This is a genomic window from Shinella sp. HY16 (assembly GCF_028534175.1).
Taxonomy (GTDB): domain Bacteria; phylum Pseudomonadota; class Alphaproteobacteria; order Rhizobiales; family Rhizobiaceae; genus Shinella.
This window is the reverse complement of sequence record NZ_JAHYXL010000006.1, coordinates 56,004-113,362: the sequence shown is the minus strand read 5'-3', so window position 1 is coordinate 113,362 and position 57,359 is coordinate 56,004. Positions and strand designations below refer to the sequence as shown.

Here is a 57,359-nt window from a genome sequence, read left to right as displayed (position 1 = left end):
TCCTTGCCGTTGCCCGGGCGGGCGTCGTCGAACTGGCCGTGATAGGCCAGCCTGCGCTCGCGGTCGTAGAGGAAGAAGTCCGGCGTGCAGGCTGCGCCATAGGCTTTGGCGACGCCTTGCGTTTCATCCTTCAGGTAGGGGAAATCATAGCCATAGGTCTTCGCCTCGATGCCGAGCCGTTCGAGCGCTTCCTCCGGATGCGCCTCCGCGTCGTTGCTGTTGATCGCGACGATGGCAAGCCCCTGCCCGGCATGATCGCGGGCGAACTGCGCCAGCGCCTCGCGGATCAGCACCACGAAGGGGCAGCGGTTCGAGATGAAAGCGACCAGCAGTGCCGGGCTATCCGCGAAATCCTTGAGGCTGAACGCGGCGCCATCGGCATCGAACAGAACAAAGTCCGGAGCGCGGGTCCCCAGCGTGATGGGATTGGATTCGGTCTTGGGCATGATATCCTCCTGGCAAGCCAACGAGACTATTAGAATATATAATCCATAGATTTTATAGGCAATGAATCGCTGCGATTGCCAGTCACCGGAGATATTCTTCGCGCACCGTCGCGGCATCGTGAAATTTTTCACCTCACCGGAGGTCCGGCGATCCATCTGCCCGGAGTTCCAGTGGGCCGAAGGTTACGCCACTGGCTTCAAGAACGAGCAATGCCTTAAAGCCCGCCTCGTTCCGCCCATTTTTTGTGCAACACGCCCCTTCTTTCAGCGAAAGTATCGCCGTGTTTGCGGACAGACCCCCGCAGGACGATGAATTTTCCGCAGATATCCGCACTCGCTTCGATCTGGCACGTTTGATGCATTTCATCTGCTATCCGGCTGTCGAGCGCCCCAGGCGTCCGGCAGCCTCGTAAAACCAGCGTCACGTGAGAGAACGAAATGACAAAGTACAAGCTCGAATACATCTGGCTCGACGGTTACAAGCCCAGCCCGAACCTGCGCGGCAAGACCCTCATCAAGGAATTCGACGCTTTCCCGACGCTGGAACAGCTTCCGCTCTGGGGTTTTGACGGTTCTTCCACGATGCAGGCCGAAGGCTCGAGCTCGGACTGCGTGCTGAAGCCGGTCGCCGTCTATCCTGATCCCGAGCGCAAGAACGGCGTTCTCGCCCTCTGCGAAGTCATGATGCCTGACGCCAAGACGCCGCATCCGTCGAACACGCGCGCCTCCATCCTCGATGACGACGGCGCCTGGTTCGGCTTCGAACAGGAATACTTCTTCTACCAGAACGGCCGGCCGCTCGGCTTCCCGGATGCCGGCTTCCCGGCACCGCAGGGCCCGTACTATTGCGGCGTCGGCTACAGCAATGTCGGCGCCACCGCCCGCAAGATCGTCGAAGAGCATCTCGACATCTGCCTTGCCGCCGGCATCAACCATGAAGGCATCAACGCGGAAGTCGCCAAGGGCCAGTGGGAATTCCAGGTCTTCGGCAAGGGCTCGCGCAAGGCTGCCGACGAGATCTGGCTTGCCCGCTACCTGCTGCAGCGCCTGACCGAAAAGTACGGCATCGACGTCGAATATCACTGCAAGCCGCTCGGCGACACCGACTGGAACGGCTCGGGCATGCACGCCAACTTCTCGACCGCCTACATGCGCGAAGTCGGCGGCAGGGACTATTTCGAAGCCCTCATGGGCGCTTTCGCAGAAGCCCGTGCCGACCACATCGCCGTCTACGGACCGGACAACCACATGCGCCTGACCGGCAAGCATGAAACGGCCTCGATCCACCAGTTCAGCCATGGCGTGGCAGACCGCGGCGCATCGATCCGCGTGCCGCACTCCTTCGTCAACAACGGCTACCGCGGCTATCTGGAAGACCGCCGCCCGAACTCCCAGGGCGACCCCTACCAGATCGCTTCGCAGATCCTGAAGACGATCTCCACCGTCCCGACCGACGTCGAGAACCGCGAAGCAGCCTGACCGGCGTTTCGAAACGAAAGATACAACGCCCCGTTTTACGGGGCGTTTTTTTGTCCGGCGCATGCCGATAAGCGGCGCTCATGTCTCCATCATACCTACTTATTTGCGCCGCAGCATGGCGCAACATAGGCTTTCCTCACAGCCCGCAATCAAGACGGGCGGCGCGACGGGCATTTGAATCTGTCTCCAGAGAGGAATTTCCATGTTCAGAAAACCCATGTTTCTGGCAGCGACGGCGCTTGCCTCCTGTTTGTTTCTCGGCGCGGCGAGCGCCGCTGAACCGCTTTCCGTCATGAGCTTCGGCGGCGCCTACCAGGACGCCCAGCGCAAGGCCGTCTTCAGCGCCTATGCCGAAGAAACCGGCCGGGCCGTCTCCGAGCAGGAATACGGCGGCGAGATCGCCAAGATCAAGGCGATGATCGACAGCGGCAACACGACGATCGACGTGGTCGACGTCGATGCGCCGACGCTGCTGCAGGGCTGCGACGAAGGCATTTTCGAAACGATCGATTGGGAGAAGATCGGACCGAAATCGGAATGGCTGGCCGGCACGACATCGGACTGCGGCGTCGGCACGATCGTCTATGCGACGGTGCTCTCCTACGACGAGACGAAGCTCGAAAAGGCGCCGACGAAACTTGCCGACCTCTTCGACCTTGCCGCCTTCCCCGGCAAACGGGGCCTGTGGAAAAACCCCGCGACCAATCTCGAATTCGCATTGCTTGCCGATGGCGTGCCGCCGCAGGAGGTCTATACGGTGCTCGCGACGCCGGAGGGCCTCGACCGCGCCTTCGCCAAGCTCGACACGATCAAGGAGCAGATCGTCTGGTGGGAGGCCGGCGCACAGGCCCCGCAACTGCTCGCCTCGGGCGAGGTGACCATGACGACGGCCTGGAACGGCCGCATCTTCAACGCCAACAAGGAAGGCCGCGCCTTCGGCATCGTCTGGGACAACCAGATCCTCGATTCCAACTACTGGGTCATTCCCAAGGGCGCGAAGGACATCGAAGGTTCGCTTGCCTTCATCCGCTTCGCCGTCGAGCCGAAGGTGCTGGCCGGCATCGCCAAATACATCCCCTACGGCCCCGTTCGCTCGACGGCGGCTGCCGAAGTGGCCGCAGAAGACGCAAAAAACCTGCCGACGAGCCCGGCCAACCTGACGACCTCGCTCACGCTCGACAACGCCTTCTGGGCCGACCATGGCGACGAGATCCGCAAGCGCTTCACCACCTGGCTTTCCAACTGAAGGACGGGCGGATGAACACGATGACGCTGGAAAGGAGGCGGCTCGGCGACGAGCCGTCGCCATCCCCTGCCGCCAATCCGATGGTCGCCTTCGAGAGGGTGCAGAAGACCTATGACGGGCGCACGCTGGTGGTGGAGGACCTGAACCTTGCCGTGCGGCGTGGCGAGTTCCTCACCATGCTCGGCCCGTCCGGCTCGGGCAAGACGACGACACTGATGATGCTCGGCGGCTTCGAGCAACCGACGAACGGGCGCATCCTGCTGGAGGGGCAGGCGGTGGAACGCCTGCCGCCCGAGCGGCGCGACATCGGCTTCGTCTTCCAGAACTATGCGCTCTTCCCGCATATGACGGTGGCCGACAATGTCGGTTTTCCGCTGCGTTACCGCGGGATCCGCGGGGCGGATGCGGCACGGCGGGTTGCGGAGGCGCTTGCCATGGTCAAGCTCGACGGGCTTGGCGAACGCCGCCCGGCGCAGCTTTCCGGCGGCCAGCAGCAGCGCGTGGCGCTCGCCCGCGCCATGGTGTTCAAGCCCAAGCTCATCCTGATGGACGAACCGCTCGGCGCACTCGACAAGCAGTTGCGCGAGCACATGCAGATCGAGATCCGCCGGATCCAGCAGCAGCTCGGCATCACCATGGTCTATGTGACGCACGACCAGTCGGAGGCGCTGACCATGTCCGACCGGATCGCCGTTTTCAACGACGGCCGCATCCAGCAGCTTTCCGATCCGGTGACGCTCTACGACCGGCCAGAGAACCGCTTCGTCGCCGGCTTCATCGGCGACAACAACACGCTCTCCTGCGAATTCCTCGGCAGCGAGAACGGTCTCGCCTTCGTGCGGATGAAGGACGGAACGCGCCTTGCAGCGAGCGGGCCGGCGCATCCCGCGCAAAACGACCTCACCGTCTCGCTGCGCCCCGAACGACTTGCTCTCGACGGCGCGGGAAGCGCAAACGCGGAAAACCGCATCAAGGCCCGGGTGCTCGACAAGACCTTCCTCGGTGACCGGGTGCGGCTCACCCTCGAAGCTTTCGGCACCGAACGCCTCGTCGCCAGCCTGCCGGCGGCCGAAGGCGCGGCGGCGCTACCCGGAAGCGATGTCGGCATGGCCTGTTCCGCCGCCGATTGCAGATTGCTGGCGAGGTGAGCATGACACAGACCCTTTCCCTCCCCTCCCCAGCCGCCGCCCCGAACCTGCGCGCCGCACTCCGGCGAGCCGAACGGCCGGGCCGGCTCGGCGCGCTCGCACTGGCATTGCCGGCGCTGCTCTTCCTCGTCGTCACCTTCGCCGCGCCGATCGGGCTCTTCCTCACGACGGCCGTGCGGAACCCGGAGGTGCGCGATACCCTGCCGCAAACCGCCGCAATCCTTGCCGACTGGGATGGGCTGGCGACGCCCGGAGAGGCAGCTTATGCCGCGCTTCTCGGCGATCTGACCCGCGCCAAGGAGGAAAACACCGCCGCCGCGCTCGGAAAGCGGCTGAACTACGAAAGCGCCGGCATGCGCAGCCGCATCATGTCCGTCGTGCGCCATCTCGGTGGTTTTCAGGACGGTGCCCTCGCCCCGCAATTTGCCGCGCTCGATCCCGTCTGGGCAAGCCCGGACCTCTGGGCGATCATCAAGCGCAATGCCGCGCCCGTGACGCCCTACTACCTGCTGACGGCAATTGATCTCCAGCAGGATGCATCCGGCTCGGTCACGCGCGTCAAGGACGACCAGGCCGTCTTTCTCGGCATCCTCGGGCGCACCCTCTGGATCGCCGGCCTCGTGACGGCGGCGACACTTCTTCTCGGTTTCCCGACGGCCTATGTCATCTCGCTGGCGCCCGCGCGCATGGCCGGCTTCATGCTGCTGATGGTGCTGCTGCCGCTCTGGACCTCGCTTCTGGTGCGCACCACCGCCTGGGTCGTGCTTTTGCAGACGGACGGCGTCATCAACCAGGCGCTCCTGGCGCTCGGCCTCACCACCGAGAAGCTGCAACTGATGCTGACGCGCTTCGGCACGGTGACGGCGATGACCCACATCCAGCTTCCCTTCACCATCCTGCCGATCCTCAGCGTCATGAAATCCATTCCCGCCGGGCAGATGCGGGCGGCGCGTTCGCTCGGCGCCCCGCCGTTCTTCGCCTTCTGGCGGGTCTATGCGCCGCAGACGCTTCCGGGCGTCGCCGCCGGCTGCCCGATGACCTTCATCCTGTCGCTCGGCTACTACATCACGCCCGCGCTGGTCGGCGGCCCGCGCGACCAGATGCTCTCGAACTTCATCGCCACCTATATCAACCGCGACCTGAACTGGGGCATGGCGGCGGCGCTGGCCGGCCTGCTTCTCGTCATGACGATCTCCATCTACCTCCTGTTCCTGCGCCTCGTCGGCGCGGAGCGCATCAAGCTTGGATAGAACCATGTGGCTTCCCGCTTACGCGACCCGCAGCGAACGGCTCTGCCGCCTCGCCGTCGTCCTCTTCGCCTTCGCCGTGCTCGCCTTCCTGATCGGGCCGCTCTTCGTCGTCTTCCCGCTCTCGGTCTCGAAGGATCCGTTCTTCACCTTCCCGATTCGGGAATATTCGTGGCGCTGGTATGCGGATTTCTTCCAGAACGCGCGCTGGATGCACAGCCTCGCCAACAGCCTCGCCGCCGCCGCCCTCAGCACGCTGATCGCGACCGTCCTCGGCACGCTCGCCGCCCTCGGCATCAGCCGCCCCGGCTTCCCCGCGCGCAAGGCCGTGATGGCGCTGATGATCTCGCCGATGATCATGCCGGTCGTCATCGTCGCCGTCGGGGCCTACATGTTTTTCGGCTCACTGGGGCTGACCAACACGCGCACCGGCCTCGTGCTGGCCCATGCGGCGCTCGCTATCCCCTTCGTGGTCGTCACCGTGCTCTCGGCGCTGTCGACCTACGACACCAATCTCAGCCGGGCAGGCGCAAGCCTCGGGGCCGGGCCGGTCAGCGTGTTCTTCGCCGTGACGTTGCCGCTCATCCTGCCCGGCATCGTCTCGGGCGCGCTGCTCGCCTTCGCGGTGTCCTTCGACGAGGTGATCGTCGCCCTGTTTCTCACCGGGGCCGACCAGCGCACCCTGCCGGTGCAGATGTTCTCCGGCATTCGCGACCAGATCAACCCGACGATCATGGCGGCGGCCAGCCTGCTCACCACCGTCTCCATCGCGCTCTTCATGGTGCTGAGCCTGATCGGTCGGGCACGCCGCGCCTGATCAGCCGTCCCGGTTGCTGGCGAGGAATGCATCGGCGAAATGCGCCGCAAAACTTTCGGCGACCGGCGAGCGCTTTCGATCCGAACTCAGATAGATGCCGACGACGACGTCGGCGAGGCGCGGCAGACCGAGCGCCTCGTCGAGCGTCCTCAGCTTGCTCGGCACGATGCGGCGGGCGAGCACCGTGTTGCCGAAGCCGGAGCCGACGGCAGCCTCCAGCCCGGCAAGGCTGGGGCTGGTATAGACGAGATCGTAGCCGCGCCCGTCGCGCTGCAGCGCCGTCAGCATGGCGCGGCGATAGAGGCAGCCTTCCGGATAGCAGACGATGCGCAGGTTCGCGCTTCCATCCGTCACGACGGAGGTCGGCGTATCGCCGACCCAGGCGAGCGGTTCCTTCCAGGTCATGAACGCGCCTTCCGCCGGCCCGTCCGGCGTCATCGCCACGACGAGATCGTAGAGGCCGTTGCGCAGCCCCTGCAGCAGGACATGCGAGAGATCGCAGACCACCTCAAAGCGGAAATCGTGGCCGCTGCGGGCAAGACGCGGCATTAGCTTCGGCAGGAAATGGTCCGCATAGTCGTTGGGAATGCCGAGGCGGATCTTGCCGTGCTGGTCCCGCCTGGAGAGCCGCAGCACCATCTCGTCGTTGAGCGTCAGCATCTGCCGGGCATAACTCGCCACGAGCTCGCCCGCCTCGGTCGGCTGGGCGCTGGCATCCTTGGCGAAGAGGGAAACGTCGAGAAGCTCCTGGAGCTTCTTCATCTGCAGGCTGATGGCCGGCTGGGTGCGGCCGAGTTGCTCGGCGGCGCGCGTATGGCTGCGCAGGTCGATGACCGCGAGGAAGGTGCGAAGAAGATCGGTCGGAATGTTTCTCACGGGATCGGCACCGCTCCAAAAGGAAACGGGCCGATCGGGCGGCCCGTTCCAAGTTGCCCGCGGACGGGTCAGGCGGGGAGGATATTATGCTCCGGACCGAAGGGAAAGCCCGTGATGTTCTCGCTGCCGGTCTCGGTCATCACGAGGATATCGTGCTCGCGGTAGCCGCCGGCGCCCGGCATGCCCTCCGGAATGGTCAGCATCGGCTCCATGGAGACGACCATACCCGGCTGCAGCACCGTGTTGATGTCCTCGCGCAGTTCCACGCCCGCCTCGCGGCCGTAATAGTGCGAGAGCACGCCGAAGGAATGACCGTAGCCGAACGAGCGGTAGCCGAGCAGGCCGTGCTCTCGGTAGATCTCGTTGAGTTCCGTCGCGACGTCGCCGCAGCGCGCGCCGGGCTTGAGGAGTTCGAGGCCACGGCGATGGACGGCGCAGTTGATCTCCCAGATGCGCAGGTGCTCGTCGCTGGCATGGTCGAGGAACAGCGTGCGCTCCAGCGCGGTATAGTAGCCCGCGATCATCGGGAAGCAGTTGAGCGAAAGGATGTCACCCTTCTCCACCTGGCGCGCGGTCACCGGATTGTGCGCGCCGTCCGTGTTGATGCCCGACTGGAACCAGACCCAGGTGTCCATCAGCTCGGCATGGGGAAAACGGTTCGCGATATGGCGGACCATGGCCTGCGTTCCCGCCAGCGCCACCTCGTATTCCGGCACGCCTGCGCGAACGGCGTTTGCCACCGCCGCCCCGCCGATATCGGCCGTCGCGGCACCCTCCTTGATGAGCACGATCTCCTCGGCCGACTTGATCGTCCGCAGCCACATGGTCGGCGCGCCGATATCGACGAATTCGACATGCGGAAACGCCTCCTCCAGCAGCCGGCGCAGGTCGAGATTGACCTGGTCGAACTCGATGCCGATGCGCGAGACCTTCGGCAGCAGCGTCTGCAGGGCATGGAAGAAATTGTCGCGCTGCCAGTCGGTATAGGTGACGTTGTCGCCGAAGGTGCGCCGCCAGGGCTGGCCCGCATCGATGCCCGCGGAAACCGACGTCGCCTTTTCCGGCGTGATGACGAAAGCATAACGACGGCCGAAGGAGCAGTAGAGGAAATCGGAGAAATAGCAGATGTTGTGGTAGGAGGTGAGGATCGCCGCATCGAGCTTCAGCTCCTCCAGGATGCGCCGCATGGCATTCTGCCGCCGCTCCATCTCGCCCGCCGAAAATGTCGGCCGCACCTTCTCGCCATTGTGCATCTCCTGCAGCCGCAGCAGCTGGTTCGGCATCCCTCGCGCAAACATGTTCATTCGAAAAACTCCCTTGACCGCGGCCAATCGCGCCGGTTGACGGGATTCAAGGTAGAAATCTTCGCTGTCGCTGGAAAATTAGAAGTTCCAATGGAGCCATAAGGGGCAACGCAGCGATCTAAAAAGAAAGGGCGACACCAATGGTACCGCCCCTTTTCTTCCTTAAAGGATACCGCTCAGGCCGCCCTTGCAGCCGTCACAAAGGCCTTGATCTTGTCGAGGTCCTTGCGGAAGCCACCTTCGGGCAGCGGCTTGTTGGTGTGGGTCAGCGAATCCACGGCCCAGGGTTTGACGGCGGCGATGGCGGCCGCGACATTGTCCGGTCCGAGCCCCCCGGCAAGAATGACCGGCAGCTTGCTGCGCTCGACGATCGCGCGGCTCAGCGACCAGTCATGGGTGACGCCCGCCGCACCGATGCCGCCGATATGGGCGGCGACGGAATCCAGGATGAAGCTGTCGCAATAGGGCTCGAAGGCAGCAGCATGATCGAGCGCTTCCGGCCCGGTCATCGGGATGGCCTGCAGGATGCCGAGGTCCGGATAGAGCGGCAGCAGGGTTTCGCGGAGCTGGCGCACATGATCCGGCGTCACAAGCGTGATGTCGCCGCACAGATGCAGCACGTCCGGCCGGACGGCGGCGACCATGTCGGCGATGGCGCCAAGATCGCTCTCCACCGACAGCGCGACGCGCGACGCCCGGCCCTTCAGCGCATCGGCGATCTCGCGCGCCGCCGCGAAGCTGATTTCGCCCGGCAGGCCGCGATTGGAGGGGGTCAGGCCGAGATAGTCGACGCCCGCCTCTGCCGCGGCGATCGCCTCGGAAACGGTCTGCATGGTGTAGATCTGAATTTTCACGGCATTCCCTGTCTTGGAACTAGATGGACTTGGGAAGGATGGCGTTGACCATCCGCTCCTCGGTGAGCTGGGCCCGCTCGGCATTGCGCGCGACGAGGGCGGAATAGAGCGCGTCGATCAGCGCCATCTGGGCGATCTGTGCGGCCATCGGCTCGCTGCCCTGCTCGTGCGAGACGCTGACGAGGACGACATCGGCAAGCCGCGCCAGCGGCGAGGCGCTGTTGCCGGTGATGCAGAGCGTCTTTGCCCCGCGCGACTTCGCTTCCTGAAGCACGAGCACCGGATCGCTGGTGATGCCGGAGTAGGAGATGACGACGACGAGGTCTTCCGGCCCGGTCAGCGCCGAATGCATGATCTGCAACTGGGAATCGACGGGTGCATCGCACCGGAGACCGAGCCGGATGCAGCGCTGATAGAGAGCCTGCGCGACGATGCCCGATCCGCCGACGCCGCCGACAAGGATATGGCGCGCGCCGGCGATGAGATCGAGCGCGCCGGCAAAGGTCGCCTCGGAAAGCACGCCCTGCGTATCGTTGATCGCCTGCGCCACGGCGCGGAACAAGCGGCTGGCAGCCTGAAGGTCGCTCGCATGGGGTTCGCTGGCGTTCGTGTCCTGGCTCTGGCGCGGCTCCTGGGCCAAGGCCAGCTTGAGATCGGTGAAGCCCTCGAAGCCGGCGGTGCGACACATGCGCAGCACGGTCGTATCGCTGACGTCCACCGCCTGGGCGATGGCCGACATGGAATTGCGGATGGTCGCCTCGACATTGTCGAGCACCCAGAGCGCAACGCGACGCTCGGAGTCCGACAGTTTCGGCAGCACGCTGCGCAGCCGGCTGCTCGCGGGATTGGACAGACCACGCAGGTCAACGGTCATGGCGGCTCTTTCGCGGTCTGACACGGTCGATAGCGGTGACGCTAGCATGGGCATGTTGTGGTGTCACTATGGACAGCTAGTTTTTGTTGTGGCATCACTTCATATGGCGGCGGAGAGCGCTGCCCCATCGTTTCGGGAGGATATCGTGAAGCTGAAACGTCTTCTCATTGCCGGCGCCGCGCTTGCGCTCACCGCACTTCCGGCCGCGGCCGGCGAGCTTTCCTTCTGGCATGCCTATGCCGGGCAGCAGGACAAGATCGATTTCATCACCTTCGCGCTCGACGAATTCGCCAAGAAACATCCCGACATCACGCTGGATGTCGTCGCGGCCGAGCAATCGGCCTACAAGACGAAGCTCAACACCGCCATGGCGTCCGGCAACCCGCCGGACGTCTTCTACACCCTGCCCGGCGGCTTCCTGAATGCCTTCGTCAAGGGCGGCCAGATGTATGCGCTCGATGCCGATCTTGCCAAGGACGGCTGGCGCGACAGCTTCCTGGAAAGCGCCATCGCCCAGACCAGCAAGGACGGCAAGACCTATGCGGTGCCCGTCGACGTCGATTCCGTCGTCTTCTGGTACGACAAGGCGCTGTTCGCCGAAAAGGGCTGGACCGTTCCGAAGACCTATGACGAGCTGCTGGCGCTCGCCGAGAAGGTCAAGGGAGAGGGCCTCGTGCCGTTCTCGCTCGGCAACAAGGATTCCTGGCCGGCCACCTTCTGGTTCCAGTACATGGAAATGCGCCTGAAGGGCTCCGGTGTCGTCGCGTCCTTCGTCAATGGCGACGCCGCTGCGACGCTCGGCGGAGAGGGCGAGAAGGCCTTCCAGACGGTCGCCGAGATCGCCAAGAAGGAGTATTTCCCGATCGGCTTCAACGGCATGAGCGACCAGGAAGCAAACATACTCTTCCTCAACGGCCAGGCCGCCATGCTGCTCAACGGTACCTGGCAGATCGGCGCATCGGCCGATGCGCCCGAGGGTTTCGAGCTTGGCTACTTCGCCTTCCCGAGCGTTTCCGGCGGCGCGGGAGACCAGACGGACGTGCTGGCTGGCGTTGCCGCCTCCTTCGGCATTTCGGAGAAGACGGACAACAAGGCCGACGCGGTCACGCTGTTGAAGTTCCTCTCCTCGCCCGAGGTGATGACCAAGTATGTCGAGCTGCGCAAGACAATGGTGACCGTCAAGGGCGCCACCACCGAGGCCGCTGCCGGTCCCGTGCTCTACGGCATCAGCAACGACCTGATGAACGCCGCCGGCCATCTCGATTCCTTCTACGATACGGCCATGCCGCCGGCTGCGACGAACATCTACTACACGACGCTGCAGGGCGTGCTCGACGGTTCCGTTGCGCCCGCCGACGGTACCAAGCGCCTCGAAGACGCGCTGAAGGCGAACAAGTAGGAAAACAGCCCGCCGGCGCTTCAACGTCGGCGGGCCGATACCTCCAGGAAACCGGCGGGATGATGCGCGCTGACATCGGCTTTGCGAAGAGACACAATCGGGCGGCGCTGGTCTTCCTGGCGCCGGCTCTCGTCTTCGTCTTCGCCTTCGTCGCCTATCCCGTCGTCTATGCCGGCTGGTTGTCGATGTTCCAGTGGGACGGTGCCTCCCCGCCGCTCTTCGTCGGCGCCGGCAATGTCCTCAGACTTGCCGCCGACCCGATCTTCTGGGCTTCACTCGGCCGCAACCTGCTCGTCGCGCTCTCGGCCATCGTCTTCCAAGTCTTTCTGGCGCTGGTCATCGCCTATTGCCTGGTGCGCATCGTGCCGGCCTTCAGCCGCATCTTCCTGTTCTTCTATCTCGTGCCCGTCATGGTCAGCGAGATCTGCATCGGCCTGCTCTGGCGCTTCATGTACAATCCCTATTTCGGGCTGGTGAACGCGGCGTTGAAAGTGGTGGGCCTCGATAGCCTGAAGCGCGGCTGGCTCGGCGAATCCGACACCGCCTTCCTCGCCGTCGTCGTGGTCATGAGCTTCACCTATCTCGGGCTCTATGTGCTGCTCTTCACCGCGGCCGTGCGTTCCGTACCGGAAAGCGTCTACGAGGCGGCGGAAATCGACGGCGCGGGCCATCGGCGCAAGTTCGTCTCGATCACCATCCCGATGGTCTGGGATGCCGTGCGCGCCAACTCGCTGCTCGCCATCATCGGCTCGCTCAAAACCTTCTCTCTCGTCTTCGTGCTCACCAATGGCGGGCCGAGCCACGCCAGCGAGGTCGTTTCCACCTACCTCTACAAGATGGGCTTCGGCAGCTTCGAGATGGGCTATGCCGCAACCATCGGCTTCGCCCAGATGGTGCTGACGGCCCTCGCCGCCTGGATCATCTTCCGCTACATGAAGCGCAAGGGGGACGCATGACGACGGTCGTCCACCGCTGGAACCGCACGAACAGCGTCGTGCTCGCGCTCCTCACCCTGCATGTGCTGATGGTGATCTTCCCCTTCATCTGGATGATCTACAGCACCTTCAAGACGAACAAGGAATTCATGCGCTCCGTCTGGTCCTTCCCGACCAGCCTCAATTTCGACGCCTATATCGGGGCGTGGAGCGGCGGGGCGCTCGGCGGCTACGCCGTCAATTCGCTGATCGTCATGGCCGGCGCGACACTGATCACCGTCCTCGTCTCAACGCTCGCGGGCTACGCGCTCGCCATCTACCGGCCCCGCTGGATGCCGGCGGTGGAACTGTCCCTCACCGCTGCCATGGCGATCCCTGCCTATGTGGCGCTGGTGCCGCTCGTCGTGATGCTGCGCGGAGCCGGCCTGCTGGACACCCATCTCGGCGTCATCCTGCCGACAGCGGCCTTCAACGTGCCCGTATCGATCTTCATCATGCAGGCCTTCTTCAACACGCTGCCGCGCGAACTCTTCGACGCCGGCCGCGTCGACGGCGCTTCCGAATGGCAGATCTTTCGCAAGGTCGCCCTGCCCATCGCAAGGCCGGCCATGTTCACCGTCGCCATCGTCAACATGATCTGGGTGTGGAACGACTTCCTCTTCCCCGTCGTCTTCATCAACAATCCGGCGCGCAAGACCCTGCCCGTCGGCCTTACCGATTTCGTCGGCGAGCACATCACCAACTATCCGGTGATGCTGGCGGCAATCCTGATCGCGGCCATCGCCCCGCTCATCCTCTTTGTCTATTTCGAACGCCAGATCACGGCCGCCCTCATCGGCGGCGCCGTGAAGGAGTAACACAATGTCTGCCAAGGATTACCAGTTCGCCAGCCGCGCCGTCTTCTACGAGCCGGAGAAACACTCCCAGTCGATCAGCTACCCGATCTACATGTCGGCAAACTTCCAGTATGCCGGCGACATCTACGACCAGATCGTGGCCGGCGCGCGCAAGGAAGTGAACATCTATTCGCGCTGCGGCAACCCGACAGAGTACAAGTTCGAAGAGCATATCGCGCAGCTCACAGGCGGCACCGGCTGCCTTGCCACGGCATCCGGCATGGCAGCGATCTCGCATGCGCTCTTCGGCATCCTGAAGGCCGGCGATCATATCGTCGCCGACCTCACCACCTATTCCTCGACCCATGAATTCTTTGACCACCGCGCCCAGGATTTCGGCCTGAAGGTCAGCCTCGTCGATTGCACGGATGTGCGTGCCGTCGAGAACGCCTTCACCGCCGAAACCAAGGTCCTCTATGTCGAGGCCATCGCCAACCCGACGATGAAGGTGCCGCCGCTCAGAAAGCTGGTCGAGATCGCCCATGCCCGCGGCATCGTCGTCATCTGCGACAACACCTTCGCCTCCCCCGCCGTCTGCCGCCCGCATGAATTCGGCGTCGACGTCGTCGTCGAAAGCGCCACCAAGTTCATCGGCGGCCACAACGATGCCGTCGGCGGCGTCATCACGCTGAAATCGGACATCCTGCCCGCCGACTGGCTGGAGGATGTGCGCTGGAACACGCTGAACAAGCTCGGCGCGCCGCTCTCTCCCTTCAACGCCTGGCTGCTTCTGCGCGGCGCCCAGACCCTGTCGCTGCGCCTCGAAAAGCAATGCGCCAACGCGCTGGCGCTGGCAAAGCACCTGGAGGCTCATCCGCGCGTCAAGCGTGTCTTCTATCCCGGCCTGCCCTCGCATCCGAACTACGCTGCAGCCAGTGAGCAGTTGCAGGGCGGCGGTGCGATGCTCTCCTTCCAGGTGGCCGACGAAGCCTCCGGCGCACGCCTCCTCAAGCGGCTGAAACTGTGCTCCTTCGCAGCCAGCCTCGGCGGCCTTCGCACCACCACGCAGGTTCCCGCCACCATGGCCTTCCTCGACATTCCAAGCCAGGAACGCGAGGCGATGGGCGTGGTCGACGGCCTGGTGCGCTTCTCGGTCGGCATCGAACATATCGACGACATCATCGCCGATGTGGATCAGGCGATCGCATTGATGCACGTCGATCTCTGAGGCCGCCCGATGGCCGCGGTCGTCCTGCTCGGCGATATCAATATCGACCTCGTGCTCGATATTCCCTTCTACCCGCCCGAGGGCGGGGAAGGCATCGCCACGCACCAGACCGTGGCACTCGGCGGTTCGGCCACCAACACGGCGATTGCCCTTGCCCGCTCCGGCCACGAGGCCCGCCTGATCGGGCGTATCGGTGCGGATGCCTGGGGCCGGCAGGCGCTTTCGGATCTTGTCGGAGCCGGCGTTGCGACCCGCTGGATCGGCGAGGATCCCGCCGAGCCGACGCAGATCAACGTGGTGACGGTGGGTGCGAGCGGCGAACGCACCATGTTCGCCTATCGTGGCGCCAATGCCCATCTCGCGCCGGACGACATTGCCGAAAGCGCCTTCGAGGGCGCCGCGCTGTTCCATCTCTCCGGCTATGCGCTGCTTCAAGCCCCGCAATCGCAGGCCGCCTGCCGCGCCATCGATATTGCAGCAGCGCGGAGCATCCCCGTCAGCCTCGACGTGCCCGGCGGCGTCGCCTCGACAATCGCCGGCAAGGTGCTGAGCCTTCTGCCGAAGCTGGACATGATCCTGCTCGACGGCGCCGACCTTCCCCGCCTCCTGCATCGGCCGCAGGGGAGCGACCTTGAGCCGATGCTCGCCGCGCTGCTGGCGGGTGGCGTGCGACGCATCGCGCTCAAGGGGGATGGAGCCGCATCACGCCTCTGCCGACGCGAGGGCACCGACAGTGCCCCGTGGTTTTCCACCGCGGCAGTGGACACGACCGGCGCCGGCGATGCCTTCGCCGCCGGCCATATCCACGGCAGCCTCACCGGCCTCAGCGGCCCCGACTGCTGCCGCCTCGCCAACGCCTTCGGCGCCGTCGCCGTGACGCGCAAGGGCGCAGGCATCGCCATGCCGGGCCTTCAGGACGCCTTGCAGCTGATGGCGCGCTGATCCAGGTCTTGCGACAGACGTGACCTTTTCCAAGAAAATGCCGCAGGCGGGTACGACCTGCCAAGGATGCTCGCGCGCGGCGGTGCCGGTCCGTCCCGATAGAGGATGGCTCGCGACCAAAGACGGGCGTCTGAAACGGGGCGAAGACATCGGGCATCCTTGACTGAGCAATATACTGCTCATAATATCCTGTGCAATCATCCCTGTCCTGAAGACAGCAAACCGCACGCTCTCCATCGCCTGCTGCCGATGTCCGAGACACCAAAGGAGTTGCCCCATGAAGATTCGTGATTTCGGCGTTGAAATCTGGATGAACCGCTATGAAAACAATTGCGAACTGAACATCGCCGAGACCTGTGTCGAATCTCTGACCGTCGCCGAGCTCCTGGAGATGGCGGGCAAGACCGACACGATCCTCTCCGAGCTTCTGCCGATGAAGCTGACCTACGGGGCAATCGAGGGCAGCGAGCGCCTGCGCAAGCTGGTCGCCGCCCTCTACGAGAAGCAGGCGCTGGAAAACGTCGTCATAACGCATGGTGCGATCGGCGCGAACGCGTTGGTGCACGGCACGCTCGTCGAGCGCGGCGACCGCGTCATCTCCGTGCTGCCGACCTACCAGCAGCACTATTCCATCCCGGAGAGCATCGGCGCCGACGTGCAGATCCTCCGGCTGACGGAGGCGACCGGTTTCCTACCCGATCTTGAGGAACTGAAGCGGCTGGCGGCGCCGGGCACGAAGCTCATCGCCATCAACAACCCCAACAATCCCACCGGCGCACTGATGGATCGCGCCTATCTGGAGAAGGTCGTCGAGATCGCCCGGGCCGCCGGCGCCTGGATCCTCTGTGACGAGGTCTATCGCGGCACGGACCAGGAGGGCGACGGCATGACCGCCTCGATCGCCGATCTCTACGAAAAGGGCATCAGCACTGCCAGCATGTCGAAGACCTTCGCGCTTGCGGGTCTGCGTCTCGGCTGGATCGCCGGACCGGTGGACCTGCTGCACGCCGTCTCGATCCACCGCGACTACAACACGATCAGCGTCGGGATGCTGGACGACCACTTCGCCGCCATCGCGCTGGAGAACCGTGACAAGATCCTTGCCCGCAGCCGCGCCATCACCCGCAGCAACCTCGCAACACTTGCGGCCTGGGTCGACGGCGAGCCGCTGGTCTCCTGGATCAAGCCGAAATCCGGCACAACCGCGCTCCTGAAGTACCACCTGCCTCTCTCCTCCGTGGAGTTCTGTGAAGGGCTGCTGGCGCGCACCGGCGTGATGCTGACGCCCGGAAGCGCCATGGACATGGAAGGTTATGTACGGATCGGCTTCACCAACAACGGCGCGGTGCTGGCGGAAGGGCTGAAACGCATCTCGACCTTCCTGCGGGAACAGCAGGCAGCGGCCGCCTGAGCAGGGCCGGGTGCCGACGTCGCCCCGCTCTGTCCAAGTGGACAGTTGTCTCAATAGACGGCCTCGTCAGGTGTTTGCACCTTTTTCGGCATAGGCAGGCCCGCGCACGGCCGGCATCGAGCCGGTATGCTTGGAGAATTCGCCGATCGGTCGCGGCCGGCCGACAAGATAGCCCTGCACCTCCTGGCAATCTTCGGCGCTGAGGAAGGCGAGTTCTTCCGCCGTCTCCACGCCTTCCGCAAGGACCGGCAATTCGAGGCCGCGGCCAAGGCCGAGCACGGCCTTCACGATCGCCGCCGCCTGCCCGTTTCCGTCGACCGAGCGGATGAACGATGCGTCGATCTTGATCTTGTCGAAGGGAAACGCCCGCAGGTTGGAAAGCGAGGAATAGCCGGTTCCGAAATCGTCCATGGCGATCCGGACCCCGAGGGCCTTCAACTGGCGTAGCGTCGCAAGGGCCCGGTTGAAATCACGGATGAGAGCGGTCTCAGTGATTTCCAGTTCCAGGCGATGGGGCGCAAGGCCTGTCTGGAGCAGCGTTTCGTGCACCAGCTGGGCGAAATGGGCACTGTGGAGCTGGATCGGCGAGACATTGACGGCAATGCCGAGCGGATGCACCCAGCCCGCCGCCTCCCGGCAGGCCTCACGCAGCACCCATTCGCCGATCGGCAGGATGAGCCCGCATTCCTCCGCGATGGGAATGAACACGTCCGGTCCGATACGACCCCGCTCGCGGCTGTTCCAGCGCAGCAGCGCCTCGAAGCCGACGACCTCCCGGTCCGCGGTACGGGCCTGCGGCTGGTAGACGAGAGAGAGCTCGCCCCGCACGATGGCGTGCCGCAGGTCGTGTTCGATGCGGCGACGTTCGCGCACCTGCTCGCCCATGGCGCTCTCGAAGAAACGGTAGATGCCGCGCCCGTCCGCCTTTGCGCGATAGAGCGCAGTGTCGGCATGGCTCATGAGCGACGTCCGGTCGGCCGCGTCCGCCGGAAAGAGCGCGATGCCGATGCTCGTCGAGATCAGGCCGTCCGTGGCGGAAGCATTCTCATTTTCCGTCCGCAATGCATCAAGCACGCTCTCGGCGATCCGCCCCGCCTGCATGGGATTGCTCAGACCAGGCGCGATGATGGCGAATTCGTCGCCGCCAAGCCTTGCCATCAGCTGGCCCTTGCGCAGGACCCTTGAAGCCGACAGCGCCACCTTCTGCAGCAGCTTGTCGCCAGCGGCATGGCCGAAGAGGTCGTTGACCTCCTTGAAGCGATCGAGATCAAGGCAGAGCACCGCCAGATGCGACCCGCCCAGACGCCCGTTCGGCTGATGGGCGGCGATCTGCTCGTCGAGCTCGCTGTTGAAGCTGTTTCGGTTGGCAAGGCCCGTCAGGGTATCGTGGTGGGCAAGGAAGTGGATGTTGTTTTCCGCCTTCTTGCGGGCACGCAGGTCCCTGACGGCGATGGCGCTGTGCGGCGCGTTGGCAAAGCCGATCGGCCGGGAAACCACCTCGACATCGATCATTGCCCCGTCAATCGCGCGCAGCCGCGTTTCGAAAGCCGTGTTCGGCCTGTCCGCGAGCTGGCGACGGGCCGCCGCATCGGGCAGAAATGTCGCAAGCTCGGCGCCGATCACCTGCTCCTGCGGGCAGGCGACGAGTGTCTCGAAGCTGGCATTGGCCGAAACGACCACCCCCTGCCGGCAGACCAGAAGGCCCTCGAAGGCGGCATTGGCCAGTGCCCGCATGCGCTCCGATTCCCGTTCGGCAAGCCGGCGGTCGCGAATGTCGAGCGCCAGCGCGGCGAAGGTCAGAAGCAGGATGGTGAACGCCGCGATCGAGACCAGCACGGCCAGCCAGCCCGTCGGGATAGCCAGCGGGGAGACTTGATAGCGTGGATCGGGAACGATCGCCGCCGCGCCCATGGCCGTGAAATGATGGCTGACGATGGCAAGGGTCAACAACAACGCTCCCCCGGCGAGTGCCGCCTTGCTGCGCTCGCGCAGACCGACCGGCAGGGCACAGGCGCCGATCACCGTACCGAGTATGATTGAGGCGGCGACCAGCACCGGGTCCCACTCGATGCGGCCGGGAATTTCGAAGGCGGCCATGCCAGTGTAGTGCATCACCGCGATGCCGCCGCCGACAACTGCCCCACCCAGCCAGCGCGCAAACCGGATACGGGCCAGCGCGACCGAAAGCCCGAGGCGCGTCAGCAGGATCGCATCCAGCAGCGAGACCGCCGTGAGTGCGATGTTATAGCCGGTCGGCATGGCCGGGGAGAAGGCGAGCATTGCGATGAAGTGCGTGGCCCAGATGCCGAAACCCGTCGCCGTCGCGGCAACCCACAGCCAGATCGTCCGAAGCGGCCCCTGCGTACGCAGCACATGGTGCAGGAGGCTGATCGCAGCGAAGGAGGCCAGGGTGCAAACCAGCCCGGCGAGGAGCACGAGCCGCAGATCGTGCTCGTTCACGAGGCAGCCATATACCGTCAACATTCGCTAAAACTCCATCCTGTGCATGCTCGAGGTGACACCAACCGGCAATCCGCTGCCTGATGCGGCCTGCAACGAAGCCCGGGACCGGCATCCCTTTCGGGCTTGCCGGTCCCGGACATCTCAGAACTCCTGCCACTGATCGCCCTGTGGAGCATGGGCGAGGGCGGCAGAGCCGGAGAACGCACTTGCGACCTTGCGGGTCAGCGCCCGGACGGGAGAACTCCCGGAAGAGGGAACGACGGCAACCGGAGCATGCTCCCGCTCGTGCAGCTTGAACTGGGCCAACAGCTGAGAAAGAGCAGTGACATCGCTGGAGAGGCTGTGCGTTGCCGCCGTCGTCTGTTCAACCATGGCCGCATTCTGCTGCGTGCCCTGGTCCATGGAATTGACGGCCGTGTTGATTTCCGAAAGTCCGATCGACTGCTCACGGGCCGCCTCGACGATGGCGACGACATTGCGGTTGATTTCCTGTACCTCCGTCGCGATCGTGCCAAGCGCGGCACCCGTTTCGCGGACCTTCTGCACGCCAGCCTGCACCTGCTGGCTGGAAGCGCCAATGAGGTTCTTGATATCCTTGGCCGCCGCCGCCGAACGCTGGGCGAGTTCACGCACTTCCTGCGCGACCACTGCAAAGCCCTTGCCGGCTTCCCCGGCTCGGGCAGCCTCGACGCCGGCATTGAGCGCCAGGAGGTTCGTCTGGAAGGCGATCTCGTCGATCACGCTGATGATGTTGGTGATCTCGCCGGAGGATTTCTCGATCAGCTGCATCGCCTCGATCGCGTCGCGCACCACGATGGCGGAGCGCTCCGCCCCTTCCCGGGTGCGGGCCACGAGTGTGCCGGCCTCTTCCGCTCGACGGGCCGAATCCTTCACCGCGGTCGTGATTTCCTCCAGCGCGGCCGCCGTCTCCTCGACGGATGCGGCCTGCTGTTCAGTCCGGCGGGCGAGATCGTCCGCGCCCGAGCGCATCTCGTTTGCACCGGCATTGATGCTGCGGGTGCTTTCCTCGACCCGCTTCAAGGTGTTCTGCAGCTTGACCATCGAGTCGTTGAAGTTGGTGCGCAAGCCATCGAGATTGAGACCGAAGGGCTCGTGGGCGCGGTGGGTCAGATTGCCGTTGGACAGCTGTTCGAGGCCCGTGGCGAGCGCGTCCACGGCGGCCTGGATGGCGGCGGCCTCGCGTGCCTTCTGGGCCTCGCGCTCCAGCCGCTCGTTTTCCGAGAGGCTGCGGTTCGATGCCGCTTCCTGCTCAAGCCGGATGCGCTCGACGGCGTTGTCGCGGAACACCGCAACGGCGGCGGCCATCTGGCCGACTTCGTCCTTGCGGCCAAGCCCCGAAACCGGCGCTTCCGTTTCTCCCTCGGCAAGGCCCAGCATGCGCTGACGAAGGGCATCCACCGGCCGGGTAATGCCGTAGATGGTTATTGCGAGCGATGCGGCCAGTGCGGCCACCAGGACGAAACCGAGCGCTATGAGCGACGACTTGATCGTGAAATCCGTTCCATTCGCCAGGACTTCGGTCTGCGCATCGATGGATGCGGTGTTCTCATCGATGAATGTGCCGAGCATCTTGCGAAGCTCGATAATCGCGACGTCCTGCTGGGCGAGGATGGGGCGGGCCGCGTCATTCTCATTGCGCGAACCGAACTCAACGGCCTTGCTCAACTCTGCAAAAATCGCCTGAGCCTTGCCAATCATGCCATCAATAGCGGTCGCCGCTTCCGGCAGGCGCTGCTTGGCTGCCTCGAAGCGCTCGATCGCCTGCTTCGAACTGTCTGCAAAACTGCCGAGGAGTTGCTGCATTTCCGGTGCCTTCGCATCGTAGGCGAGCACCTTGTAGGCGACATAGGCCGCGGTGTGCACACTCGTATTGGCCCGCGACAGGAGCAGGGTCGCACGGTTGTCGCTCGAGACAAACGCGCTGTAACTCTCATCGGCGCGATGGTAACTCCAGGACAGGTAAGCAATGCTGGCAATGACAATCGCGCTTAGCGCGACGACCGGAACCAGCACTTTCGTTATGATCTTGGCATTCTGCAGAAAGGACATGAGTGCCTCGCGAGGATGGAAAAACGGTGGTGCAACCGCCTCATCCGCGCATCAACGAGCCGCCCGGCCCATTGCGGGCAGGCAACCAATGCCACATTGTTTTCGGGAAATGTGGAACTCCGACTGAGCAGATGGGGTAATCGACTAGGAAAAATATTACATCCATTTGTTAATTCGGGCTTAAACAGGAAATATTACTCGGAAAATACCATAGATTGCAAAAATTTAACTGTACATCTCATTGAACATTGAGTTTATCTCATTCACCTGAACCAAATTCACCGGTATAGAACAGGAATTTACTTCCTAAGATTGCATTTATTATAAAAATACACGCATTCTGTCCGTTTCCACTACCAATGCGATCAAAATCGACCTCATATTCCCGAAAAGAGGGAATGAAGGGTATCAACCGCGCCTCTACAGGGAATACAGAGTGGGGACGCTACCGGCGTGCAGTCTTGAGAACCCAGGAGCAAAACCCGTCGATCAGCGGCTCATGACGCCGGGCGTGTTTGATGTTCATGTAGTAGGCCCGTCCCGAGGGCATGCGGTGGCGGGAGGCGAGCACGACCCGTCCCTTTTCCAGTGCCCGTTCCGCGAGAAAATCCGGAACCAGCGCGCTACCAACCCCGGCCATCGCCATTTCCAGCCCGAAGACATAGTGGCTGGAGCCGATGAACGTGGATCGATCCACGGGTGTCGGCCAGAGATTGCCGGCCGTGCGGGAAAAGGCCAGCCAGTCGTCTCCAAAGACCGCCTCCTCGACATCATGCGTGATGAGCTGACTTCCTCTCCCGTGCTCGGGGGAAACCGCGATCAGCGTCTCGTCAAACAGCTTGCAGGACCAGTAACCCGATTTCAGCGGAGTGGTCGAAAAGAACACGTCCGCGATGCGGTCGCTGAGATCCATGTCTTCCGCATCCATCTTGACCCGCAGATGGTTGCGCCAGCCGGCCTGTGCCGAGCCCTCCAGCCGCGGAATGAACCAGCCGAGCCCGAAGCAGCTGCACATGGTGACCCGCAGGAAGCGACTGGAGGCCGCAATACCGTTTCGGACGGAAGAATCGATCTCAGAGAAAGCATATTTCAGGCTTTCGGCGATCTGCCGCCCCCGATCGGTGAAGGCGATGCTGCGGCCCTGCTTGACGAAAAGCTCCTCGCCGATCTGCTCCCTGAGACTGCGCAGCTGATGGCTGATCGCGCTCGAGGTTATGCCCAACTCCCGTGCCGCACCCGCCAGCGAGGCGTGTCGGTAGACACATTCGAACACCTGCAACGACCGAATATTGTAGTGCATCCGCGAACCCGCTCTCCCCTCGCCCACCTAACGAAGGAGAAAACTATCCGGGATGCGCCCTCCGACAATAGAGGAACAGAGCTTCACAGATGTTTTGCAGGATTTATTCCTTATTTATGAATATCTCACTCAACAGTTGAGTCGATATAACCACCCAGGCCGTGCCGGGATACCGATTTGCGCCCATAGCGTGCCAGATGAGCGGCATGCCTTGCTTCAAACGCAGCTGCCTGCCGACATCCTTCGCCGGAAGTTCGTCATCATCGTCCCCCGCCACATTCAGCCCCAAGCGCCCTTGCCTTCTGCACGGTCAGGAGGTGGCCGCCGCCTTGCGGTCCCTGCCTGCACCGGCAATGGTGGTCAGCGCAGAGCGGATGGCCGATGGCGACGATGCCTTTGCCAGCGCACAGGTGGCCGTGGCGAGCGAGCCGACGCGGATCGACTGGCCCCCACGGGCATTGGCAAGCGCGAACATGCTCTCATCCGTGAGATCGTCACCGATCGCGATCGGCAGGCGCCCCGCAAAGGCAGGCTGTTCCAGGTAGCTGGCAACAGCTTCTCCCTTGTCAGCACGCGAAGGGCGGATCTCGAAGACCATCTTGCCGGGCTGCAGCACCCAGGCGCAGCCCGCCTCCTCGGCAAAGTCGCGCATGATCCTCTCGAGCGCCGTGTCATAGGCCGGCGCAAGCCGGTAATGGGCCGCGACGGCAGCACCCTTGTCCTCGATGAGCACGCCCTCCATCCACGCCGTCTGCTCGACGAGACGTTGCTTCAGCGCAGCGAAGGCCGGTGTCGCGGAGACGACCGACGTCGCTCCATCCGCGCCTCTGAACTCCGCACCATGCAGGCCGGCGATGGGAAAGCGGAAGGGGGCAAACAATCCATCGGCGAAGGGAAGGCTTCGCCCGGTGACCAGCGCCAGCGCACCGCCAAGGCGGGCGGATACGGCATCAAGGTCCGCCGGCAGCGACAGGGGGACCTGAATGGCATCGGGTGTCGCGGCAAGGTCGAGCAGCGTCCCGTCAATATCGAGGAAAAGCGCCCAGCGCTCGGGCTCGTCGATGAGGCGGCGGACAAGATGACGGGTTGCGGCATCCGAAGGCCGCAATTTCTCCAGTTCGTTCATCGGCAAGCAAGTAGATCGCAACCGCCGCGAGGCAAGGGCTGACGCCGAAACGGCGACCGGAACAAGTCTTTCCCCGGCGCATTGTGCCCTCGCACCGGGCAGAGGAGCCGACATGAACAATCAGAAGAAGAAGCCGCGACCGATCGAAGAAAACAGCGCCCCCGTCGCTCATGGAGCCGATGACCTGCCGGTCGTCAGGGTGACGAGCTACAATCTCGAACTGCGCGACAAGGACGGCTTCATCGGCGACAAGGCCAACAAGGCCGCCTTCCGCAACACGATCGAGGCGTGGCGCAAACGGGTCCGCACCGGCGGCCCGGATCCGCTGGGCGACGTGCCGACGGACGGTCTTTCCAAGAAGGGGATCGACGCGCTGCTTGAAGAGGGAGAAACGGAGGCCGCTTCCCTGGTGCTGGCGGCAATCGACGACTTTGCGACGGAACTTGCCGGCATTCTTGCGCGCTATCTCAGGGAGGAGGCCTGGAAAGGCACGGAGCGGATCGTGGTCGGCGGCGGCTTCAAGGACAGCAAGGCGGGCCTCATGGCGATTGCCCGTGCCCAGATCCGGCTCAAGGCCGAGGGGCTGAAAGTCAATCTCGTGCCGATCGCGCATCATCCTGATGAAGCCGGGCTTATCGGCGCCGTGCACCTCATCCCTTCCTGGATGCTGAAGGGCCATGATGCGATCCTCGCCGTGGATATCGGCGGCACCAACATCCGGGCCGGCATCATCAAGCTCAATCTCGACGACCAGCCGGATTTCTCCAAGGCCAGGGTCTGGAAATCGGAACTGTGGCGGCACGCCGACGACGAACCCCGCCGCACCGCGACCATCGAATATCTCGTGCGGATGATCGAAGCGCTCATCGCCAAGGCGGCGAAGGCCAAGCTTGCCCTCGCGCCGGTCATCGGCATCGGCTGCCCCGGCATTATCGCCGCCGACGGGTCGATCGCGCGGGGTGGCCAGAACCTGCCGGGCGGCAATTGGGAGAGTACGCATTTCAATCTTCCAGAAGCCCTGCGCAAGGCAATCCCGGATATCGCCGGCCAGCCGACCTTCGTCATCATGCACAACGATGCCGTCGTGCAGGGCCTGTCGGCAGTACCACGAATGACGGATGTGGCGCGCTGGGCGGCCGTGACGATCGGTACCGGGCTCGGCAATGCCAGTTTTGCTCGCAAGGAAACCTGACGCCGTCCATGCGTGAATGCCGCGGCATCGCTGCAGACGCCATTATGGCTCGTCGGTCACATCGTCCAACACGGGAGCACCGCTTCGGGCGAGATCCCCTAGGCTGACCGCGCGACACCGCTTGCGGCGATGGTCCTGTCGCGGCCAGCGGCCTTCGCCGCCAGCAGCGCGGCATCGGCCCGCGTCACGAGTGTCTCGACCGAGCCGCCCTCGGGCGACGCCGCCACACCGATCGAGACGGAAACCTTTCCGAGGATATGACCCGCATGGGACAGCGCGACACTGCTGATCTTCTGCCGCAGCATCTCCGCAAGCTCGATACCCTGCTGTTCGCCGAGCGACGGCAGGAGGGTGGTGAACTCCTCTCCGCCGAAGCGAAAGGCATCGCCGACAGGCGCACAGGTATCGCGCAGCGTCTGCCCGACGAACTGCATGACGAGATCTCCCGCATCATGGCCGTACTGGTCGTTGAAGCGTTTGAAGTGGTCGATGTCGATCATCAGGCAGGCAAGTCGTTCGCCGCCCTGCTTGCGGGCATGCCGATGCAGCGTTTCGTCCAGGAAGCGGCGGTTGAAGAGCCCGGTGAGCGGATCGCGGATCGCAAGCCTTGTCAGCTTCTCCCGCAACTGAAGGTTCGCGATCGCCAGGCCGACATTCTCGGCGATGAGTTCGAGATAGAGCCGCGGCCCCATCGCACCGAGAACCTCCCCACCCGGCTCCTCCAGATAGAGCAGCCCGATCATTTCACCCAATGCGGTCAGCGGAACGCAAAGGGCCGTCACACCGGGAGGGGCGACATGCTGGCAGGGAACGTCCGAGCCGCTGTCATTGCTGTGATGCGCCCGTCCACGGCGCAGCCCCCAGCATTCGGCGGCAGGAAACACCGCCGCCGAATGCTCAGGGTCGAGCCAGGCCCCCACGCGCATCAGGGAGGCGTCTTCATCGCTGAGAATGTAGAGCCCGCCTGCAAGCCCGGGAAAGATCTGTGGCGCGAAGCGGACGATCACGTCCGTCAGCTCCTCCTGGTTCTGGCAGGCCTGCACGCGGTGCATCATCTGCAGGATCAGGTCCTTGGTATGCTGGTCCGCCCGCCGTTCGGCATCGAGCCTTTCCCGCTCGATCAGGTTCGTGCGGAAGACCTCGATGGCTTCGTTCATCTCGCCAATTTCATCCGCACGGCGGTCGATTGGAACCTCGACGCTGTAGTCCTGCCTGGCGAGCCGGCTCACGATCCCCGTCATCCGCCGCAGGGGCATTGCCACCCGTCGCCGCAGGACGAAATAGAGCACCGCGACGAACAGCGCGCCTGTCAAGGCCAGCATGATCTTGGCGACAAGGCTCCACCAATTGCTGCGCAAACGGGCGGCTTCGAGCTCGGATGCCGTCCGCGTCGCCGTCAGATCGCGAAAATGGGCGACCATCTGGAGCAGCTCTCCCTGGACCCGCTCATGCTCCGGGCCGAACAGGGCCGTCTGGGCCGCCGCCTTGTCACCGCGCTGGAACGCCTCGACCGCCGCCGACTCGATCTTGTCCAGTGCCTCGGCATTCGCATCGACCGCCAGCAGGGCCTGCGCCTCAGCCGCCGTCAATGTCCGAGCGGCAAGCTTCGAAGCCGCCGTCTCCCGCCGTCGCTCGGCCTGTTCTTCCGCATGAAACGCCTGCAGGTGGCGCTCCTCGCCGCGCATCACATAAAGCCGTGCCTCGTCGCTCCTGACCTCCGCACCGAGCGCCAGTTCCTCGGCCAGCGTATCGAGCAAGAGATGCTCCTCGGCCGCCGCGCGCTCCTGAAGCGCGCTGCGCGACGACATGATGAACGACGCACCGGACAGCGCCGTCAGGATGACGGTGATGCCGTAAGCCCAATTGGTGATTGTGGTTATCCGCATCCTCTTACAGTGTCAGGTGCTGCTTGAGCGAGGATTAAGGAAAGATAGCATTTATAGTAATCGGACAGGCCAGTGGGGGGCCATTCCGCCGCACGGAAGGCCGAACGATCGTCCGGCCTCCACGCTTCGGCGTCAGTTCGTGAACAGCAGCAGCGAGAACACGCCGAACAGGGTGAGGTGCATGAAGCCCTGCATGGCCGAGGTGCGCTGGCCGAGATAGGTCAGCAGCGTCAGAACCAGCGTCAGGGCGAGGAGTACCGTTTCCGTCGGAGTGATGCCGAGCACGACGGTCTTGCCGGCGACGAGCCCCACGGTCAGCACCGCAGGCACGGTCAGGCCGACCGTCGAGACGAACGCCCCGAGGCACAGGTTGATCGCCCGTTGGGTCTCGTTGTTGAACGCGGCCTTGACCGCCGTGATCGATTCCGGCGTGAACACGATGATGGCGATGAGCACTCCGCCGACCGCGACCGGCGCACCCGCGCTTGCCACGCCGTAGTCGATGACCACGGCAAGGTCATGGGCGAGAAGCACGATGGGCACCATCAGGGCGATGAGCAGCACCGCATGCACCATGTTCTGACGGCGGTCGGCGGCATCGCCGGGAACAGGCTCGGCGGGAAGGCCCCGCGCCGGCGACAGACGGATGGAAAGCGCGCCCGCCTCCGGCTGCATGAAATAGCTGCGGTAGCGCCCCATCTGCAGCAGCAGGAATGCACCATAGAGCAGGACCGTGAACACCGAGAGAGCAATGGCCTGCGAGGGCCAGAAGGTTCCGTTGCCGGTGCTCAGCGTGTTGGGCAGAAGCAGGGCGGTTCCGACGAGCACCACGGTCATCGAGATGAAGGCCAGAGCCCCCTGCGCATTGTATTCCTGCTCACCATAGCGCAGCCCCCCGACGACGAGGCATATGCCGGTCACGAGGTTGAGGATGATCATCATGACGGCGAAGATGGAATCGCGGCCGATCGTCGGCGCCTCGTTCGGCCCCATCATCACGGCGGCGATCAGGATGACCTCGATGGAGACGATGGAGAGCGTCAGGATGAGCGTGCCGTAGGGCTCGCCGAGGCTGTGCGCCAATTCATCGGCCTCGCCGACGACACCGAAGGCAGCCACGAGGATTGTGGCAAACAGCACCAGAAAGCAGATGCCGGCCACGACCGGCGTCATGTCGGGCGAAAGCCAGGCCTTGCCACCGAGCTGGAAGGCGGCGACAACCAGCCAGGCCACGACGATCTTGAAAATGGTGTTCTTGGGAACGGAGAGGGAGGGCATTACCAGCGACCTTCTAAGGGGCCGTCCCCGATCGTGTCGTCACGGCCGGGTCGTCCCAGCCGAAGCCCTGCAGGCGCTGGCGACTGTGTACCGTTTCGCGCCGTCAGCGTCCATAGAAACTTGCGCACGGCACCCTCCCGATATCGGCCGATCCCACGCTCAGTTTTCGAACAGCACGAAGGCGGCCCAGACAAGCGGGTCCTGCGCCGTGGGTATGCGGCCTTCGATGGCGTCGCGCCGGGTGCTGCGCAACGCTTCGGCATAGGCTTGCCCGTCCTTCAGGTGCTCGTAGAAGCGCACCATGAAATCGGCGGTGCCATCGTCGGCGACGGGCCAGAGCGTCAGCAGGGAGCGCCTGGCACCGGCGAGATTTGCCGCGGTCGGCAGGCCGCGCAGCCCCCCGACGAACGCCTCGTCGCCGCGCCCGGTTTCGCAGGCCGAGAGTACCAGCAGATCGAGGCCGGAGAGATCCCAGCCCATCAGTTCGAAGGCGTAGAGCCGCCCGTCCTTCTCGTCGCGACGCATGGCGCGCGTATCGCCCGACCGGGCGAGGATGACCTCGCTCTGCCACAGCGTATCGACATTGCTGGCACCGCCATTCTTCGCGCTGCCATAGGCGCCGTGCGTCGCCAGATGGGCGACGGTCGCCCCCGTCATGCGCTCGCGCAGTGCCGCCTCGCCAACGGCAGCTCCCGAAAGGGTCTCGATCCTCAAGCCCGGGCCGGACAGGACTTTGCCGATCGCCTCCACCTCGCGCAGCGTGCCCGGCAGCGGCATGGCACCCGCCTCCTCGCCCTTTGCGTAATCGATGCCGCCGGCCAGCACGACCCGGCCTTCGGAGGGCAGTGCACGGTCCTCGACAGCCCGGTATAGCGCTTCCGGCTCGGTCAGCAGCCTGAGCGTGAAGCGCTCTTCGAGCAACCTGCCCGCAGGATCCTCGAGCAGGGAGAAGGGCAAGGCAAACAATTGTCCATCCGGCACGATGAAGACGGTCTTGGCACCGGCAATGTCGGCGTCGATCGGCGCGATCAGCCCGTCATGCAGCCGGGAAAAGGCGCGCTTGCTCGCCTGCACCAACAGCCCCCTGCCCTCCCCCGTGCTGCGATCGCGCGTCTGGAGCGCGGCCACCATATCCTCGCCGCCCACCAGCAATCTGCGCGGATCGCCGAGCCCCCGCAGGACCGGCGCCGCACCCTTGCGCCAGACGATAGCGTAAAGCCGCGCATCTGCGATCGGATCGGCGCTTTCACGGTCCACGCGCCACTTGCGGGTCGTGAAATACTGGACGAGCACCTGATCCCTGCCCAGGAGATCACCCGGGGTCGGCAACGGCTGGTTCAGAACCTTTTCTCGATCCAGCTGGTAGCGCGCAACGATACGCTCATGCAGCTGCTGCTCCAGCGCCTTGGTGTCGGAGAGATAGGCATAGGCGAGATCCTGCTCGACATCGGCGGCGAAGATTTCACGTGCAATGCGCGACAGGCGCGTGATGCGGTCAAGCAGGCGCACTGTCTCGGTATCCGAGCGATCAACCATGCGGGCAACTTTCAGCGCATTGTCCGCATCGGCAGTGGCGAGCGAGGGCCAGCGCCGGGCGGCATCGGCAAAGGCGGGTACGGCGGAGGTGTGCTGTTCGGCAAAGCGCGCATAATCGTAGAGCATGTCGTCCGCCATGGCGCGCACCGCCTCGCCGACCTCCCGACCGCCCGCCACGGAGACCTGCAAGTGCACCCAGCGCAGCATGTCCTGGTCGATAGCGGCGAATTCCTCCGCAGCCGTGGCGGGGTCCGTCGCGGCCTTCGCATTGGCAAGGGCGATGCGCCCGGCAACGGCGAGCGGGTGACCGGTGCTCATCTCGCCCCCGGCAATGCTGTAGGCCTGCTGCAGGTGCTTGATCTGCCGTTCCACGTTGCCTGCCCTGGCAAAATGATCCGCCAGCAGATTGGCCGCCTTCATGCTGAGGATCGCCGGATAGTTGGAATCGGTGACGAGCGCCTCGATACGCCCGAGCGCCGCCGCATCCATCGGCCGGGCGCCCGAGAGCAGATCGGTATAGGCAAGCCAGGCCTCCATGCCGGCAATCGTCACGGGATCGCCAAGCGCCTGCGATATCTCCAGGCACAGCGCGAAGTAGCGACGCGCCTCGGCATAATCGCCGAGATCGAGATAGTTCTGCGCGGTGTTGTTGGCACTCACCAGTGTGTTGAAATGGTTCTGGCCGTAGTGGCGGGTGCGGTTTTCCAACACCTTCAGGTCGTATTCCAGCGCCCGGGAAGGCGAGCCCATGCCGCGCAGCATGTCGGCGAGATTGTTGGCGATGCGCCACGTGATGGTGTCGTCGTCGCCAAGCGACTTCTGCGCGATTTCGTAGTTGCGCCGTTCGAGATCGATTGCTGTGCCATACTGCCCGACTTCCGACAGTGCGCTTGCCAGCTTGTCGGTTGCATGGATCAGCTCCGAGGATTCATGGCCGTAGAAACGCGCATAGAGATTAGTCGCCATGGAGTAGAGCGGCACGAAATGCTGTCCACTGTCGGGCACTGCGGTGCGGAACTCCGCATAGGCAAGGTAGAAGTCCGCAAGCTCCTTCACCTCGGCGCGGATGGCGGTTGTTTGCTCCGCCTCCCGGAAGAGTTCCGCTGCGTCGTCGTTGAGGCCGCTCGCCTGGAAGCTGCGTGCGGCCTGCGTATAGTGCCGCAACGTCACGGCATGCAGCTCCGTCCTCGCCGAAGCGGCCAGCGCAGCGCGCAGCCTTTTGCGGCCCTCCTCCAGGCGCTGGCTCTCCAGCAGGCTGTAGGCGGTGCGCACCCGGGCGTCGACGTCCTCCGCGCTGTCCCTGCCATGGGCCTTGCGAATCCGCTCTTCGTAGAGTTCCGCCAGCGCATCCTGCCGGTCCTTGTCGCCGAGCCGGCCTTTCGCGTCCATCAGAAGTTCAAGCAGGAGATTGGCCCGGGTTTCCTCCACCGGCTCGAGCGTCGCGAGCAGTTCCCCCATGCGCGGATAGTAGTCGGCATCGACGCGCGCCGCATCGCCCATGCGCATCGCATAATCGGCCGCCGAGACCGCATAGCTTGCGGCAAGCCAGGTCTCTCCCTCCGTTTTGAACTGGGCGCTCGCCGCCTCCGCCTTGCGGCGCGCGCCCTCCAGGTCGCCGCCCTCCACAAGCGCCTTCATCTCCGCCGCGATGACGTCCGACCGCGCGATGGCCGCCTGCGTCGGGGCCTTTGCAGAAGCCGGCATGGCGAGGAAGATGAAAAGGACGAGGGAGAGAACGATACGGAGGGAAAGCTGCATGAGGACACTTCTTGACGATATCGAACGGCTTTGCCGGTCGCGGGCGCGACCCAGATAAGACGATCAACATAACCGGCTTATTTCAAATTCAAGACCGGAATGGATCTCGCTCTTCGTTTTCGGCGACGGTCAGGCGAGCCGCCGGTCTTCATGCTCGCGGTTCCGGCAGGCGGTCAGGCAAGATGGCATCGTGTCGCTCGCGGGCGGGACGAAAAACAACGCCTGCCCCACCGAAGAGACTGCCGACCTCATCCGTTGAATAGGCAGTCGAAGCGAAATCGGCCTTGAAAGCACCAATGAAGTGCTTTATATATTTAGCTATGGCAACGAAGTTCACATCCAGCCTCAGGCTCGACCTTCAGCCCACCCCGGACATGCGTCGAGCACTGTCCGAGACGCTGGCGGCCTACCAGCAGGCCATGGCAATCCTGGACCGGACCAAGGGCGCCAATGTCGTGGCACTGCACCAGGCGGCCTATGAAGACATCCGCACCGCGACAGGGCTTCCCGCCCGCCTCGTGACACTCGCATTGCGCGACCACGGCCGCCGCAAGCCAGGAGAGATCGTCGCGGACATTCCGCTCGACTCCAAGCTCTTCGCGGTCAAGGGCCCGGACAGCGTGAGCATCGCAACGCTCGGCGGGCGTATCGTCCTGCCCTATGCGGCAAGCGGTTATCGCGACGGCTGGACGGATTTTGCCGAAGCGCGGCTCGTCTTTGCCGGGTCGTCCATCTGTCTCTATGCCGGCATCCAGGCCGGCATCCATTCGAAGAAGGAGGCTTCCATGTCCAACGAAGGTATCCTCGCCCGCCTCGGGCGCGTCATCGCCGGCGTCGTCAACACCGCAGTCGATGCCGCCGAGGCATCGAACCCGGTCGCCGTGGCACAGCAGGCCGTGCGCGAGATCGGCACGATCGCCGAGGAGGCCCGCGCCGCGCTCGGCGTCGCCATGGCCGCCGGCCACCGGCTGAAAGCCAAGGCCGACGACCTCGACGCGGAGATCCGCGACCTCGACGAGAAGATCAAGGTCGGGCTGGAAAGTGGCCGGGAAGACCTCGCCCGTGCCGCCACCGGCGTCCAGATCGACCTCGAAGCCCAGCGCGACGCCCTCTCCAAGGCCATCCTGGAAAATGCCGGCGAGATTGCCGATGCCGAAGCCACGCTGCGCAGCATCGCCTCGGCCCGCGCCGATGCGATGAAACGGCTGGAGGACGCACGCCGCGCCGAGCGTGCCGTCCCACCGGCCGCCACGCCCTCCCAGCGCAACGACCGGCGCCTTGCCGATGCGCTGGAGGCCGTCGAGCGTGTCACCGGCGTTCCGTCCAAGCCGGCCATGGAAGGCACGGCGGAGGTGGAGGAGCTGGGGCGCCTGCAACGCCAGAAGGCGATCGAGGCACGCCTGGCCGCCTTCAAGCACGGTGAGCGCTGATGGATTCCATCGTCCATCCGGGCACCGCTCCCTTCTGGATCGCGCTTCTGACGGTGGCGGGCCTCGGCATCGTCGAGCTGGTCTCGGTGCTGCTCGGCGCGTCCGCCTCCGGACTGATCGAGGACGGCCTCGACTTCAACGGGCCGGGCGATGCGGAATCGGGTCTTCTCGGCGGGTGGATGTCCTGGCTCAATGCCGGCGGCGTACCGATCCTCGTGCTCGCCGTCATCCTGCTCTCCGCCTTTTCCGCTGCCGGCTTCGCCCTGCAGGCGGTCATCTCGCAGTTCCACGAACCGCTGCCGCTCTACGCCGCCGTCACCGGCGCGCTCGCCGTCGCCATTCCCGTCACCCGCTGGTCGTCGCGCGGGCTGGCACGGATCATCCCGCGCGACGAGACCAGCGTGCAGGAACAGGCCGATTTCATCGGTCTCGTCGGCACGGTGACGCTCGGGCCGCTCGATCTGGGCCATCCCGGCACAGTCCGGATCAAGGATCGCTACGACAACATCCACACGCTGCGTGCCCGGGCCGTGCCCGGGCACGTGATCGAGACGGGCGCGTCCGTGCTCATCGTCGACGGGAAGGACGGCCTCTTCGAAGCCATCCCCGCCCCCGCGGTGCTCGAAGACAGCCACTATCCCAACAACGGAGGGTAAACGATCATGGACTTCCTCTCGGTAGGAATCATCGCCGGGGTCATCGTGACGGCGGTCGTCGTCATCGGCATCATCATGACCTCGCTCTATACCCGCGCCACGCGCGACAAGGCCTATGTGCGCACGGGCCTCGGCGGCAAGAAGGTCGTGCTCGACGGCGGGTCGGTCATCCTGCCGATCTTCCACTCCTATTCCTGGGTGTCGCTCAGCACGCTGCGGCTGGAGGTCAAGCGCGCCGAGAACGAATCGCTGATCACCAAGGACCGCATGCGCGCCGACATCACCGCGGAATTCTATGTCCGCGTGAAGCCGGATTCGGAAAACATCGCCCTTGCCGCCCAGACGCTCGGCGATCGCACGAACGACGCGGATGCGCTGAAGACGCTGGTCGAGGCGAAGTTCGTCGACGGCCTGCGCTCGGTCGCCGCCACCATGTCGCTGCGCGACCTGCAGGAGCAGCGCGCCGAATTCGTCAAGTCGGTGCAGGCCGCGGTCGCACACGATCTGCAGTCGAACGGCCTAGAGCTGGAGTCCGTGTCGCTGACCCGCCTTGACCAGACCGACATCAAGCATTTCAACCCGAACAACAGCTTCGACGCCGAGGGCCTGACCGCGCTCACCAAGATCACCGAGGAGCGCAAGCGCGAGCGCAACCAGATCGTCCGCGACAACGAGGTGGAGATTGCCACCAAGGACCGGGAAGCCTCGCTGCGCCGCCTCACCATCGAGCGCGAACAGCGTGACGCCGAGCTGACGCAGGAACGCGATATCGCCAACAAGACCGCCGAGACGCGCGCGGAGGCAGCAAGGGCCGAACAGCTTGCGCGTCTCAGCGAGGAAACCGCCCGGCTCGATACCGAAAAGGGCATTGCCGAGCGCGACTCCCAGGCGCGCCAGGCCAAGGAAACCGCCCGCATCGACGCCGAGCGCGGCATTGCGGAACGGGAAGCCGAGGCCCGCCGGGTGACGGAAACCGCCCGTATCGACGCCGCGATTGCCGTGGCGGAGAAGAGCGAGCAGGAGCAGGCCGCCCGCGCCAAGGCGGACGAAGCCAAGGCCTCGGCCATCACCGCCGAAGAACAGGTAACGACCGCGCGGGAAGTCGAGATCGCCGAGCGCGCCAAGCGCATCGCCGTGCTCGATGCGCGCAAGGAAGCCGAACAGGCCGCGACCGCCATCACCGTGAAGGCCGAGGCCGAGCGCCAGGCTGCAGAAAACCTCGCCGCCGCGACGAAAATCCAGGCGCAGGCCGATGCGGAAGCTGCCAAGATCAAGGCGACCGGCGTTGTCGAGCTCGGTCAGGCCGAAGCTCAGGCCGAGCGCGCGCTCAACGAAGCCCGCAACGCCCTTTCGGCCAGCATCATCGAGTTCGAGCTTGCCCGCGCCCGCGTTGCCATCATACCCGAGGCGCTGGAACAGGCCATGAAGCCGATCGAGAAGATCTCGGACATCCGCATCTTCAGCGCCGGGGGCCTCGCCGGTGCGCTGGCCGGCAACGGCGGCGACGGCGCAGGAAATCCCGTCGGTGACCTCAGCAGCCAGCTTCTGAGCTTCACCGCGCAGAAACCCATCCTCGACGAGATCCTCGCACAGGCCGGCTTCAAGGGCACGGATCCGACACAGGCCCTGCTGGCCGCCTCGGTCGGCAACGCGGCGGCAAGGGTGCCCGCCGACCGCGCCAAGGACCGGAACGCCGATTGAGTATCTGATGAATGCAAGGCCGCCGGATGAACCCGGCGGCCTTGTCGCTTTGATGGAAGGAGACAAGCCATGCCAGCCATCCCTTCGATCCGGCGCCTCGCCCGCCATCTCGGCGCCGCGCTTCTCGCACTCGTGCTGACGACCGCACCCGCCCTTGCACAGGCTACCGACGTTCTCGGCATACCGGGCCCGATCGATTTCGAAGGCGACGCCTACAGGCTCGTCTGGAGCGCACAGCCCTCAGCAACCTACATCAAGCAGGAATATCTTCCGGCCGGACAGCACGCCGAGCGATACGAACAGATGATCCTGGTCGAAACCGTCACGAGCGGCATCACGGTCATGGATGCCGTCCGCGCCCAGGCAGCAATGCTGAACCAGCGCAAGGCGACGGACCCCCTCGTCAACATGGAGGTCATCCAGAACACCGCAGCAGGCGAGGCACTGCTCGATTTCATCCTCAGCAGCAAGGATGCCGACGGACAATACATCGTCGAGTGGAACGCCTATCGCTATGCCCGCTACAGCGATGCCGGCGGCAAACCGGGCGTCATGCTCTTCGGCATCAGCCGCCGTGCCTATGGCAATGCAGCCGCCAAGGATCTGTTGACGCGGCTGAAAGCGCTCCGCCCCGGCAGGATCAAGGCGCTGACGCAGGTGCGTCTGCCCCAGCCCACACGGTGAAGCGACAGGGCCGCCTCGCGCGCGGCGTCTGCTGAAACTGCAGCCACGGCAAGGACGGCCGCGCTCGCCCTCGTTGCTCCTGCAACGCAGTGGGTTAAAGGAGCCTCCCTACCTAATTGAGCAGCCGCACGAGCGTCAGCGCAACGCCCGGCGACAGCGTGACGATGGCCAGCCGCACCAGATCGGAAATCACGAACGGCATCACGCCCCGGTAGGTCTGCACGATCGGAACGTCGGAGGCCAGCTTGTTGATGATGAAGACGTTGAGCCCGATCGGTGGGGCGGACAGGCCGATACCGACGACGATGAGAACGAGGATGCCGAACCAGATGGCGACGTCGTCCGGCGGCATGCCGAAGTCGAGCGTCATCACGATGGGGATGAAGACGGGCAGCGTCAGCAGGATCATCGCCAGCTCATCCATCACCGCGCCGAGGACGATATAGGTCAGAAGCATGACGCAGATGACCGCATAGGGCGGCAGGCCCGATTGCCCGACCATGGCGGCAAGCATCGCCGGCATCTGGGTGAGGGCGAGGAAGGCGCCGAAGACCTCTGCGCCAAGCAGGATCAGGAAGATCATCCCGCTGGTTTCCGCCGTCTGAAGCAACGCGTTCTTGAGCGCGCCAAGGCTCAGCGTGCGCTGCAGGAGGCCGATCACCAGCGTGACCGCGGCACCGACCGCGGCGCCCTCCGTGGGGGTAAACACCTCGCCATAGATGCCGCCGACAACCGTGACGGCAATGACGGCGGCGGGCACGATCGCAAAATCCGCGACAAGCAGGAGCAACCCGAAGATGGCCAGCAGAATCCCGCCGACCGTGCCGAGCGCACCCACCATCCAGCCGGCAAGATCGCCGACGAGCACGACCGCACCAGCCGGCCGGGCCCAGAACGGCCGGGGCGTCGCTGCGACATCGGCCACGCTCACCGGCGGGGCGACGTGCGGCTTGCGCCGGACGACCACCGCAATCGCGATTATATAGAAGGCTGCCGCCAGCAAGCCCGGCACGAGGGCCGCCTGGAACAGCTTGGCGATATTCTGCTCGGCCGTGATGGCATAGATCACGAGGATGACCGAGGGAGGAATGAGGATGCCGAGCGTACCGCCGGCAGCGATCGTCCCGGTACCGAAACCGGCATCGACCCGTGCGCGGCGCAGCTCCGGCAGCGCGGCCCGTCCGAAGGTCGCGGTGGTTGCGACCGAAGAGCCGCAGATGGCGCCGAATCCCGTGCAGGCCGCGATCACCGCCATCGGCATGCCCCCCTTGAACCGCCCTAGCCCGCGCTCCGCCACCCGGAACAGGGTCGCCGCGATCCCGGATTGTTCGGCGAGCGCGCCCATCAAGATGAAGAGCGGGATGACGGACAGCGTGTAGCTGGCAAACTGGCTGTAGGTGTTGGTCTGCAGATAATAGACCAGCGCATGCGGGCCGGAGAGATAGGCATAACCGGCGGCACCCACCGCGAGCATGGCAAGGGCGATCGGCATCCTGGCGGCGATCAGGACCAGCATGGCCGCGAAGCCGACAAAGGCAATGGCAAAGCCGCTCATCGGCCAGCTCCGATCTTCAACAGGGCGACGGACAAGCCAATGACGGATGCAAGCCCCGCCAGCACGGCGCAGACCAGGTAGACGGGCCAGATCGGCCAGGGCAGCTGGATGAGCGTGGTTCCGTACTGCCGCGCCTCCAGACCACCGGTGAAGAGCCCCCAGGCGAAGAAGGCCAGGCATGCGGCCAGCAACAGGTCCCACAGGCCATCGATGCGCCGCGTGACACGCCCCGGCAGGGCCAGGGTGAAGGTATCGACGGCGATGTGCCCGTTGCGGGCCTGCGTGTATCCGAGGAACGAGAAGGCCGCGACGCCGATCGCGACCTCCACCAGTTCATAGTCGGCAGGCACCGGCCGATTGAAAAGCCACCGCCCGAGCACGCTGACCGTCACAAGCCCCGCGGCAAGGCAGAGCAGCACGCCGCCGATAAAGGCAAGGCAGCCAGCCAGCCGCTCGATCCCGCGGCGCAGCGGCGCAGCGGCCACCGCGCCCTCGTTTCCCATGTCTTCCGTCATTCCGGCCCCAGGTCTTGAGTTGCGATGGCGCCGGTCCGGGCGCGCACAGGACAGACGGCGCCGTCAGGCGCTCGAGTATTTCTTGACGAGCGCCTGCGCAGCGTCAATCAGGGCCTTGCCATCGAGATCCTTGGCCTTCATGTCCTCGATCCACTTGCCGTGGACGGGCTGCGTTGCCGCCACCCATTTCGCCTTCTCCTCCTCGCTGATCGTGCCGATCGTGCCCGAGCCGGAAGACTCGATGGAAGCGCGCACTTCGGCGCCGACGGTGTCCCACATCTCGCCCGCCTTCTTTGCGAAGGTCATGCCGCTGTTGGCATCCAGAACCGCCTTCAGGTCGGCCGGCAAGCCCTCATACTTGCCCTTGTTCATCGCCAGGAAGAACGTCGCGGTGTAGAGCGTCGGCGAGCCGGGGATTTCGGTGTGGAACTTGGTGAGCTCGTTCACCTTGATGGAGGGCACGACCTCCCATGGGATGACGCAGCCGTCGATCGCCCGCTGGGCCAGCGCTTCCGGCACCTGCGGCACAGGCATTCCGACCGGGGTCGCACCAAGCGCGGCCAGCGCCTCGCCGGCAAGGCGCGTCGGGTTTCTGAGCTTCAGGCCGGCCAGATCGGCACCGGACTTAATCTCCTTGTTGGTGTGGATAAGCCCGTGATCATGGGCCCAGAAGCACAGAAGCTGGGTGTCGCCCGCCTCCTTCAGGACCTGGGTCTGGCCGTATTCCTGGCAGGCCTGCGCATTGACGGTTGCTTCTCTTGCGGCAAGGAAGGGAAGCTCGAACACTTCGGTAGACGGGAACCGCCCGGGCGTGTTGCCCGGCAGGGTCCAGACGATATCGACAACACCGTTGGCCGCCTGGTCGTAAAGCTGCGGCGGCTTTCCACCCAGCTGCATGGCCGGGAAGATATCGACCTTCAGAGCACCGCCGCTCTGTTCCTCCAGGGCCTTGGCCCAGGGCATCAGAAGCCGCTGATGGACATTGGACGCCGGCGGGAGGAAATGGTGCAGCTTCAGCGTCACTGCGCTCTGGGCCCGGCCGCTCCCCGCACCGAGGATGAAGGGCGCCGCAAGCAGCGCACCGCCGGTCTTCATCAAGTTCCGTCTGCTCAGCATCGTAATCTCCTCCCTGTCAATCCGATGTCGACCCGCCCCGCAAGCCCATACTTCCGGCGGCGCCGGCCACGCCTGGTCCGATGAAGCGCCCGTCTCTCCTCATCAGGGCGCCAATCCATTAACATGTTAAGTTTATTCGTTGCGACCTGTCAAGTGCCAGCCCGCGACGGGCCCAATGCCCTGGAAAATGGCCCGTCCGAAAACAGAACACACAAATAGTTTCCCATCAAGGAAACAGTCTTGACAGGAGAGCTTGCCCTGATAGTTTCCACAACAGGAAACCAATACAGGAAATGCCAGATGCAGCAACCCACGCTCGATCGCATGTTCCTGGCGCTGTCGGACCCCGGGCGCCGGGCCATGGTGGAATGCCTCAGTCTCCGGCCGGCGACGGTGAAGCAGCTTGCCGAGCCCCTGGGCATGCGCCTGCCCTCGGCCGTCAAGCATCTGAAAGTGCTGGAGGAAGGCGGGCTCGTCGCCTCGCGCAAGCGTGGCCGCGAGCGAACCTTCCGCCTGCAGGTCGAGGCCATGAGGACCATCGGCGAATGGGCCCACAGCCGGGAGGCGGCCTGGCATGCCGCCTTTGATCGCCTTGCCGCGGCCATGCAGGAAATCGACGAAGAGGAGAGACAATCATGATCCCGACCGAGCTGGAACATACGACATTCACGATCGAGCGCGACCTGCCCGGCAGCCCCGCCCACGCCTTCCGGTTCTGGGCGGATCCGCGGCTCAAGGCCCTCTGGAACGCCTGCCATGCCGACTGGACGGTGCTGGAGGAAGCATTCGACTTCCGGGTCGGCGGCGCAGAGCGCAAGCACTGGCGCACGCCCGAGGGCAAGGACCTGACGTTCCAGGCCTTCTATCTCGACATCGAACCCGGTCGGCGGATCATCTATGCCTATGAAATGACCTTTGGCGGGCAAAGGCTCTCGGCGTCCCTCGTCACCGTGGAGCTGAAGCCGCTCGGCGCGACCACGCGTGCCACCGTCACCGAGCAGGCAGCCTTCCTGACCGGCGGCACCCGCGAACAGCGTATCCAGGGCACGGAAGAAGGCTACGACCGGCTCGTCGCCGTCGTCGAACGGGAAACGGTCCATGCGCATTGAGTGCGCGGCCAGGCGGAGCGCCGCCTACCTGTTCCTCGCCTTTGCCGCGCTTTCCACGGCAGGCTACGCCGCAAGGGCCGAGAGCAGCTATGCCCGGATCTGTCCGCTCAGGATGTACTACGAGGTGCATGGTAACGGCAGGCCCCTGCTGATCCTGCATGGCGGCGGGTCCACCATCCGGACCACCTTCGGCGCCATCCTCCCGGCGCTTGCGAAGAACCATACCGTGATCGCCCCGGAGCAGCAGGGGCACGGCCACACGGCAGACGTGGACCGGCCGCTATCCTTCCGGCAGATGGCGGACGACACGGCCGCCCTTGTCCGCAAGCTCGGCGTTGGTCCGGTGGATGTACTCGGGTTCAGCAACGGCGGCAGCATTGCCATGGAAATGGCGATGCGCCATCCGGGTCTCGTCCGGCGCCTGGTGGTGGCGTCGGTCTACTATCGCCGCGACGGCATCCATCCCGAACTGCTGCGGTCCTTCAGGACGGCGAACGCGGCGGACCTGCCAGAGGTCTATCGCAATGCCTATCTCGCCGTCGCGCCAGACCCCGACGCCCTTGCCGAACTGACGCCGAAGCTGATGCACAACATCCTCTCGTTCGAGGGGTGGACCGAGGCGGACCTCGCCACCATCAAGGCTCCCACGATGATCCTGCAAGCCAACCAGGATGTCGCGCCGGTCGAGCACATCGCCGCCCTCAGCAAGGCCATTCACGGGTCCCAGCTCGTCGTCCTGCCGGGCGGGCACGGCGGCTATCTCGGCGAGGTGCTGGCCGCAAGGCCGGGCAGCAGGCTTGCCGACTATACAACCGGCATCATCATGGAGTTTCTGGACGCGCCGTGAACGATGCCCCGCCCCTTGCGGTGGTAATGATGAACCATTCGGCGGCGAGCGCCGAAACGGTGATCGAGCCCCAGATACTGACGATGTAGATCTGCTCGAACGAGAGCGACGGAACGAACGGCATGGCGACCATGCCCGCGATCAGGATCACACGCAGCAGCACGGCCGCGAAGGTCAGCGCATAGTTCCGGATCATCCAGATGCGATGATCAGCGAAGCGGCGCTCGCGCACCGCCCGATAGGCATGGAAGGCCGAATAGAGCCAGGCGACGACGAGAAGGCCGAACCCGACCTGCGCGGCAAACCCCGCCGTGGTCATGACCGTGACGGGAACGGCCGCGATCCCGCCCACCAGGATGCAGGCGAGATAGACCCTGCCGCCCAGCCGATGCAGCTGCGGCCAGCGCGCGCGCAGGGCCGGATGAAACTGGAACGGACCGATCAACAGGGCGAGGCCGCCGGAGGCGGCATGGAGGAACAGCCAGCTCAGGTGCGAGGGGAAGGCCAGGTTGAGCGGTATGCGGCTCAACAGCGGATCGAGCAGAAGATAGGGCGGAACGGCATAGAGGCCGACGGCAATCGCCGCAGCCGCGACGAGGCCCCACCCCCAACGGCGGTTGAGGGAAAGTGGAAGCGGGGTGCCTGAGGATCGGCTGACGGACATGGTCTTGCTCCGAAGGGCGCTGTTGTTGGCTGCGGAGCACCATGCCATCACCGGCAACCTGAATAAAATTGCCAGATTTCCTTGAGCTGCTAGTATCTTTCTTATGAGCACGATCGTTTCCTGGGATCATCAGCGGGCTTTTCTGGCCGTGATCGAAGAGGGTAGTCTTTCCGGCGCCGCCCGGCGGCTCGGCGTATCGCAACCCACCGTTCGCGGCTGGATCGCCGGCTTGGAGGCAGCGCTGGACACGCGGCTGTTCAGCCGCTCGGTGAACGGCCTGATCCCGACCGACGGGGCGCGCGCACTCGTCGCGCCGGCGCGCGCAATGTCACTCGCCTCGGATGTGTTCGTTCGCCGGGCCAGCGCCCCGCCGGGCGAGATCGCCGGCGCTGTCAAGGTCAGCGTATCGGAGACGATGGGGCTTGAGGTGGTGCCGCCGATGCTCGTCGCCCTGCGTCGGGCCTATCCTGCCCTTACCGTCGAACTGCAGGTGTCGAACAGGCCGGCCGATCTCCTCGGCCAGGAGGTCGATATCGCCATACGGGCCTTCGCCCCGGAGCAGGACGCCTTGATCGCCCGGAAGGTCGGAGCGATGCCGCTCGGTTTCTTCGCAAGCAGCGACTATCTGGAACGGCGGGGCTGGCCGCAGACGATCGCCGACCTTGCCGGCCACGACATCGTCGGCCCCGATCGCACGGCCAGCGACCTGCAGCTCGGCACGGCAGCAGTGCCTGACATCAGCCCGGCCGGCTACGCGCTGCGTACGGACTGCCACCCGGCACGGATCGCCGCCGTTCGGGCGGGGCTCGGCATCACCATCATGCAGATCGCCGTCGGATCGAAGGACCCGGGCCTGCGCCGCCTCTTTCCCGATGTGGTGGCAGCGTCCATGGACATCTGGATCGTCGCCCATGAGGATCTGAGGTCCGTGGCGCGGGTCGCGGCGGTGTTCGACCATTTCGTCGCCGCCTTCCTCGATTTTACAAGCGAGCAGCGGGAGCCGAAAGCTGCGCCGGATTCGCCCGTTCCCGGATGACACGATCGGGAAGAGAACCGCTGGTGCTGCGACAAGGCCCTTCAGGGGGTTTGGCTACCCGACACGGCGAGGTAGACCGAATAGAGCGAGGCGGTCGCGGTGATGAAGAGCCGGTTGCGCTGCGGGCCGCCGAAGGTCAGGTTGGCGACGGTCTCGGGAACGCGGATCTTGCCGATGAGCTTTCCTGCCGGGTCGAAGCAATGCACGCCGTCGCCGGCGCTGGACCAGAGATTGCCTAGAATATCGGTGCGGATGCCGTCGGGAATGCCGGCATCAATGTGGCAGAAGACGCGGCTGTTCTGAAGGCGGCGGCCATCGATCACATCGAAGGCGCGGATATGGCGCGGCAGCGCGGGATCGTGGCTCGCGGCGGAATCGGCGATGTAGAGCGTGCGCTCGTCCGGCGAGAAGGCGAGGCCGTTGGGCTGGGCGAAATCGCTGACGACGGCCTCGATCGCGCCGGTTTCCGGGTCGAGGCGATAGACGTTGCGCGCCGCCTGCTCCGGCTCGGCCCGGTAGCCCTCGTAGTCCGAGAGGATGCCGTAGGTCGGGTCGGTGAACCAGACGGAGCCGTCCGACTTCACCACGACGTCGTTGGGGGAATTGAGGCGTTTTCCCTGATGGCTATCGGCAAGCACGGTGACCGAACCGTCGATCTCCGTGCGCGTGACGCGGCGCAGGCCGTGTTCGCAGGAGACGAGGCGGCCCTGCCGGTCACGGGTGTGGCCGTTGGCGAAATTGGACGGCTGTCGGTAGACGGAGACGCCGCCCTCCGGCGTCCAGCGCAGGATGCGCTGGTTGGGAATATCGCTCCACAGGAGCTGGTTGGCGTCGCTGAACCAGACCGGGCCTTCCGCCCAGCGGCAGCCGGTATGAAGCTCTTCCAGCCGCGCGCTGCTGACGATCAGGTGCAGGAAGCGCGGATCGTGGATTTCGAAAGGGGAATCGGAGGCCATGGCTGGGTTCCTGGATTACCGGGCGCCGGGTCGGCGGCCGCCCGCAAGCATGATGACGCTGATGATGATGAGACCGGTCATGATGAGGCGCACGCCGGCGCCGAGACCGTAAGTGTTGAGCATGGACACGACGAGGAACATGAAGAGCGAGGCACCCCAGACGCCCGGCACGTTGGAATCGCCGCCCGCCACCGCCGTGCCGCCGATGACCACGACGGCGATCGACATCAGGAGATATTCCGAGCCCATGTTGAGCGCCGCGCCGCCGGAAAAGCAGGCGAGCAGGTAGCCGGCAAGCGCGGCGAGCACCGCGCAGAAGACATAGGTGACGAAGCGCACGCCATCGACGGGAATGCCGGCCATGCGCGCCGCCGGCATGCTCTGGCCGATGGCGGAGGTCCAGCGGCCGTAAAGCGTCTTTTCGAGGAGCAGCCAGGCGACGAGCGAGAGGACGAGCGCGATGAGCGCCACATTGGGCACGCCGAGGGTGCTGGCCGTCGTGAACTCGGCAAGGAAGGGCGGCGGCTTGATGCGCAGGCCCCGGTTGGTCCAGATCGCCGTCGACTGCACGATGAAGCTCATCGAGAGCGTCGCGATGATCGGCGGAATGCGCAGCGTCTTGATGAGCACATAGTTGCCGATGCCGACGGCGACACCGATGAGGATCGCGACGGCGAGGCCCGGCAGGATCATGCCGTTCTCGACGTTCATCAGCTTCAGCGCCACCGTGCCGGCGAGCGTCATGGTGGCGGGCACGGAGAGGTCGATATTGCCCGGGCCGAGCGTGATGACGAACATCTGGCCGATGCCGACGATGATGGAGAAGGCGGCGAAAGTGAGAGCGGCCTGGGTGAGGCCGACCGCGCTTGCGCCGCCGGTCACGGAGATCGTCGCAAGCCAGACGACGAAGGCGGCGATCCACGACCAGATCCAGCTCTTCTGCGCAAGATGGCGGAACAGGGTCATCGCCGCGTCTCCCTCACCTCGATGCGGTTGAGGACGAGGCGAAGCGCCAGCACGACGATGAGGATCGCGCCCTGTGCGCCGATCTGCCAATCAGGCGAGATGCGCAGGAACGAGAGGAACGAGCCGGCCAGCGTCAGCGTCAACGCGCCGATGACAGCCCCGACCGGCGAGACGCGACCGCCGATGAATTCACCGCCGCCGAGGATGACGCCGGCAATCGAGAGCAACGTATAGCGCAGCGCAATGTTGGCGTCCGCCGAGGTGGTGAGCCCGACGAGCGCGATGCCGGCAAGCACGGCAAAAAGGCCGGCAAGCCCATAGGCCGCCGCCCGGGCAGCAATCACCGACCAGCCGGCACGCTCGATGGAGCGCTGGTTGCCGCCGACCCCGCGCACGAGCACGCCGAGCGAGGAGCGCATGACGAGAAGATGGGCAACAACGGCGATGACGATGCTGGCGACGATCGCCATCGGCGCGACCGGCGGCTTCATCGTCATCAGCGCGCGCGCCCAATCCGGCGCCTGCCCGCCCGGCGCCGGCAGCAGCAGCACGGCAAGCCCCGCCCACACAAAACTCATGCCGAGCGTGACGACGATGGACGGCAGGTTGCGCAGGTGGATGACGACGCCGATCAGCGCGTAGACTGAGACAGCCCCAGCGAGGATGAGAACGCCGAGGAGCGGCGCATCGCGCAGGAAGGTGGCGGTCACGCAGGCGACGAAGCTGACGAAGGCCCCCATGGAAAGGTCGAGATCGTTGACCGCCATGATCAGCATCTGCGCAATGGTGGCGAGCGCAATCGGAACGGCGAGATTGAACAGGAGGTTGAGGCCGACATAGCTCATCGCCCGCGGCTGAAGCCAGAAGACGGCGGCGAGAAGAACGGTCAGGGAGAGCGCCGGAATGAGAAGGCGCAGTGCATCACTGGACATCCTCATGCGGCCGCTCCCTCGAAGGAGGCGGCGAGGATGTTGGCTTCGCTGACAGCGTCGCCCGAGAGTTCGGCGACGATTTTGCCCTCACGGAAAACATAGACGCGGTCGCAGAGGCAGACCTCCTCCATCTCCGTCGAGTACCAGACGAAGGTGCGGCCATTTGCGGCCTCCTGGCGCACGATCTCGTAGACCTCCTGCTTGGTGCCGACATCGACGCCACGCATCGGATCGTCCATCAGCACGACCGGCGCGCGGGTGACAAGCGCCCGGGCGAACAGCACCTTCTGCTGGTTGCCGCCGGAAAGCGACAGGATGCGGTTGCCCATATCCGGCGTGCGAATCTCGATGCGCTTTTTCCAGTCCGCCCCGCGGGCCTCCTCCTCGCCGGTCCGCACCACGCCGCTCCTCGTCATGTCGCTGAGCGAGGCGATGGAAAAATTGCGCAAGATGCTCCAGAGTTCGAACACGCCGTTGAGGCGGCGGTCGCCGGCGACGAAGGTGACGGCAGGATCGCGCGCCGGCAGCCAGGCGCCGCTTCGCGCCGCATGCAGCGCCATCAGCATCTCGGTCTGGCCATGGCCGGCGAGGCCCGCAAGCCCGACGATCTCGCCGGTCCGCGCAACGAGCGGCAGGCCGCGCCCGCTCTGCTCCAGCACGACGGGCGCACCGGCAAGGTCGCGCGCGGCGCGGCGATGGGCCTCGCCCTTCACCACGCTGCCCATAGCCTCGACGAGGCTGCGTTCGGAGAAATCCGCTGCCGGCCGCTCCGCGACGATGCGGCCGTCCTTCATCACGACGATCCGGTCCGCGGTCGAAAGAATTTCGTTCAGGATGTGCGAGATGAAGATAACCGACCCGCCGCCCGCGACGAAGCGGCGGACATGGACGAGCATCTGTTCGGCAAGGCTGGCATCGAGCGAAGAGGTCGGCTCATCGAGGATGACGAGACGCGGCGCAACGCCCGCATCGGAAAAGGCCATGGCGATCTCGACCATCTGCCGCTCGGCGATGGAGAGTTCGCCGACCGTGCGGTCGCTCCGGATGCCGTGGCCGGGGAAGATCGTGGCAAGGCTCGCCTCGATGACCGCCCGCGCCCGCCGCCGCCAGCCGAAGCCACCGAGCGAACGGTGCACCAGCCGGACATTTTCGACGATAGTGAGGTTGGGGCAGAGCGACAGTTCCTGGAAGACGCAGCGCACGCCGCGGGCGCGCGCCGCGGTGATGCCGTAGCGCACGATCGCCCCGTCCTCGCCCGCAACGCCGCCATCGTGCGGCGTCAGGCCACCGTTGATGACGCTGACGATCGTCGACTTGCCGGCACCGTTGTGGCCGACGAGACCGACGCATTCGCCCGGCAGGATCGACAGCGTCACGCCGTCGAGCGCCTTGACCGCCCCGAAACTCACCCGGGCCTCGGTGACCGCGATCACCGGTTTCCGCATCTCACCCGTCATTGGCCATCGCTTCTGTGCTGGAAAAGACCGCGCGGCCAGGGCGACCGCGCGGCGCCGGGAGGCCTTACTTGGCGGCTTCGATGACCTTGATGGCGTCGGCCTGCGAATATTCCACATTCGCGACGCCGCCCGCCTGGGTGGTGGCGAGATTGGCTTCGAGATTGTCCTGGTCGATGCGCAGGAACGGCACGACGAGGTCCTTCTTGACCTCCTTGCCGTCAAGGATCTGCTGGGCGACCCAGAAGGCGAGCGTGGAAACGCCGGGTGCGATGGAGACGGACATGGTTTCGTAGCCGCCCGCGTCCTTTTGTTCCTTCCACCACTTCAGCTCGTCCTCGCGGTTGCCCATAACGATGACCGGCATCGGCCGCTTGGCCGCGGCGATCGCCTGCGCCGCGCCATAACCGTCACCACCCTGCGTAACGACGCCGACGATCTCGGGCAGGCTCGGCAGAATGCCCGCGACGGCCTTCTGCGCGACGTCCTGCGCCCAGTCGCCATGCACCGAGCCGACGACCTTGAACTGCGGGAACTGCTTTACGCCCTCATGGATGCCCGCCGAGATCTCGTCATCGACGAAGACGCCGGCAAGACCGCGGATTTCGAGCAGATTACCGCCCTCGGGCAGCTTCTTCGAGAGATATTCGACCTGGCTGCGGCCCATTTCCTTGAAGTCGACGGCGATGCGCCAGGCGCAGGGCTCCGTCACGATGCCGTCGAAGGAGACGACGGTGATGCCGGCATCGCAGGCTTCCTTGACCGCGCCGTTCAGCGCCGTCGGCGAGGCGGCGTTGACCACGATGGCGTCATAGCCCTGCAAGATCATGTTCTGGATCTGCGCGGCCTGCTCGGTCGCCTGATTCTCGGCGGTGGTGAACGGATCGGCGGCGGCAACCGCGCCAGCCTTCACGGCCTCGCCCGTCACCTTGTCCCAGCTCGTCAGCATGGCCTGACGCCAGGAATTGCCGGCATAGTTGTTGGAAAGGGCGATCTTCTTGCCCGACGTGTCGGCGAAGGCGGAAACGGGCATGGCGACGCACGCGGCGACGGCCGATGCCAGAAGCATCTTACGAATTCCCATCTGTCTCTCTCCCTCAGGATCCGGTTGGCCGGATCGAAATCGTTGTCCGCTGAGCTTCCTCCTCTCAGCAAAGGCAGGATGCGGGAGAACGAGGGGGCTGTACAGGCGCGGTTCGGCAAGACATTTGCGGGATTTGCGCGAGAAGTTGCGGGTTTCCGCAAGACGCGGCTATGCTTGTCGGCGCTTACTGGAGGGCGGCGACGGCATGGGAGGCCGCCGCCGGGAGGATTTTCGCCCATGCTGCAACTCGCGCCCGCCACGCTTTTCGAGCACTATCTCGGCATTTCGCGGCTGCTCGCGGGCCAGCTCGATTTCCGCTCGGCCATCCGTTCCGTCGCCAACGAGGTCGCACATATCATCCCGCACGATCATCTCGACGTCTGCGTGCTGGTGGAGGACGGCAACTACCACACGGCCTACGAGACCGGGATCGACACCGCCTGGGGCGACCTCGAAGGCGCGCCCGTCGTCTACAGCCCCATCCGCTCCCTGCTCTGGAACGAGGTCGATTACCTTCTCAGCGACGACGCCACCGTCGATCCGCGCTTCCGCTTCGAGGGCGCCTTCCGCGCGCCGATCGACGAACAGTCGCTGCGCAGCCGCATCCATGTGCCGATGAAGGTGGAAGGCGCGATCATCGCCGCCCTCTCCTGTTCGTCGCGAACGGCCGGGCTTTATTCGCTCGACGACGTCGAGCACGCCCGCGTCATCGCCGACCTGCTGACGCCCTATTTCTTCGCGCTACGCGCCGCCGAACAGGCGCAGCGCTCCGCCATCGTCGAGGCGGAGGCCCGCGCGCGGGAAGAGGGCCTGCGCCTCGGCGCGCTGCGGCTGACGGAGGCGCTCGAACAGGAACGGCAACGCATCGGCATGGACCTGCACGATCAGACCCTCGCCGATCTCACCCGCCTCGCCCGCCGCGTCGAGCAGCTTTCGCTGAGCGGCGAAATCGGCCCCGACGCCCTGGAGCCGGTGTCGCGCTCGTTGCAGCATTGCATGCATGATCTCCGCCAGATCATCGAGCAGGCGAAACCCTCCGTCCTCCAGCTCTTCGGCCTTGCGCAGGCCGTCGAGAACCACCTCGACCGTTCAGTGCGCGACAGCGGCATGCCGATCCGCTGGGCGCTCGCCGACGAGACGGCCGGCGCACTCGACAGGCTGGAGCCGACCGTCAGCGTCGCCCTCTTCCGCATCGCGCAGGAGGCGATCAACAATGCCGTCCGGCACGCCAAGCCGGCGACACTCGCCGTACGCCTGCGCGTCGAGACCGAAAGTCTCGTGCTCGACGTGACGGACGATGGCAGCGGCGTCGTGCGCCCGCGCGGACGCATCGGCAGCGGCGTCGAGAACATGAAGACGCGTGCCCGGCTGATCTCGGCGACCTGCACGATCGGCACGGGGCGCAACAACGGCGGCACGACCGTAACGGTCCGGCTTCCCCTCGCCCCGGAACGCGGCGCGGGAGCCCCATGCGAAGGAGGAACGGGTGATGAAAGTCCTGATCGTGGAGGATGATCCGCTGCATCGTTCCTACCTGCACGAGGCGGTGTGCTCGGCGCTGCCGGAATGCGAGACCGTGATCGAGGCGGAGAACGGTCTTTCCGGCGAAAAGCTCGCGCGCGACCACAAGTCCGCGCATATCGTCATGGATCTCCAGATGACGACCCGCAACGGCATCGAGGCGGCGCGCACGATCTGGAAGGAGCGGCCGGAAACGCGCATCCTCTTCTGGTCGAATTACTCCGACGAAGCCTATGTGCGCGGCGTCTCGCGCATCGTGCCCGACGGCGCCGCCTATGGCTATGTGCTGAAGTCCGCGTCCGACGAGCGCTTGAAACTCGCATTACGCTCGATCTTCGTCGAAAGCCAGTGCGTGATCGACCGCGAAATCCGTGGCGTGCAGCAAAAGAGCCTCGGCCAGACGAACGGCTTCACCGATTCCGAATATGAAATCCTCATCGATATCGCCCTCGGCCTGACGGATAGGGCCATCGCCCGCCGCCGCAACCTCTCGCTCCGCAGCGTGCAGAACCGCCTGCAACAGCTCTACGACAAGCTCGACGTCTACCAGTCGACCGGCGAGGACAGCGAGGACGCCCGCTTCAACCTGCGCACCCGCGCCGTCACCACGGCGCTCCTGCGCAAGCTCCTGAACTACAGCGCACTGGAGAAGGCCGAGGCCGATCTCCAGGAGTGGCTGTCGAACCTCTAAAAATCCCGGCAAGAACGCCCAGCGATTTTGAGTTCGGATTTGCTTTGAGGCGGGGAATTACCCCCAATGCCGTCCCGCTGGACGCGTGACGTTCAGAACCAGTCGCGTGGCCGGGCGGCCGTCGCGCCGGCTGTTCGCAACACCCGCTCGATCGCGCCACCCATGGACAGGACGTCTTCGTCGGCATAGCGCCGGCCGATGAGCTGAAGGCCGACCGGCATGCCATCGTCCGCCAGCCCGGCCGGCAGCGACAGGGCCGGGCATTGCGGCAGGAGATTGAACGGACAGGTCATGTCGAGACCGCGGAAACGCCCGTCCGGCAGGTCCGCGATATAGTCGTTGTCGTCGGCATCTGCCGCGGGAGCCGTGACGGCACAGGTCGGGCAGAGCAGTCCGTCATACCGGGAAAGCACTGCGGCGAGATCCTGCCACATCCGCGTGCGCAGCAGTTCCACCCGCTTGTACGCCACAGCATTCAAGGTCTGGCCACGCTCGATAAGTTCCACGACGATCGGATCCATCCGCGCGCGATAGTCCTCCAGCGCCTCGCCGAAGAAGGCCGCCATGAACACGCACCAGAGATCGTACCATTGGTCGTTGACGACCCGCGTCCAGCCAAGCTCGACGGGCTCGACCACGGCCCCCTCCGCCCGCAGCGCATCGATCGCCGAGAGGATCACCGCCCGCACCCGCGCATCGACGCTGTAGTAGCCAAGGTCCAGCGAGAAGGCGAAGCGGCGACCTTCCAGCGGGCGGGCTTGCGCCTTTTCCGAAGAGAAGGAGAGAGGCAGCGAGAAGATATCCGCGTCGTCAGGCCCCGCCGCCGCGGCCATGAAGGCAACGGCATCACCGGTCGTGCGGGCAAGCGGGCCGAAATGCGAAATGCTGTCGAACATGCTGGGCAGGATGGTCATGGGAATGCGCCCGAGGCTCGGCTTGAGACCGACCGTACCCGTGAAGGCAGCCGGGATACGCACCGAGCCGCCCATGTCCGTGCCCTCGGCGAAGGGAACGACGCCGGCGGCGACGGCGACCGCCGAACCGCCGGAAGAGCCGCCGGAGGTGCGCGCCGGGTCCCAGGGATTGCGTGTGACGCCCCAGCGGGGGCTGGCGGTGAAGCTGGAATGGGCGAATTCCGGTGTCGTCGTCTTGCCGATGAGGATCGCGCCGGCCGCCTCCAGCCGCGCGATGCAGACGGCGCTTTCTCCGGGCACCCAGTCCCCGCGCGTCCAGGAGCCGAGCGTCGTGAGGTCGCCCCTGGTCGGCGTCAGGTCCTTAGCGGCAAAGGGCACGCCGAGAAGGGGCGGCAGCAACCCGCCCGCGGCCCTCTGCCGGTCCGCGGCGCGCGCGGCAGCGAATGCCGCCTCCTCGCGCAGCAGTGTGAAGGCGTTCAGCGCCGCATTGACGCTCCTTGCGCGCCGAAGGGATTCGACAACCACCGTCTCGGCCGAAAAATGCCCAGCACGGATGCCGGAGGCGATGTCCGTTGCCGGCAGGTCGAGCGGATGGCGGTGAGAAACTGTCTGCATGACGGCGGACTCCGTGCTAGGTCTTGGCTTCGATGAGCGGGGAAGGATCGTGGCAGCAGGGGCACAGGCCTATATCGACCAGTGGAACGCCAGCCTTGCCGCGGCTGTTGCGGTGCTCGGTGAGCCGGGTTTTCCCGCGGCGCTGGAACAGGCGCTCCGCCACCTCGTCGCCTTCGAGATGATGAACGGCTTTGCCTATGCGCCGGGCGGCAAGGCCTTCGACCTCGACAACGACCGCATCGTCGGCGACCGCACCACCATCGTCGATCATTATCTTGCCGGCGCCTACATTCTCGACCCGTTCTACGATGCGGTCCGCAACAGCCCGCACCAGGGCATCCTTATCATGCGGCGGCTTGCCCCCGACCGTTTTACGGAGACGGAATACTACCGCCGCCACTACCAGGCGACAGGCATTGTCGACGAGATCGGCTTCGTCCTGAAACTGCGCCATGCCGATGCGGTTCTGTCGCTGTCGCGCATCGGTACGGTGACGGCATTCTCCCGCCGCGACATCACCCGGCTGGAAAGCGCGGCACCCGTCGTGCGCGCGCTTGCCGAGCGGCATTGGCACGGTCGTTTCACGCCGCCGGATGAAGACGCGAAGGCGGCCGCGGCGATCAGCCACCCGCTCCTGTCGAAGCGGGAGCTGGAAATCGTAACCCTCATCCTCAAGGGACACTCCACCTACTCCATCGCCGCCACGCTCGGCCTCTCGCCGAACACCGTGAAGGTGCACCGGCGCCAGGCCTATGCCAAGCTCACCATTTCCAGCCAGGCAGAACTCTTCCATCTCTTCCTAAGCCGCAACTGACTATTCGACGAACTCCACCTCCGGCGGGGCAAGCTGGAAGAAACGGGTGAGATAGGCAAGATAGGCGATGCCGATGGCAAGCCAGAGCACGCCGAGCAGCTTGGCATGGCTGTCGAGATTCCACAGCAGGAACAGGTCGCACAGCGCGCCCGCCGCAGGGACGGCCAGCCCGAGTACAGGGCCGAGCGGCCGCACGATGGCATTGCCCTTCAAGTAAAGCGCGATGACCGAGACATTGACTGCAGTGAAGGCAAGGAACGCGCCGAAATTGATGAACGATGTCGACGTCGTCACATCAAGCGTCAGCGCAAGCAGGCCAACGACGCCGACGAAGACGAGGTTGAGCACCGGCGTGCGCCACGTCTCATGCAGCTTGCCGAAGAGGCCGGCGGGCAGGACGCCGTCACGGCCCATGGCGAAGAGCAACCGGCCGACGCTCGCCTGCGCAGCAAGGCCGGAGGTGAACTGCGCCACGACGAGCGTTGCGAGGAAGACCGTGACGAAAAGGTCTCCGCCGATCATCAGTGCGATTTCCGATGCAGCGGAATCGACCGAAGCGAAGGTGCCGCCCGGATGGGCAAGCTGCGTGATGTAGGCCGAACCGGTGAAGAGCAGGCCGCCGATCACGGCGATGATCATGATCGCCTTCGGCATGGTGCGGGTGGGTTCGCGTGTTTCCTCCGTCAGCGTCGAGACGGCATCGAAACCGAGGAACGAATAGGCCGCGATGGCCGCACCGGCGACGGATGCGCTGAAGGGCACACCGGCCTCGAAGAACGGGCGAACCGAGGCAAGCCCGCCCGCGCCGTTCAGCGCGGCGACATAACGGGCCGCAAGCGCCACGAAGGCCACCAGCACCGAAAGCTGCACCAGCATCAGCACGACGTTGACCCGGTTCGCAAAGGCGATGCCGATCACATTGATGGCCGTGGTCAGCACGATGAAGCCGACGATCCACATCCAGGCCGGCACCGCCGGGAAGGCGGCGGTGAGATAGGCCGCGCCGATCAGCCAGATCACCATCGGAAGGAAGAAGTAGTCGAGCAACACCGCCCAGCCGACGAGGAAGCCGACGCCGGAATTCAGCGACCTGCGGGCATAGGTATAGGCGGATCCGGCAACCGGGTAGACCCTCGCCATTACGCCGTAGCTCGCCGCAGTCAGAAAAATCGCGAGGGCCGCGATGAAATAGGCCATCGCCGTGGTTCCCTGGCTTGCCGATGCCAGGGCGCCGAACGTGCCGAACACGATCATCGGCGTCATATAGGCAAGGCCAAACAATACGACGGACCACAGGCCAAGCGTCCGGTCGAGTTTGATCGTCTGTGTCATGTTCCCCTCCTCCAGGTGATACGCGGAAGGGTCGGGGAAGAGCCGGCCAAAGCCAATAACCCCAGGGTGTTATGTGACGCCGCAAGGAATGCGGCACCCTATATCGCCTGACTTCCCGTCGGATCCGGCGGGCGATCGTGCCGATCGGCAGCCGCAGAGGCCGAGACTTTCCGCCGGCAGACCGTCGATACCGGCGGATAGGGTTCCTCTTCTACCGACTGATGGACCGGAGCGGCGTGCCGCTGCGCTGGGTCGTGCCGACGCCGGGAGCGACGCCCACCTCCGCATTGGAGGCCGCAAGCAGCGGCTTGCCGCGCACGATGTCCGAAGCGCGTTCGGCCAGCATGATCGTCGGCGCGTTGAGATTGGCATTCGGCTCGGTCGGGAAGACGGAACTGTCGATGACGCGCAGCCCCGTCAGGCCACGCACCTTGAGGTCGCTGTCGACGACCGCCATCGCATCCTCCCCCATGCGGCAGGACCCGCAGGGATGGTAGGTGCTTTCCATCGTCTCGCGCACGAAGGCGTCGATCTCGTCGTCGCTGCGCACGTCCTTGCCGGGTGCCATCTCCTCGCCACGGAACCGGTCGAAGGCCGGCTGGCCGACGATCTCGCGGGTGAGGCGCAGACAGCGGCGGAAGCCCTCGCGGTCCTCTTCTCGGTCGAGGTAGTTGAAGAGGATGTCGGGCTGCTCGTGCGCCTCCGGCGAGCGCAGGCGCACATAGCCGCGGCTCTTCGGCTTGTTCGGCCCGGTCAGCACCATGAAACCGTGGCCATCGAGCGGCTTCTTGCCGTCGTAGCGCATGGCGGCAGGCAGGAAATGGAACTGGATATCCGGCCATTGCAGCGATGCATCGGAACGGATGAACCCGCCGCTCTCGAAATGGTTAGTGACCGAAAGCCCCTTCTTGAACAAAAGCCACTCCGCGCCGATCAGAGCGCGGCTCAAAAGCCCCATCTTGCCGTTCAGCGTGATCGGCTCCTTGCAGGCATACTGGATGTAGACTTCCGAATGGTCCTGCAGGTTCTCGCCGACGCCCGGCAGGTCATGCAGCACCTCGACACCCGCCTTCTGCAGCACGGCGGCCGGACCGATGCCGGAGCGCTGCAGAAGATGCGGCGAGCCGATCGGGCCGGAGGAGATCAGCACCTCGCGGGTGGCCTTCGCCACGAGGCGACGGCCGCCGAGTTCATATTCGACACCGGCGGCGCGCTTGCCCTCCATGAGCACGCGCCGTGTCATGGCATGGGTGACGACGGAAAGGTTCGGCCGACTCATCGCCGGCTTGAGATAGGCGTTCGCCGTCGACCAGCGCACGCCGTCCTTGACGGTCATGTGCATGGGGCCGAACCCCTCCTGCATGTGGCCGTTCGGGTCCTCCGTGGTGATGTAGCCCGCCTCCCGGCCGGCATCGACGAAGGCCCTGTAGAGCGGGTTCTTCATCCTGTTGCCGGCATTGGTGGCGAGAGGGCCGGAGGCGCCGCGATAGGCGTCGCCTCCATCCTGCCAGCTTTCGGCACGCTGGAAGTAGGGCAGGCAATTGGCATAGCGCCAGCCCCGTGCCCCCTGCTCCTCCCATTCGTCGAAATCGCGGGCATGACCGCGCATATAGACGAGCCCGTTGATCGAGGAGGAGCCGCCGATGACCTTGCCACGCGGGCAATGCACCCGGCGCCCGTCGAGGCCGGGTTCCGGCAGGGTCATGTATTTCCAGTTGTACTTGGTGCCGTTCATCGGAATGGACAGCGCCGTCGGCATCTGGATGAAGATCGACTTGTCGCTGCCGCCATATTCGAGGACCAGGACTTTTACGGCCGGATCTTCTGACAGGCGATTGGCGAGCACGCAGCCGGCCGATCCGGCGCCGATGATAATGTAGTCGTAGGTCTCGGTCATGGCTGATATCCAGAGGTTACGGGTAAAGGCCCCAGCCCCGCCCGCGGGCAAAGAGCCGGGTCAGGACATAGTGGACCGCGCCAGCCGCAAGGCAGGATGGCACGGAGGCGGTGAGGTACTTGAAGGCGGGCAGGCTCGCGAGCGTCTGCGGATTGAAGACCAGAACATAGACGCCGAAGCCGACAGCCAGGGCGAAGAGCCCGATCGGGTTGAAGCCGCCCCAGAAACGGTAGGGACCGTTTTCCTGTGGGCCGTGCAGGCTGCGCATGTCGAGCTTCTGGCGGCGCAGGAAGAAATAGTCGGCGATGCCGATGCCGGCGAGCGCGGAATTGAGCGCCGAGGTCCAGACGAGGAAGATGAAGAAGCCGTCGTACATTTGCGGATAGAAGACGACGAGGCCGAGCGGGATAAGGCAGAAGAGGAACAGGATCGTGCCCCAGGAAATGGCGCGGATGGACGCTGTTCCCACCTGCCGGAGGCCGACGATGGAGGTGTAGAGGATGTTCGCCATCGAGGTCATGTTGGCGAAGGCGACGAAGAGCAGCGCGATGATGCCGATGACGGGGCCGGCGATCTTGGTCATCCAGATGGTCGGGTCGGAATCTCCGAGGGCGACGGCGGCAAGCAGGCCGACGATCTCGCCGAGCGTGGCGGCGCCGAAGATGCCGATGACGTTCGGCCAGAAGGCGGTGCGTTCGTTCTTCGTCAGGCGCGCGAGGTTGCCGATATAGGGCCACCAGGAGAAGCCGGCCGCAAGGTTCACCTCGACGGCGATGATGAAGTTGAGCGTGTTGTCCTCGAAGGGCGGGGAAAGCGCCGGCATCGCCAGAAGCTCGGAGAAGGAGCGGTGCTGGAGGATCAGATAGAGCATCACGATCATCAGGATCACCAGCGCGGGCGAGACGACCATGTTGAAGAACTTGATCGATGTCGGCCCCCTGGCGACGATGAACCAGGTGACGAGGATCGCGCCGACAGCGGCGATGATCATCTTGATGCCGGTGGGATTGGCGGCTTCCCCGGCACTGAGCGCCGCAAGGCCGTCGATCGACCGGCCGAACATCATGGCAAGCACCGCAAGCCAGCCCATGGTGAGCACGACCACGGCCAGCACGTAGACGACGCGGCTGCCGTTGTAGCCGAACTGGCTGCGCAGCGCGACGAACTGCTCGATGCCATAGCGGCCGGACAGCGGCGTGGTGGCGAGCGCCGTCAGCAT

General features: G+C 64.9%; 48 protein-coding genes (2 of these 48 cut by a window edge). 23 read left to right on the top strand and 25 right to left on the bottom strand.

All coding sequences use genetic code 11. The features are described 5' to 3' along the window. Positions 1-446, bottom strand: the 5' portion of a protein-coding gene (locus tag K0P03_RS32205; RefSeq protein WP_050745044.1) for a thioredoxin family protein. It extends 142 nt beyond the left edge of the window; the window shows 446 of its 588 coding nt (coding positions 1-446); its start codon is at positions 444-446; its stop codon lies off the left edge, out of view. A 438-nt stretch (positions 447-884) separates the two neighbouring features. On the opposite strand from K0P03_RS32205, the gene K0P03_RS32200 reads away from it, so the two are divergent. The 5 genes from K0P03_RS32200 to K0P03_RS32180 all read left to right on the top strand — a co-directional run bounded on the left by K0P03_RS32200 (position 885) and on the right by K0P03_RS32180 (position 6,383). Further along, entirely contained in the window at positions 885-1,925 is a 1,041-nt protein-coding gene (locus K0P03_RS32200; RefSeq protein WP_023516650.1) for a glutamine synthetase beta-grasp domain-containing protein, read from the top strand. Positions 1,926-2,127: 202 nt separating this feature from the next. After that, on the top strand, positions 2,128-3,171 hold the full coding sequence (locus tag K0P03_RS32195; RefSeq protein ID WP_272791804.1) for an ABC transporter substrate-binding protein: 1,044 nt from the start codon (positions 2,128-2,130) through the stop codon (positions 3,169-3,171). A gap of 11 nt (positions 3,172-3,182) precedes the next feature. Beyond that, positions 3,183-4,319 (top strand): ABC transporter ATP-binding protein, encoded by a 1,137-nt coding sequence (locus K0P03_RS32190; protein ID WP_272791803.1) that lies wholly within the window; start codon positions 3,183-3,185, stop codon positions 4,317-4,319. A gap of 2 nt (positions 4,320-4,321) precedes the next feature. Further along, positions 4,322-5,569 (top strand): ABC transporter permease, encoded by a 1,248-nt coding sequence (locus K0P03_RS32185; protein WP_272791802.1) that lies wholly within the window; start codon positions 4,322-4,324, stop codon positions 5,567-5,569. Between the two features lie 4 nt (positions 5,570-5,573). Further along, entirely contained in the window at positions 5,574-6,383 is an 810-nt protein-coding gene (locus tag K0P03_RS32180) for an ABC transporter permease (RefSeq protein WP_272791801.1), read from the top strand. Here the strand turns inward: K0P03_RS32180 and K0P03_RS32175 are convergent, their stop codons facing one another. The 4 genes from K0P03_RS32175 to K0P03_RS32160 all read right to left on the bottom strand — a co-directional run bounded on the left by K0P03_RS32175 (position 6,384) and on the right by K0P03_RS32160 (position 10,291). Then, positions 6,384-7,259, bottom strand: coding sequence for a LysR family transcriptional regulator (locus tag K0P03_RS32175; RefSeq protein ID WP_024270274.1), 876 nt, complete (start codon positions 7,257-7,259; stop codon positions 6,384-6,386). Between the two features lie 68 nt (positions 7,260-7,327). Continuing rightward, a complete protein-coding gene (locus K0P03_RS32170) occupies positions 7,328-8,542 on the bottom strand; it encodes a M24 family metallopeptidase (RefSeq protein WP_272791874.1) in 1,215 nt (404 codons plus the stop codon). 197 nt (positions 8,543-8,739) lie between these two features. Then, positions 8,740-9,417: a phosphoribosylanthranilate isomerase gene (locus K0P03_RS32165; protein WP_272791800.1), complete on the bottom strand. Its 678-nt coding sequence runs from the start codon at positions 9,415-9,417 to the stop codon at positions 8,740-8,742. 19 nt (positions 9,418-9,436) lie between these two features. Then, positions 9,437-10,291 (bottom strand): MurR/RpiR family transcriptional regulator, encoded by an 855-nt coding sequence (locus K0P03_RS32160; RefSeq protein WP_272791799.1) that lies wholly within the window; start codon positions 10,289-10,291, stop codon positions 9,437-9,439. 145 nt (positions 10,292-10,436) lie between these two features. On the opposite strand from K0P03_RS32160, the gene K0P03_RS32155 reads away from it, so the two are divergent. The 6 genes from K0P03_RS32155 (at position 10,437) to K0P03_RS32130 (ending at position 17,042) form a co-directional block, all read left to right on the top strand. Further along, positions 10,437-11,690, top strand: a complete 1,254-nt coding sequence (locus K0P03_RS32155) for an ABC transporter substrate-binding protein (RefSeq protein ID WP_272791798.1) — start codon at positions 10,437-10,439, stop codon at positions 11,688-11,690. A gap of 59 nt (positions 11,691-11,749) precedes the next feature. Continuing rightward, complete coding sequence (locus K0P03_RS32150; RefSeq protein ID WP_229557930.1) at positions 11,750-12,646, top strand: carbohydrate ABC transporter permease; 897 nt, start codon at positions 11,750-11,752, stop codon at positions 12,644-12,646. Beyond that, the gene (locus K0P03_RS32145; RefSeq protein ID WP_023516924.1) at positions 12,643-13,482 is read left to right on the top strand and encodes a carbohydrate ABC transporter permease; all 840 of its coding nucleotides are present in this window, start codon (positions 12,643-12,645) and stop codon (positions 13,480-13,482) included. The genes K0P03_RS32150 and K0P03_RS32145 overlap by 4 nt, the downstream gene beginning before the upstream one ends. A 4-nt stretch (positions 13,483-13,486) precedes the next feature. After that, complete coding sequence (locus tag K0P03_RS32140; RefSeq protein ID WP_272791797.1) at positions 13,487-14,689, top strand: trans-sulfuration enzyme family protein; 1,203 nt, start codon at positions 13,487-13,489, stop codon at positions 14,687-14,689. 9 nt (positions 14,690-14,698) lie between these two features. Continuing rightward, positions 14,699-15,631 (top strand): carbohydrate kinase family protein, encoded by a 933-nt coding sequence (locus K0P03_RS32135; protein ID WP_272791796.1) that lies wholly within the window; start codon positions 14,699-14,701, stop codon positions 15,629-15,631. 277 nt (positions 15,632-15,908) lie between these two features. Further along, complete coding sequence (locus K0P03_RS32130) at positions 15,909-17,042, top strand: aminotransferase (protein WP_272791795.1); 1,134 nt, start codon at positions 15,909-15,911, stop codon at positions 17,040-17,042. Between the two features lie 66 nt (positions 17,043-17,108). On the opposite strand, the gene K0P03_RS32125 is transcribed toward K0P03_RS32130, so the two are convergent. The 4 genes from K0P03_RS32125 to otsB all read right to left on the bottom strand — a co-directional run bounded on the left by K0P03_RS32125 (position 17,109) and on the right by otsB (position 24,001). Beyond that, a complete protein-coding gene (locus K0P03_RS32125; protein WP_272791794.1) occupies positions 17,109-19,526 on the bottom strand; it encodes a bifunctional diguanylate cyclase/phosphodiesterase in 2,418 nt (805 codons plus the stop codon). Positions 19,527-19,646: 120 nt separating this feature from the next. Beyond that, the gene (locus K0P03_RS32120) at positions 19,647-21,575 is read right to left on the bottom strand and encodes a methyl-accepting chemotaxis protein (RefSeq protein ID WP_130518393.1); all 1,929 of its coding nucleotides are present in this window, start codon (positions 21,573-21,575) and stop codon (positions 19,647-19,649) included. A 445-nt stretch (positions 21,576-22,020) separates the two neighbouring features. After that, positions 22,021-22,875, bottom strand: a complete 855-nt coding sequence (locus tag K0P03_RS32115) for a LysR family transcriptional regulator (RefSeq protein WP_050745033.1) — start codon at positions 22,873-22,875, stop codon at positions 22,021-22,023. 310 nt (positions 22,876-23,185) lie between these two features. Continuing rightward, positions 23,186-24,001 (bottom strand): trehalose-phosphatase, encoded by an 816-nt coding sequence (otsB, locus tag K0P03_RS32110; RefSeq protein WP_130518426.1) that lies wholly within the window; start codon positions 23,999-24,001, stop codon positions 23,186-23,188. A gap of 112 nt (positions 24,002-24,113) precedes the next feature. On the opposite strand from otsB, the gene K0P03_RS32105 reads away from it, so the two are divergent. Beyond that, positions 24,114-25,193 (top strand): ROK family protein, encoded by a 1,080-nt coding sequence (locus tag K0P03_RS32105; RefSeq protein WP_272791793.1) that lies wholly within the window; start codon positions 24,114-24,116, stop codon positions 25,191-25,193. Between the two features lie 98 nt (positions 25,194-25,291). Here K0P03_RS32105 and K0P03_RS32100 read toward each other — a convergent pair whose 3' ends face one another. The 3 genes from K0P03_RS32100 to K0P03_RS32090 all read right to left on the bottom strand — a co-directional run bounded on the left by K0P03_RS32100 (position 25,292) and on the right by K0P03_RS32090 (position 31,651). Then, on the bottom strand, positions 25,292-27,079 hold the full coding sequence (locus K0P03_RS32100) for a diguanylate cyclase (RefSeq protein WP_272791792.1): 1,788 nt from the start codon (positions 27,077-27,079) through the stop codon (positions 25,292-25,294). A 132-nt stretch (positions 27,080-27,211) separates the two neighbouring features. Beyond that, positions 27,212-28,357, bottom strand: a complete 1,146-nt coding sequence (locus tag K0P03_RS32095) for a calcium:proton antiporter (RefSeq protein WP_272791791.1) — start codon at positions 28,355-28,357, stop codon at positions 27,212-27,214. Between the two features lie 159 nt (positions 28,358-28,516). Further along, positions 28,517-31,651 carry a CHAT domain-containing protein gene (locus K0P03_RS32090; protein WP_272791790.1) on the bottom strand — a complete coding sequence of 1,045 codons (3,135 nt, stop codon included), beginning with the start codon at positions 31,649-31,651 and terminating at the stop codon, positions 28,517-28,519. Positions 31,652-32,025: 374 nt separating this feature from the next. Here K0P03_RS32090 and K0P03_RS32085 point away from each other — a divergent pair, with 374 nt between their 5' ends. The 4 genes from K0P03_RS32085 to K0P03_RS32070 all read left to right on the top strand — a co-directional run bounded on the left by K0P03_RS32085 (position 32,026) and on the right by K0P03_RS32070 (position 36,122). Beyond that, a complete protein-coding gene (locus K0P03_RS32085) occupies positions 32,026-33,081 on the top strand; it encodes a PspA/IM30 family protein (RefSeq protein ID WP_272791789.1) in 1,056 nt (351 codons plus the stop codon). Continuing rightward, a complete protein-coding gene (locus K0P03_RS32080) occupies positions 33,081-33,737 on the top strand; it encodes an OB-fold-containig protein (RefSeq protein ID WP_272791788.1) in 657 nt (218 codons plus the stop codon). The genes K0P03_RS32085 and K0P03_RS32080 overlap by 1 nt, the downstream gene beginning before the upstream one ends. Before the next feature lie 6 nt (positions 33,738-33,743). Beyond that, positions 33,744-35,438, top strand: coding sequence for a flotillin family protein (locus K0P03_RS32075; RefSeq protein ID WP_024270269.1), 1,695 nt, complete (start codon positions 33,744-33,746; stop codon positions 35,436-35,438). A 69-nt stretch (positions 35,439-35,507) separates the two neighbouring features. Next, the gene (locus tag K0P03_RS32070; RefSeq protein ID WP_272791787.1) at positions 35,508-36,122 is read left to right on the top strand and encodes a hypothetical protein; all 615 of its coding nucleotides are present in this window, start codon (positions 35,508-35,510) and stop codon (positions 36,120-36,122) included. Positions 36,123-36,234: 112 nt separating this feature from the next. Here the strand turns inward: K0P03_RS32070 and K0P03_RS32065 are convergent, their stop codons facing one another. From K0P03_RS32065 to K0P03_RS32055, 3 genes are all read right to left on the bottom strand, one after another. Beyond that, entirely contained in the window at positions 36,235-37,677 is a 1,443-nt protein-coding gene (locus tag K0P03_RS32065) for a TRAP transporter large permease (protein WP_272791786.1), read from the bottom strand. After that, positions 37,674-38,192 carry a TRAP transporter small permease gene (locus K0P03_RS32060; protein ID WP_081870545.1) on the bottom strand — a complete coding sequence of 173 codons (519 nt, stop codon included), beginning with the start codon at positions 38,190-38,192 and terminating at the stop codon, positions 37,674-37,676. Before K0P03_RS32060 ends, K0P03_RS32065 begins: the two co-directional genes overlap by 4 nt. 63 nt (positions 38,193-38,255) lie before the next feature. After that, the gene (locus tag K0P03_RS32055) at positions 38,256-39,308 is read right to left on the bottom strand and encodes a TRAP transporter substrate-binding protein (RefSeq protein WP_272791785.1); all 1,053 of its coding nucleotides are present in this window, start codon (positions 39,306-39,308) and stop codon (positions 38,256-38,258) included. A gap of 300 nt (positions 39,309-39,608) precedes the next feature. On the opposite strand from K0P03_RS32055, the gene K0P03_RS32050 reads away from it, so the two are divergent. From K0P03_RS32050 to K0P03_RS32040, 3 genes are read left to right on the top strand one after another with little or no spacing between them, the layout of a single operon-like run. Next, complete coding sequence (locus K0P03_RS32050; protein ID WP_272791784.1) at positions 39,609-39,947, top strand: ArsR/SmtB family transcription factor; 339 nt, start codon at positions 39,609-39,611, stop codon at positions 39,945-39,947. Continuing rightward, complete coding sequence (locus K0P03_RS32045; protein ID WP_272791783.1) at positions 39,944-40,417, top strand: SRPBCC family protein; 474 nt, start codon at positions 39,944-39,946, stop codon at positions 40,415-40,417. The genes K0P03_RS32050 and K0P03_RS32045 overlap by 4 nt, the downstream gene beginning before the upstream one ends. Continuing rightward, positions 40,407-41,264 carry an alpha/beta fold hydrolase gene (locus K0P03_RS32040; protein WP_272791782.1) on the top strand — a complete coding sequence of 286 codons (858 nt, stop codon included), beginning with the start codon at positions 40,407-40,409 and terminating at the stop codon, positions 41,262-41,264. Before K0P03_RS32045 ends, K0P03_RS32040 begins: the two co-directional genes overlap by 11 nt. On the opposite strand, the gene K0P03_RS32035 is transcribed toward K0P03_RS32040, so the two are convergent. Next, positions 41,239-41,928 (bottom strand): DUF2306 domain-containing protein, encoded by a 690-nt coding sequence (locus tag K0P03_RS32035; protein WP_023517257.1) that lies wholly within the window; start codon positions 41,926-41,928, stop codon positions 41,239-41,241. The two genes, K0P03_RS32040 and K0P03_RS32035, sit on opposite strands and share 26 nt — an antisense overlap. A gap of 103 nt (positions 41,929-42,031) precedes the next feature. On the opposite strand from K0P03_RS32035, the gene K0P03_RS32030 reads away from it, so the two are divergent. Next, positions 42,032-42,964, top strand: a complete 933-nt coding sequence (locus K0P03_RS32030) for a LysR family transcriptional regulator (protein ID WP_024270267.1) — start codon at positions 42,032-42,034, stop codon at positions 42,962-42,964. 41 nt (positions 42,965-43,005) lie between these two features. On the opposite strand, the gene K0P03_RS32025 is transcribed toward K0P03_RS32030, so the two are convergent. The 5 genes from K0P03_RS32025 to K0P03_RS32005 form a co-directional block, all read right to left on the bottom strand. Continuing rightward, the gene (locus tag K0P03_RS32025) at positions 43,006-43,920 is read right to left on the bottom strand and encodes an SMP-30/gluconolactonase/LRE family protein (protein WP_023517080.1); all 915 of its coding nucleotides are present in this window, start codon (positions 43,918-43,920) and stop codon (positions 43,006-43,008) included. Positions 43,921-43,935: 15 nt separating this feature from the next. Continuing rightward, positions 43,936-44,886: an ABC transporter permease gene (locus K0P03_RS32020; RefSeq protein WP_272791781.1), complete on the bottom strand. Its 951-nt coding sequence runs from the start codon at positions 44,884-44,886 to the stop codon at positions 43,936-43,938. Continuing rightward, complete coding sequence (locus tag K0P03_RS32015) at positions 44,883-45,824, bottom strand: ABC transporter permease (protein WP_272791780.1); 942 nt, start codon at positions 45,822-45,824, stop codon at positions 44,883-44,885. The genes K0P03_RS32020 and K0P03_RS32015 overlap by 4 nt, the downstream gene beginning before the upstream one ends. Then, the gene (locus K0P03_RS32010) at positions 45,821-47,275 is read right to left on the bottom strand and encodes a sugar ABC transporter ATP-binding protein (RefSeq protein WP_024270477.1); all 1,455 of its coding nucleotides are present in this window, start codon (positions 47,273-47,275) and stop codon (positions 45,821-45,823) included. Before K0P03_RS32010 ends, K0P03_RS32015 begins: the two co-directional genes overlap by 4 nt. Positions 47,276-47,339: 64 nt before the next feature. After that, positions 47,340-48,356, bottom strand: a complete 1,017-nt coding sequence (locus tag K0P03_RS32005) for an ABC transporter substrate-binding protein (protein WP_272791779.1) — start codon at positions 48,354-48,356, stop codon at positions 47,340-47,342. A gap of 237 nt (positions 48,357-48,593) precedes the next feature. Here K0P03_RS32005 and K0P03_RS32000 point away from each other — a divergent pair, with 237 nt between their 5' ends. Then, on the top strand, positions 48,594-49,871 hold the full coding sequence (locus tag K0P03_RS32000; RefSeq protein WP_024270478.1) for a GAF domain-containing sensor histidine kinase: 1,278 nt from the start codon (positions 48,594-48,596) through the stop codon (positions 49,869-49,871). Next, positions 49,846-50,568 carry a response regulator transcription factor gene (locus tag K0P03_RS31995; RefSeq protein ID WP_023516573.1) on the top strand — a complete coding sequence of 241 codons (723 nt, stop codon included), beginning with the start codon at positions 49,846-49,848 and terminating at the stop codon, positions 50,566-50,568. The genes K0P03_RS32000 and K0P03_RS31995 overlap by 26 nt, the downstream gene beginning before the upstream one ends. Positions 50,569-50,660: 92 nt before the next feature. Here the strand turns inward: K0P03_RS31995 and K0P03_RS31990 are convergent, their stop codons facing one another. Next, complete coding sequence (locus K0P03_RS31990) at positions 50,661-52,097, bottom strand: amidase (RefSeq protein WP_023516572.1); 1,437 nt, start codon at positions 52,095-52,097, stop codon at positions 50,661-50,663. Between K0P03_RS31990 and K0P03_RS31985 the strand changes: the two genes are divergently transcribed. Beyond that, positions 52,096-52,911, top strand: coding sequence for a helix-turn-helix transcriptional regulator (locus tag K0P03_RS31985; RefSeq protein WP_051758635.1), 816 nt, complete (start codon positions 52,096-52,098; stop codon positions 52,909-52,911). The genes K0P03_RS31990 and K0P03_RS31985 overlap by 2 nt on opposite strands. Here K0P03_RS31985 and K0P03_RS31980 read toward each other — a convergent pair whose 3' ends face one another. The 3 genes from K0P03_RS31980 to K0P03_RS31970 all read right to left on the bottom strand — a co-directional run. Then, a complete protein-coding gene (locus K0P03_RS31980) occupies positions 52,912-54,243 on the bottom strand; it encodes an APC family permease (protein ID WP_272791778.1) in 1,332 nt (443 codons plus the stop codon). It lies immediately after the preceding gene. Positions 54,244-54,454: 211 nt separating this feature from the next. Next, positions 54,455-56,140 carry a choline dehydrogenase gene (gene betA, locus K0P03_RS31975; protein ID WP_272791777.1) on the bottom strand — a complete coding sequence of 562 codons (1,686 nt, stop codon included), beginning with the start codon at positions 56,138-56,140 and terminating at the stop codon, positions 54,455-54,457. 16 nt (positions 56,141-56,156) lie between these two features. Then, a protein-coding gene (locus tag K0P03_RS31970) for a purine-cytosine permease family protein (RefSeq protein WP_050745007.1) crosses the window boundary here: on the bottom strand, positions 56,157-57,359 show its 3' portion. It continues 261 nt past the right edge of the window; 1,203 of the gene's 1,464 nt are visible here — the last part of the coding sequence; its start codon lies off the right edge, out of view; its stop codon occupies positions 56,157-56,159.

Bases quoted from the DNA above. Each gene is read 5' to 3' on its own strand.
- K0P03_RS32185 (WP_272791802.1), top strand. From the start codon at position 4,322: ATGACACAGACCCTTTCCCTCCCCTCCCCAGCCGCCGCCCCGAACCTG.
- K0P03_RS31985 (WP_051758635.1), top strand. From the start codon at position 52,096: ATGACGGCGGACTCCGTGCTAGGTCTTGGCTTCGATGAGCGGGGAAGG.
- K0P03_RS32095 (WP_272791791.1), bottom strand. From the start codon at position 28,357: ATGCCCTCCCTCTCCGTTCCCAAGAACACCATTTTCAAGATCGTCGTG.
- K0P03_RS32010 (WP_024270477.1), bottom strand. From the start codon at position 47,275: ATGACGGGTGAGATGCGGAAACCGGTGATCGCGGTCACCGAGGCCCGG.
- K0P03_RS32005 (WP_272791779.1), bottom strand. From the start codon at position 48,356: ATGGGAATTCGTAAGATGCTTCTGGCATCGGCCGTCGCCGCGTGCGTC.
- K0P03_RS32060 (WP_081870545.1), bottom strand. From the start codon at position 38,192: ATGACGGAAGACATGGGAAACGAGGGCGCGGTGGCCGCTGCGCCGCTG.
- K0P03_RS32180 (WP_272791801.1), top strand. From the start codon at position 5,574: ATGTGGCTTCCCGCTTACGCGACCCGCAGCGAACGGCTCTGCCGCCTC.
- K0P03_RS32085 (WP_272791789.1), top strand. From the start codon at position 32,026: ATGCGTCGAGCACTGTCCGAGACGCTGGCGGCCTACCAGCAGGCCATG.
- K0P03_RS32035 (WP_023517257.1), bottom strand. From the start codon at position 41,928: ATGTCCGTCAGCCGATCCTCAGGCACCCCGCTTCCACTTTCCCTCAAC.
- K0P03_RS32000 (WP_024270478.1), top strand. From the start codon at position 48,594: ATGCTGCAACTCGCGCCCGCCACGCTTTTCGAGCACTATCTCGGCATT.
- K0P03_RS31980 (WP_272791778.1), bottom strand. From the start codon at position 54,243: ATGACACAGACGATCAAACTCGACCGGACGCTTGGCCTGTGGTCCGTC.
- K0P03_RS32045 (WP_272791783.1), top strand. From the start codon at position 39,944: ATGATCCCGACCGAGCTGGAACATACGACATTCACGATCGAGCGCGAC.
- K0P03_RS32120 (WP_130518393.1), bottom strand. From the start codon at position 21,575: ATGTCCTTTCTGCAGAATGCCAAGATCATAACGAAAGTGCTGGTTCCG.
- K0P03_RS32115 (WP_050745033.1), bottom strand. From the start codon at position 22,875: ATGCACTACAATATTCGGTCGTTGCAGGTGTTCGAATGTGTCTACCGA.
- otsB (WP_130518426.1), bottom strand. From the start codon at position 24,001: ATGAACGAACTGGAGAAATTGCGGCCTTCGGATGCCGCAACCCGTCAT.
- K0P03_RS31990 (WP_023516572.1), bottom strand. From the start codon at position 52,097: ATGCAGACAGTTTCTCACCGCCATCCGCTCGACCTGCCGGCAACGGAC.
- K0P03_RS31995 (WP_023516573.1), top strand. From the start codon at position 49,846: ATGAAAGTCCTGATCGTGGAGGATGATCCGCTGCATCGTTCCTACCTG.
- K0P03_RS32050 (WP_272791784.1), top strand. From the start codon at position 39,609: ATGCAGCAACCCACGCTCGATCGCATGTTCCTGGCGCTGTCGGACCCC.
- K0P03_RS32145 (WP_023516924.1), top strand. From the start codon at position 12,643: ATGACGACGGTCGTCCACCGCTGGAACCGCACGAACAGCGTCGTGCTC.
- K0P03_RS32070 (WP_272791787.1), top strand. From the start codon at position 35,508: ATGCCAGCCATCCCTTCGATCCGGCGCCTCGCCCGCCATCTCGGCGCC.
- K0P03_RS32130 (WP_272791795.1), top strand. From the start codon at position 15,909: ATGAAGATTCGTGATTTCGGCGTTGAAATCTGGATGAACCGCTATGAA.
- K0P03_RS32150 (WP_229557930.1), top strand. From the start codon at position 11,750: ATGATGCGCGCTGACATCGGCTTTGCGAAGAGACACAATCGGGCGGCG.
- K0P03_RS32135 (WP_272791796.1), top strand. From the start codon at position 14,699: ATGGCCGCGGTCGTCCTGCTCGGCGATATCAATATCGACCTCGTGCTC.
- K0P03_RS32105 (WP_272791793.1), top strand. From the start codon at position 24,114: ATGAACAATCAGAAGAAGAAGCCGCGACCGATCGAAGAAAACAGCGCC.
- K0P03_RS32100 (WP_272791792.1), bottom strand. From the start codon at position 27,079: ATGCGGATAACCACAATCACCAATTGGGCTTACGGCATCACCGTCATC.
- K0P03_RS32015 (WP_272791780.1), bottom strand. From the start codon at position 45,824: ATGAGGATGTCCAGTGATGCACTGCGCCTTCTCATTCCGGCGCTCTCC.
- K0P03_RS32030 (WP_024270267.1), top strand. From the start codon at position 42,032: ATGAGCACGATCGTTTCCTGGGATCATCAGCGGGCTTTTCTGGCCGTG.
- K0P03_RS32190 (WP_272791803.1), top strand. From the start codon at position 3,183: ATGAACACGATGACGCTGGAAAGGAGGCGGCTCGGCGACGAGCCGTCG.
- K0P03_RS32055 (WP_272791785.1), bottom strand. From the start codon at position 39,308: ATGCTGAGCAGACGGAACTTGATGAAGACCGGCGGTGCGCTGCTTGCG.
- K0P03_RS32160 (WP_272791799.1), bottom strand. From the start codon at position 10,291: ATGACCGTTGACCTGCGTGGTCTGTCCAATCCCGCGAGCAGCCGGCTG.
- K0P03_RS32040 (WP_272791782.1), top strand. From the start codon at position 40,407: ATGCGCATTGAGTGCGCGGCCAGGCGGAGCGCCGCCTACCTGTTCCTC.
- K0P03_RS32195 (WP_272791804.1), top strand. From the start codon at position 2,128: ATGTTCAGAAAACCCATGTTTCTGGCAGCGACGGCGCTTGCCTCCTGT.
- K0P03_RS32200 (WP_023516650.1), top strand. From the start codon at position 885: ATGACAAAGTACAAGCTCGAATACATCTGGCTCGACGGTTACAAGCCC.
- K0P03_RS32090 (WP_272791790.1), bottom strand. From the start codon at position 31,651: ATGCAGCTTTCCCTCCGTATCGTTCTCTCCCTCGTCCTTTTCATCTTC.
- betA (WP_272791777.1), bottom strand. From the start codon at position 56,140: ATGACCGAGACCTACGACTACATTATCATCGGCGCCGGATCGGCCGGC.
- K0P03_RS32075 (WP_024270269.1), top strand. From the start codon at position 33,744: ATGGACTTCCTCTCGGTAGGAATCATCGCCGGGGTCATCGTGACGGCG.
- K0P03_RS32080 (WP_272791788.1), top strand. From the start codon at position 33,081: ATGGATTCCATCGTCCATCCGGGCACCGCTCCCTTCTGGATCGCGCTT.
- K0P03_RS32025 (WP_023517080.1), bottom strand. From the start codon at position 43,920: ATGGCCTCCGATTCCCCTTTCGAAATCCACGATCCGCGCTTCCTGCAC.
- K0P03_RS32065 (WP_272791786.1), bottom strand. From the start codon at position 37,677: ATGAGCGGCTTTGCCATTGCCTTTGTCGGCTTCGCGGCCATGCTGGTC.
- K0P03_RS32140 (WP_272791797.1), top strand. From the start codon at position 13,487: ATGTCTGCCAAGGATTACCAGTTCGCCAGCCGCGCCGTCTTCTACGAG.
- K0P03_RS32020 (WP_272791781.1), bottom strand. From the start codon at position 44,886: ATGACCCTGTTCCGCCATCTTGCGCAGAAGAGCTGGATCTGGTCGTGG.
- K0P03_RS32170 (WP_272791874.1), bottom strand. From the start codon at position 8,542: ATGCCGAACCAGCTGCTGCGGCTGCAGGAGATGCACAATGGCGAGAAG.
- K0P03_RS32125 (WP_272791794.1), bottom strand. From the start codon at position 19,526: ATGTTGACGGTATATGGCTGCCTCGTGAACGAGCACGATCTGCGGCTC.